This window comes from Streptococcus sp. 2020WUSS084 (assembly GCF_044427445.1).
Taxonomy (GTDB): Bacteria; Bacillota; Bacilli; order Lactobacillales; family Streptococcaceae; genus Streptococcus; species Streptococcus suis.
In genome coordinates this window covers 115,344-158,543 of the sequence record NZ_JAOTGC010000005.1, presented here as the reverse complement: position 1 = coordinate 158,543, position 43,200 = coordinate 115,344, and the positions used below count along the sequence as shown (strand labels likewise).

Genomic DNA, 43,200 nt, shown 5'->3' with positions numbered 1-43,200 from the left:
TACATTTTCATGCCTTTCTAGTTGTTTTGTGGTTATTATAATTATAAAGCATGAAGTGGAAAACGAGCAACTCCTAATTGGAATTGCTCGTTTTTTATATGTGAGAAGCTAGTTTTTGCCCAGCCTCTTTTTGGTTAGTGGAAGCATAAAAAAATTCACTGGATTAGTCCAGTGAAATAGGGATATAGAGCTCTAAGGGTACAGCTATTTATTTCATGTTTTTTAAGACTTTCTCAAAACTCTCCGATCGTGCTTCCACGCTGATTTCTTCAAGGGTCAGCGGGTGCGTTAAGCTGAGTTTTTTGGCGTGGAGCATGAGGCGGGGGGCTGCGATTCGACTATAGAGTGGGTCGCCAATCAGAGCATGGCCATGATGAGCCAAATGCACCCGAATCTGATGGGTCCGCCCTGTCTGAAGGCGACAGGAAACGAGACTGTTTTTGCCAAGGCTCTTCAAGAGATGGACCTGGGTCAAAGCGGCCTGTCCCTTGCGGTTGTCGACCACCCGCTTTCTGCGGTCGTGTCGGTCCCGTCCGATTTTATCAGTGATAGTCCAGTCTGTCTTTCTTAGCTCCCCTTGGCAGAGGGCCAGGTAGTCACGATAGATGACCTTGTCCTCCAAAAGCCGATTGAGAATGGGCAGGATAAAGGGATTTTTAGCAAAGAGAATGGCTCCGCTGGTTTCCATATCGAGTCTGTGGACCACATAGCAGGTCTGACCCACATAGGCAGATACATGGTTGAGCAGGGCGATTTCCGTCGGCTCATTGCCGTGGGTTTTCATACCTTCGGGCTTGTTGACGATAATCAAATGCTCATCTTGGTAGAGTTCCTCAATCAAGTCCGCCTGTCCTAGAGGAATGCTTTTTTCTGGATAATCTTCCTGGTCAAAGGTCAATTCCAGCAGGTCGCCTGCAGCAATCGGGCTCTGCCAGTTAATCAGTTCACCGTTGACACGGACCTGTTTCTTGGTGCGGAGGAAGTGGCGGATTTTTCTAGGAATAAGAAAATAATCTTCCAAGACTTCCTTGACAGTCAGTTGTGGAAAGGCTTGGGGAATGCGAATATCAATTTTCATCTTATAGGCTGGTCGAGTGCTTGGGTTGCACCTTTTCATTTGGATTGAGGTAGTTCATGGCATTGTTGACTGCGGTTGGGGCTTCGCCCATCCCAGTCGCAATCAGGTCAACCTTGCCCTCGTAGAAGCAACAGTCACCGATAGCATAGATGCCAGGAACAGAAGTTTCTTGCTTGCTGTTGACCACGATGCGGTGGCGATTGAGCTCCAATCCCCATTCTTTCAGCGTACCGACAGATGATTTGAAACCGTAGTTGATAAAGAGGTGATCGAAAGACAGGCTGAGCTTGTCCTCGCTCTTAACCTTGTCAAAATGAATGCTAGAAGCTCTGCCATTTTCTCCAGAAAGTCCTTTAGGAACAAAAGGTGTGTGAATGCTGACGCTAGACTGCTTGAGCTCTTCTACGCTGTGCTCAAGGGCTCGGAAGTTGTCACGACGGTGGACGATGTGAGTGGTCTTGGCGATTTTTTCAAAGGCCAGGGACCAATCGACCGCAGAGTCACCGCCACCCAAGACGACGATGTCCTTGTCGGCATACTGCTGGATGTTGGACACGTGGTAGTGGATGTTGTCAAAGCTGTCAGCACCGTCAATCTCCAGCGGACGTGGCTTGAAGGCCCCGCCACCCATGGCGATAATCAGAGTCTTAGTTTGATGGCTACCCTTGTTAGTTGTTAGGGAAATGACCTCCCCAGGCTCAATGGCAGTTAGGGTTTCATTGAGGCAGATGGTGGTGTCAAATGGAGCCAGTTGAGCGAGGAGGTTGTCGGTCAACTCTTGTCCTGTCAGGCTTGGAAAGGCCGGAATGTCTAAAATGGCCTTCTCAGGATAGAGAATGGCAGGCTGGCCACCCAGTTGGGGCAGGGAGTCAATGATTTTGACCTTGGCTTGACGGAGATGAGCGTAGAAGGCGGCGAATAAACCGACTGGTCCGCCACCGATGATGGTAATGTCATATACTTGTGTCATGGGAATCCTCTTCTTTGTTCAGAATGACCCTATTTTATCATATTTTTGGAAAAAATTCCCTGTCTGTTGTCACAAGTTATCGCAGGCTTTTTTCTGCTAGTTTTTACGAAATGGTGTATAATGGTACAAAATTCACTAGAAAGAGGTAAAGTATGGACGATTTGCAACATCAGCCGATTGAAGTTCCAGAAGATTTCCAAATTAATCATGAAGACCGACCTAGCCGTCGCCGCAGAGGAAATCGTGGCTCTGTTGATAAACCAAAGAAAAAATCACGTATTCCGGAGCCGATTCGTAAATTTTGGCGGCGTTACCAACTGACTAAAATTTTAATCATTTTAATGGTCCTGATAGTTCTTACAGTAGGTGGCTATCTATTTTTCCTTGCAAAGACAGCTAATGTTGGTGATTTACAGCAGGCGCTAAAAGCTACAACGATTATTTACGATAAAGATGGTGCGGAAGCTGGGACATTGTCTGGTCAGAAGGGGACCTATGTAGAGCTGGATGCTGTCTCTGATAATTTAGAGAATGCCGTTATCGCTACAGAAGATCGGAGCTTCTACAAAAATTCAGGCATTAATTACCAGCGTACAATTTTAGCTGCCTTGACGTTAGGTCGGTCTGGAGGTGGCTCGACCATTACGCAGCAATTGGCAAAAAATGCCTTTCTAACTCAGGATCAGACCATCAGTCGAAAGGCTCGAGAATTCTTTTTGGCTCTGGAAATCAATAAAAAGTACAGCAAGCAAGAAATTTTGACCATGTATCTCAATAACGCCTATTTTGGGAATGGTGTTTGGGGAGTGGAAGATGCAAGCCAAAAGTACTTCGGTATTCCAGCCAGCGATCTTACTCTTGAGCAAGCGGCCGTCATTGCAGGTATGCTCAAGGGACCTGAGATTTATAATCCTTATTATTCTCTAGAAAATGCAGTTAATCGTCGGGATACAGTCCTGCAAAACATGGTCAATGCTGGTTATATTGATCAGGCGACTGCAGATGCAGGTTTCCAAGTAGACCTAGCCAGTCAGCTTTCAGATACCTATACAGGGAAACAAAGCAATTATTCCTATCCATCCTATTTTGATGCTGTGATTGCTGAGGCGATTGAGCGATACGGACTGAAAGAATCAGACATTATTAATAACGGCTATAGGATTTACACAGAGATGGATCAAAATTCTCAAGCCAGTATGCAGGTGATTTTTAATGATGAGACTATGTTCCCGACATCAAGTTTTGATGGTACCCATGCTCAGGCTGCCAGCGTAGCTCTTGATCCGACGACTGGTGGAGTTCGTGCCTTGGTTGGCCGAGTTAACAGTTCAGAGGATGCGGTCTTTCGGACTTTCAACTTTGCGACACAAGCCAAGCGCAGTCCTGGTTCAACGATTAAGCCTCTTGTTGCCTATGCTCCAGCAGTAGCGGCGGGCTGGTCGATTGATATGGCTCTGGATAACCATACAGAAACCTACGGCGATTACACCTTGCATAACTATGATTATTCGACTTCCGATACCATTCCAATGTATCAAGCTTTGGCTCTCTCTTACAATTTACCAGTAGCTTATATAGTGAATACCTTGGGGATTGACAAAGCTTTTGAATTTGGTCAAAAGTTTGGTCTTGATATGGAAAATGTTGAAAAGGTACTTGGTGCGTCAATCGGATCAGGTGTGGAAACGAACCCCTTGCAAATGGCTCAGGCCTATAGTGCTTTTGCGAATGATGGTGTAATGAAGGATGCTCATCTAATTACACGTATTGAAACAGCGAGTGGAAAGGTATTGGCTCAGCATCGCGAGACAAGTACAAAAGTAATTGACCGCTCGGTTGCAGATAAAATGACCTCTATGATGCTTGGGACCTATACGAATGGTTTAGGTGTATCTGCAGATGCGACGAATTACTATCTTGCAGGAAAAACGGGAACAACCGAAACAAGTTTTGATGTAAATCTTGTTAATGACCAGTGGTATATTGCTTATACACCTGATTTGGTCATCAGTCAATGGGTTGGTTTTGAACAGACGGATGAGAATCATTATATAGATAGCAGTAGCTACTGGATGGCTCCAACAGTCTTCCGCACAGTAGCTGATGCGATTTTGCCAAATACAGCAGGGACTTCCTTCGATGTGGAGAATGCCTATGTTCAAAATGGTATTGTAGAAGTAGCTCCAGATGAAGCTGCGCAAACTGAATCAAGCCTTGGTCAAGAACAGGTACAAGAAATTTCAGATCAGGCGAAAAACTTGATTGAGCAAACCAAACAAAATCTAATCGATGCCCAGTTACCAGAAAGAGCAAAAACCTTGTGGGATAACATCACGTCTTGGTTTGGAGAGTTGTCAAATCCATAAAAACATGGTAGAATGAAAAGGATGGAGGGCTTTATGGCACTAAAAAAAGCAAGCCTAGCCTGTACTGTTTGTGGTTCTCGAAACTATTCAATCAGCCTTTCGAGCAATCCCAAGCCAACACGGTTAGAAGTAAATAAATTTTGTAAACACTGTGGACAATACACTGTTCACAAGGAAACCAGATAGGAGTCACGCATGAAATTTATCAAAGACATTATCCGCATTTTAAAAGATACGTCTTGGCCAACTCGTAAGCAGAGCTGGACGGATTTCGTGTCTGTAGTGGAATATACTGCCTTTTTCGTAGCGGTGGTTTACCTCTTTGACTTGATTTTGTCACGAGGAATCATGAGCTTGATTAATCTTTTCTAGAAAATACTTGCCATTTGTAAAATGGAAGTGATATAATAAGGAAAAGCGAAAGCCTTCGGGCTTTTTTTAGCGTCTAAAAATTCCGTGTTTCCAAAGAAAGGAAGTAACAATGTACGATAGTTTTGATAAAGGCTGGTTTGTTTTGCAGACCTACTCAGGATATGAAAATAAAGTGAAGGAAAACTTGCTCCAACGTGCCCACACTTATAACATGTTGGAAAACATCCTCCGTGTGGAAATTCCAACTCAGACTGTTCAGGTTGAAAAGAACGGTGAGGTCAAGGAAGTAGAAGAAAACCGTTTCCCTGGTTATGTTTTGGTTGAAATGGTTATGACCGATGAAGCTTGGTTTGTGGTTCGTAACACGCCAAACGTTACAGGTTTCGTGGGTTCACACGGTAACCGTTCAAAACCAACTCCACTTTTGGAAGAAGAAATCCGTCAAATCTTGGTGTCTATGGGACAAACCGTTCAAGAATTTGATATTGATGTGAAAGTTGGCGACACTGTTCGTATCATCGACGGTGCCTTCACGGACTACACAGGTAAAATTACAGAAATTGATAACAACAAGGTCAAAATGGTTATCTCTATGTTTGGTAATGATACCATTGCAGAGGTTAACTTGAGCCAGATTGCTGAGTTGTAATAAGTTGTTAAAGCGCAGGGAAACCTGTGCTTTTTCTTGATTTTGAGGCTAACTCAAAAAAAACTTGCCAAAGATTTAAAAATTTTATAGAATTAGGTATACCTAACTTATAAATTAATCAATATTAAAAAACGGAGGTTTTATGAAACAGAAGTGGTCTCAAATTGAGAATAAACAACGCTTTAGCATCAAGAAGTTAAGTGTCGGTGTGGCATCGGTATCAATAGGATTTTTTATCACAGGTATTCCGATGGTTCAAGCAGATACTAGTGGAGAAGGATTGGAGTCTACGGTTGCGGTCGCAACGGATATGGACAGCAAGCAAGATTCTGCGGTAGAGAAAAAAGAAGATGGGTCATTATCAGATGAGTCAGTTAAAACGGAGCAGGTGGATGAACCAGTTGCTGAAGAGGGAGCAGTCGAAGAAGTTGTAGATACAGAGGCGGGTGAAGAATCAGGTCTTCTCACAGATCGAGTTGCGACCGAGATAAAAACTACAGCTGGTAAGACAACAGAAGAGTCAAGGGAAAAAGAAGACATTAGCGTAAAAGAAGCTAGTGCTCCTCAAACAATCCCGCAGGAATCACAGCTTGAGCCAGAAGAGGTGACAACAGGGCGCTATATTTTACAATTTTCCGAAGAGAACCGAAATCTTGTATTGGATAAATTAAAGAAAATTGATGGCGTTAAAATTGTTCATGAGTATAAGGAGGTTTTAACGGGAGCATCTGTAGAGGTAGGGAAAGAAAGTTTGTCTGATGTGAAGGCAATTACCGAATTAACCTCTTTAGAAGAGAGTCGCCGTATCCGACCGACTCTTCATACTGCTAAACAGCTGGTTGGTGCCTTAAAAGCAAGTTCTAAATATCAGACAGATGGTCGCGGAATGGTGATTGCAGTCATTGACTCCGGTTTGGATATTAAGCACAAAGACATGAGGTTGGATGATGGTGTCATTCCTAAAATCAAGGACATTACTCCATCTACGACAGGAACATACACACTGAAAGTTCCCCATGGCTATAATTATGTATCTGGTAACGATAATCTTTACGATGATACCCACGAACCACATGGTATGCACATAGCAGGAACTCTGGCTGGAAATGCAACAGACGAAGAAGTTGCGTCTAAAAAGGGAGTTGATGGGATTGCTCCCAACGCACAACTGCTAGTCTACAAGATTTTTTCAAATGACCCTAAAAATTATAAAGCTGAGACGGAGGATGCTGCCTATGCTGCCATTGAAGATGCTATCAAACACGGGGCAGATGTCATCAGCTTGAGCGTTGGTTATTATGATAGCGGGCTGCCAGGGAATGCTTACTACACGATTGCTAAGAGGGCAGCAGAAAAGGGGATTATCATTACAGCAGCTATTGGTAATGCTGGCGCCTCCTCTTCAGACACCTCCTTTGACCTGCATACAAATAATGCCTTGGGAGCTGTGGATACGGCAACAACAGTTGGCGTAGCAGCGACTCCCGCAGTTATCGCGGTTGGTTCGGCGAGAAATACCCATCTTGTTCAACGAGAATTTATGCTGAATGGACAGTCTTTTGGTTACTATCCTATTGGCTATACAACGCTTACAGAGGGAAGATATGAATTTGTAGATGCTGGAAATGGTCATTGGGAAGAAGTGCAAGGGCTTGATTTGGCTGGTAAAGTAGCGGTTATCAAAAAAGATAAGTTTGACTTGAAAGATGCTGTTCGTAATTTGAAATTCAAGGATGTTGCTGGAATTATTGTGATAAATACTGATCAGGGATGGAACAAGGATTATTATAGGACCCATCAGTTATTGGTAGATGATAAGACTTTGCTTTCCTACTCCTCTATCTGGGGAATTAGTCTTAGCGGGGAAGATGGAAGGCGATTATTAGAAGTTGCCAACCAATCGCAAGGTAACACTGGTTTGGTTCTTAAACCTACAATTGGAATGAAGAAGTTGATTGAAGTGCCAACTGTATCAGGCTTTTCTAGTTGGGGTCCTACGGTCAACTTAGAATTGAAGCCAGAGATTGTGGCACCAGGAGAGGATGTTTATGCAACCTTGAATGACAATCGTTATGGCTCCATGTCAGGGACTTCGATGGCTTCGCCAATTGTGGCGGGTGCCAGTGCACTTTTATTGCCACGGATTCGCCAAATGACACCACCAGAAGGCATGACTAGGATGGATTTGCTGAGAATCATTTTGATGAATACTGCTACCCCTTTGATTGATCTTCTAGATTCATCTGGGCATGCTTTGGAAAATTCTCCGAGACAACAAGGTGCTGGTCTGCTGCAGATCGATAGAGCCTTTGAAACAGACGTGATTCTTCACCACCGTCTAAAAGGAGGGGTGGAATTAAAAGAAATAGGGCGTGAGACAGAATTTGAGGTAACCTTGGAAAATCTGGGGAACCAACAAAGAAGCTTTGCTATTTCAGCTGGGAAAGTATTGACTAGTCAAGATGTTCCTGTTGATAGAATAGGACGTTCTGGAAAAGTAGTTAAAGAGATTCATGCGACAGAAATCAAGGGTTCGAGTCTTCATCTTTCTGAGCAATCCATTCAACTGGGTCCGAAAGAGAAGAAAACCATTCGCCTGAAATTGGATGCAGGAGAAGCGAAAGACCAGTTTGCAGAAGGGTATATTTACTTCAAATCATTGACGGAGGGGCAGTCTGACATCAGCATACCTTATTTTGGCTTTGTTGGTGACTGGTCAAAAGAAAGGATTGTTGATGCACCGGCTTGGGAAACCAGTTCTAAATTGAAACTGACCTCAGTTTTATCTAGCTATAAACACAATAAGTCTGGGCGCTATATTGAACTTGGGCGTGAAAAGATTCAAGATAATCAATCGCCTCTCAATCCAGACAATATCGCAATTCAAAACCAGCATTCGGATAGTCAGATTGGGAATGCCTTTGTTCGATTTGCACTATTGAGGGATATTACCAACTATGATTTGGATATTGTAAAAGAAGCTACAGAAGATGCTCCTGTTTTAAGGCGAATTGATACAGGAACTATGCTGTCTCGTGTTCGCTATGTAGATTATTTTGAAAGTCTTTCGGAGTATTCCAAGCTTCGTACTCCGATAGAATTACACCGTTGGGATGGGAAAGTGTACGATGCAAGCAAGGATGAAAATGTACCGGCACCGGAAGGACAATATTTCTTTAGATTGCGGGTAAAAAATAAAGAAAATGGTGCCTATCAGTATACCTATCTGCCAGTCAAAATTGATAATCAAAAGCCAGAAATTGTCGCGATTGATACCAATCGTCTAACCAGCCATAGAGAGCTGGTCGTCACAGCCAAGGATAATAATAAAGTTTGGGAGGTTCGAGCTAATCTAAATGGAGAAGATCTTCTTGTTGAAAAGGTTGTAGATGATGCAGGTCAACTACATTACCATCTCAAAGAAGTGGAACTGCCACTCGATGCTAAAAATCATCTCCGTGTTGAAGTGATGGATATAGCGGGTAATGTGGTTGCTGTTGAAAAAGACTTAGTGGCGCCTGTAATCCAGTTTAAAAATTTGGAAGATTTGATGGCAACTCGCAGTAAGAAAACTGTAGAAATTAAAGCGAACGTCTCAGCGCAAGTTTCCGATGTGCAGGCTAACTTGGATGCTCAGGCTGTGAATTACTCTCTTGAGAATGGTCAACTATCTCTCCAGATTCCAGAGCAATCAGATGGACGCCATAGTTTTGAATTAATCTTGAAAGATAAGGATGGCAAGCTTATTTACACTAAAACCTTGAATTATTTGGTAGATAATGAAAAGCCGACGATTAATCTTGATATTGAAAAAGATGAAGAAGATGAAGAGGTTATCCAGATTGGTAAAAACGGACGTTTTACATTGAAGGGGAAAGTGAGTGATAATGTTAGTCTTCCTAAAAATATCAAACTTTACTATTCCAATCTAGACATTGGTAAGGGAGAGCTGAAAATCATAGATGTAAAAGAAGACGGCAGTTTTGAGCAAGACTTCTTTAAATCTGATTTTCCTAGAGCCATCATGTTAACTGCGGTAGATGAGAAGGGCAATAAATTAAAGGACCTTCGTATCAATACAAGTCCAGAGAGTCTGGATGAGGAGGAGGAAACAGAAGTTCCGATTACTGTTAATAACTGGTTGATTGACCCGATTCGTTTCAATAAAGAAAGTCTTGGTCGTGAGCTAGATAGCGAGTTGGTCGACTTCAAAAAGCAAGAAGATGGGACTTATCTATTTACATTTGAAATAGAAGCAGAAACCGAACAAGCTCATTCTGTGCGCATCAATGGTGGTGAAAAACGCTATTTTGAGGATGGCAAGTTGACCTATCCAGTTACCCTGATTGAAGAGGGAAATGTTGTGGATATAAGTGTGTACAATGAGGCGGATGAGTTGACTTACACGAAGAAATATCAGATGTTGGTTGATACAGAAAACCCTGTTTTACAGCTGGAAAATGAGGTGCTGCCATTGGAACGACAGGTAGTGGATAGTGAAGAAGATGAAGACGAGGAAAATCAGTATGCAGGAGTTCTCCTGGCAGATGCTGATGGGCACTTGACACTTACCGGAAGCGCCAAGGATAATGGAATTTATTGGTCCTTGAAGATCAACGAAGATTTTGTAGCTCGAGGAGGCTTCTGGAGGCAGTATGGAAATAATGAAAAAGCCTTTCGCTATGAGCTACATAGTCTGAAAGACGGGGATACAGTCAAACTTGATTTGAGTGACAGTTTTGGAAATGCTGTTGTGAAGAAATATAAGGTACGGTTAAATGACAAGGAAGTATCTGAGCAAGTTCCTGAAAAAGACCTTCATGTGGAGCAATCAGATAAGGATCAAGCCCCTAGCATTCCTGTTCCGAAATCGGAAGCGCATGTACCAATGCCAAAAGAAGATAATTCACTTGCTTCGCAAACAGAATCCACTGAAATCGCGCTGTTAACTGGCGGTACAAGAGAAGACGGTGTGGAGCATTTGGGGAGACTTACAAAACATGAGGAGCCACTAGGAATTTCTGACGAGAGAATAGAAGTGTCCGTACCTCACAGAGAATTCTTTGAAAGAAGCGGAAGAGGAGAGACAGGTGCATTAGCAGCGGATACTAGTGGGAAACTGCCTCAAACTGGGGACAGCATGGGAAGTGTCTTTATAAGTGCTTTGTTAGGTCTATTTGGTGGAGCTATGGCCCTCGGAAATCTGAAGCGAAAAGAATAGCAAAAAACCTAGGGAGATTCCTAGGTTTTTTAGAATATTAAAAGGCGGTAGACGGATTTGAACCGACGATCAAGCTTTTGCAGAGCCGTGCCTTACCACTTGGCTATACCGCCATAACAAAGAATATTGTACCTTAAATAGTGAAATTGGTCAAGTGGAAATTTCCGAATCAGCCCAATTTCCAGATTTTACGGTAGACTAGAACTTACTTTGAGAATTTTGGGATGGCAGATTTTTATGAATTTCTCGGTTGTTTTACTTGAAAATAGGCAGGTATTCTGATATACTGATTAAAGTTGCTGTGCAACAAATACTCATCTCGGACCAATTGTGGTCTTGTTGCCGAAAGGTTGGGCTGCAAGTCGAAGTTCGGGAGAGGAGAAAAAACAAAAAGGAGAAATACTCATGGCAGTAATTTCAATGAAACAACTTCTTGAGGCTGGTGTACACTTCGGTCACCAAACTCGTCGCTGGAATCCTAAGATGGCTAAGTACATCTTCACAGAGCGTAACGGTATCCACGTTATCGACTTGCAACAAACTGTAAAATTGGCTGACCAAGCTTACGAATTCATCCGTGACGCTGCAGCAAACGACGCAGTTATCTTGTTCGTAGGTACTAAAAAACAAGCTGCTGAAGCTGTTAAAGACGAAGCTATCCGCGCTGGTCAATACTTCATCAACCACCGTTGGTTGGGTGGAACTCTTACAAACTGGGGTACAATCCAAAAACGTATCGCTCGTTTGAAAGAAATCAACCGTATGGAAGAAGATGGAACTTTCGAAGTGCTTCCTAAGAAAGAAGTAGCATTGTTGAACAAACAACGTGCTCGTCTTGAAAAATTCTTGGGCGGTATCGCTGACATGCCACGCATTCCAGATGTAATGTTCGTTGTTGACCCACACAAAGAGCAAATCGCTGTTAAAGAAGCTAAAAAATTGGGTATCCCAGTTGTAGCGATGGTTGACACAAACACTGATCCAGATGATATCGATGTTATCATCCCAGCTAACGATGACGCTATCCGCGCTGTTAAATTGATTACAGCTAAAATGGCTGACGCTATCATCGAAGGCAACCAAGGTGAAGACAGCGTAGCAGCAGTTGAAGCTGAATTGGCAGCTGAGCCAGCATCTACAGAATCAATCGAAGAATTGGTTGAAGTTGTAGAAGGAAAATAAGTAACGAAGGCATTAAGAAAAGCGTTAGATTTATCTAAATCCTAGCTTTTTAGTCCGAGTACAATTCAACATTGTTATTAAACAAAAACAATCCTAGAGGGGCAGGGCTGAGCCCGCTCCTCTATTTTATAAATACAAACAAGGAGAATAGACATGGCAGAAATTACAGCAGCTCTCGTTAAAGAATTGCGTGAAAAATCAGGTGCTGGCGTTATGGACGCGAAAAAAGCATTGGTTGAAACTGAAGGTGATATCGAAAAAGCGATTGAATTGCTTCGTGAAAAAGGTATGGCTAAGGCGGCTAAGAAAGCTGACCGTGTAGCAGCTGAAGGTTTGACAGGTGTTTATGTTGATGGTAACGTAGCAGCAGTTGTTGAAGTTAACGCTGAAACAGACTTCGTTGCGAAAAATGCTCAATTCGTTGAATTGGTAAACACTACTGCTAAAGTAATTGCAGAAGGTAAACCAGCTGATAACGAAGCAGCTCTTAAATTGGCTATGCCTTCAGGTGAAACCCTTGAAGAAGCATACGTAAACGCAACTGCAACAATCGGTGAGAAAATCTCATTCCGTCGCTTTGCTTTGGTTGAAAAAACAGATGCTCAAGCATTTGGTGCATACCAACATAACGGCGGCCGTATCGGTGTTATCTCAGTTGTTGAAGGTGGCGATGAAACTCTTGCAAAACAAATCTCAATGCACATCGCTGCGATGAAACCAACTGTTCTTTCTTATACTGAATTGGATGAGCAATTCGTTAAAGATGAGTTGGCACAAATCAACCACAAAATTGAACAAGACAACGAAAGCCGTGCAATGGTTGACAAACCAGCATTGCCATTGTTGAAATACGGTTCAAAAGCTCAATTGACTGACGAAGTGATTGCAGCAGCTGAAGAAGCTATCAAAGCAGAATTGGCAGCAGAAGGCAAACCAGAAAAAATCTGGGACAAAATCATCCCAGGTAAAATGGATCGCTTCTTGCTTGACAACACTCAAGTTGACCAAGCTTACACACTTCTTGCACAAGTGTACATCATGGATGACAGCAAAACAGTTGAAGCTTACTTGAACTCAGTGAACGCTTCAGTTGTAGAATTTGCTCGTTTCGAAGTGGGTGAAGGTATCGAGAAAGCTTCAAACGACTTTGAAGCAGAAGTTGCAGCGACAATGGCAGCAGCTCTTGGTAAATAACCTCCAATTGTTTGAATAAGATTTTAAACTAGTACTTCCTTCCTATAGCTCCAAATAAATAGTGCTAGAGGAAGGAAGTATTGGCGTTATAAAAAAACACGGAGGATATATGAAAAATATTCATAAATTTAGTCTACTCTTTGTGTTCGTTTTGTTTTGTTCTGTATTTGGATGGAAACAAAATAAGGTGATAGCAGAAGAAGTAGGAACTCAGGTTATTATCAGAAAGTATGAGGAAGGTGACTACTCTAAACTTTTAAAAGGAGCAACCTTAAATTTAAAGCAAACAGAAGGCAGTGGCTTCCAAGAAAAAACTTTCATGAGTAACGGTTCCGGAGAACAAGTAAATTTACCGGACGGTACTTATGTACTGACTGAGGTGAGTCCGCCTCAAGGTTATGGAATAGCAGAACCTATAACTTTTAAAGTACAGAGTGGTAAGGTTCAAGTTCAGAAAAATGGTCAATTTGTTGATAATCCTTATAAAGAAGTTGCAGAACCATACTCTGTTACAGGGTTTAATGATTTTAATGAATACGAGACATTATCTGAGCGAAACTATGCAAAATTTTATTACGCTAAAAATGCAGATGGTACCAATCAAGTTGTTTATTGTTTCAATGCTGATTTGCACTCACCACCTGATTCTTATGACGGTGGGGAGAATATAGACCCTGATGTAACGACATCTGCTGAAGTTAAGTTCACGCATATTAAAGGGAATGATTTATTAAAATATGCAGTTTCCCCAAGAACTACTGATTCGGATGTATTTTTGAAGTGGATAAAAAAAGTTATTAATAAAGGATACAAGGGAGGAAGTGATAATCTTCCTACAGGTCTGACAAAGACTCAGTTTCGTGCAGCGACTCAATTAGCAATCTACCATTTTACAGATAATGCAGATGTAGATAAATGGAAGAACGAAAATATTCACGGGTTCGGCGATATGAATGATGCAACTCTAAAAGTAACAAAAGAGTTGATTGAGTATGCCCAAAATGGTGAGGGCGCAGATGGATTGCCAGATTTAGATTTTTTTGTTCCAAGTCATAATGGCTATCAGTCACTCATCGGTACGCAGTATCATCCAGAAGCATTGGTTGATGTGATTCGAATGGAAGACAAAAAAGGAGTTGTTGTACCTACGACGCACAAGTTGCAAATTTCTAAAAAGGTTACAGGGACAGCTTCGGATAAGTCAAAAGACTTCTATTTTGTAGTAGAGTTGAAAGATGCAAACGGTCAACCATTAGCAGGGGAATATAAAGTCAAAATTAAAGGAAGTGAAGGGACTGATGAAAAATCGCTGGAAAATGGTCGAGTCTCCTTCCCGTTGAGAGATAATGATACTGCTGAGATTTTAAACATTCCAACAAATTACACATATACTATAAAAGAATCTGCATATGATGATTATAAAACAACGATCAGTGTTGATTCAGAGTCAGAACAACTTGTTGGAACAAAAGAGATTACAAGGAACGCTGTTTCCACAGATGTTGCTGTGATGTTCGAAAATAATAAAGAAATTGTTGTACCAACAGGAATTTCTGATAATACCAATATATATCAAATGATGTTTAGTCTGGCTATGGTAGCCATTATATCGACCATATTTGTCAGCTTTAAAAGAAAATAAAAACGTATGGGTAAAAGAAGGAATAATCCTATTCAAAAAGATGATAAAAATCAGTCGCGAGAAGGTAGACAAGGATTGAAAAAATTTATTACTAAGTGTGCTGTAATAGCAGGGATAGGATACATTTTTCTAAACTTTGTCGTAGGAATGATTTTTGTAAAAAATATTCACATGTTTCCAAATTTAAAAGTTGGTGATCTGGCGATATATTCAAGAATTTATGACAATATAAAAATTAATGATGTTGTTGTTTATCAAGAAGAAGATTACGAACGTGTGGGACGTGTAGTCGCGCAGTCAGGTGATATTGTTGATATTACAGATAAGGGAGAATTGATGGTGAATGGTCATATTCGCGAAGAAGAGCTTCCCTATCAAACTTCAGCCCATTCAAGTGGTGTTAGCTATCCCTATGAAATTCCTGCGGGAAGCTACTTTGTTCTGTATGATTTTAGAAAAGAACAAACGGATAGTCGGTTTATTGGAGCAATTCCTATAAATAAAATAAAAGGAGTTGTGACTACACTCATCAGAGTGAGAGATATTTAAAAATAGAAGGAGAATATAAAATGAAGAAGTATAGTTTTTTAGTATCAGGTTTGGCATTAATGATGCTTGCTACAGGAACAGTCAAGGCGGAGGAAACTCCAGTAGTGAATGGTTCGTCATTACAGGTGACTAAGTCATTTGAGTTGACAGAGGGTGTTTTGTCACCAGCTACAGATTTTACTTTTTCCATCACTCCACAGAATTTAGCTGATTCAACTGAAACAAAAGATGGTTTAACGGTGTATTCAGGTATTGTTGTTGGTATGGAAACTCAGAAAACTATTTCATACTCTAATACTGATACTATGAAGACTAAAGATAAAACTACAGATTTTGATTTTTCGAAAGTTGTATATCCAAAACCAGGGGTGTATCGCTATTTAGTGACTGAAACTTCTGGAAATACTCCAGGTGTAACTTATTCTAATAAGAAATATGTAGTTGATGTTTATGCATTGAGTGAGGGTGATGCAATTAAACCTAAATATATTATTTCACGTCAAGAAAATAGTAACGCCAAGGAACCAATTAAGTTTGATAATGCCTTGAAAACAACAGCGTTAACTGTGACAAAAAAAGTGACTGGTAATGCTGGTGATAAGAATAAGGAATTTGAATTTAAACTTACTTTAACAGCTAACGAACTTTATAAATCAGGATCAATTGAAGCTAAAATAAACAAGAAAGGCGATCTTGTTGATAGTAAGCAGTTCTCAATTGGGGAAAATACCTTTAAACTAAAAGACGGTGAAAGACTAGATATTGCTAAGTTACCAATTGGAATTACCTACAAAGTAGAAGAAATTGGCTCAGAAGATTATCAGAAGACAGCGACAATTGATAAAGATACGAACGATGGTGTTGACAAACAGGAAGCATATGCATTTGCTGAACAAATTTCAGATGCTACCTCAGATGCAATCGTTGTAACAAATAATAAAAACATTAATACACCGACAGGTGTTGCGATGGCAATTGCTCCATATGCTGTCATGACGCTAGTTGGTATCGGTGGAGTCCTATACTTTGTTAAAAATAAAAAAGCTTAATCAATGCTAATGTTATATGTATGCCTTAATTAAGTGGTTAAACTGGATAATTGATAGATGTTTGTTACTGTTCTGTTTTCTAATTTTGGGACTCGCTTTGTTAGGTTTGTATAGTAATTATTTTCTATATCATAATGCAAGCGCAGCTAATTACCAAAGTTATAAAGAGAATGAAATTGATTTTGAAAAGCTTCTACATTTAAATTCTGAAGTAATAGGATGGTTAGAAGTAAAGGGAACAAATATTGATTATCCTCTTGTTCAAGGAAAAACAAACTTAGACTATATTAATAAGTCAGTAGAGGGAGAATATTCCCTCTCTGGCAGTGTTTTCCTTGATCATCGTAATCAATCTAGCTTTAATGATGTTTATTCCATTATCTATGCCCACCATATGGCAGGAGATGTCATGTTTGGGGAATTGCCAAAGTTTTGTAATGCAGATTATTTTAAAGATCACAAAACTGCGACACTTTTTCTCCCAGATGGTTCTTCTAAGACAATATCATTTTTTGCATGTGTGAAGACAGATGCTTTTGATGAAATGATGTTTAATCCGACTGGAATTGATGAACAGAGGTTTGAGAATTTACTAGCTCATATAAAAACGAAATCAGTTCAATATCGAGATTTAAAGATGACGAAACAAAATAGATTAGTTGCGTTGTCGACTTGTGAAGATACAGAAACAGATGGTAGAATATTGGTTTTAGGGATAATTTAAAGCATTTGATATTAGTATAGAATAATGGAGCTATATATGAAGAAAATATTCACTCTGTTACTTGTTTTTTGTGGGATGGTTTTAGGAACAAGTCATGTGGTCAATGCAGTTTCTGCTGAACAATCCGTTGTTACTGAAATTGTTTTCAAAAACCAGTTAGTGACTCAGAATGGAAAACCCCTCCCTAATGGAAAGTTTACTTTTATTTTGACTCCAGAAGATCCTAGCTTTCCCCTACCTAAAGAAGGGACAAAAGTAACAGTTGACGGAGAAGAAGAGGGACGTTTTTCAAATTTAACCTATACAATACCTGGTAAGTACACATATATACTTTCTCAGGAAGATAATGGTTTAGAAGGTTATATTTTTGACCAGACAAAATATCGAGTTACTGTTCTTGTTTCAGTGGATGAAGTGACAGCCCAATTACGTACATCAATAGTTGCTTCAGAAATGAATCAAGATAAAAAAACTGAACTTCTCTTTAAAACTATTTATACCTCTGAAGAAAATAAAGTTGCTGACAACAAAAAAGTTGCTAACAACATAAGAGTTTTGCCTCAAACAGGAGAAAAAACTACTAAAGAGATTTTCTTATTGGGTGTAATGCTTATTGCTTTATCTATTGGTTTAATAGTATATAAGAGAGCACTTTAAGTTATATTGTGATATAATCAAGTTGTAATAAAGATGGTAAAAGTTTTGGCTTTTTGGTCGATGCATCAAACCAAAATAAAGTCGTTAGAATTGTACTTCTAATGACTTTTTCTTTTTTTTTGTAAAATCGGTCTTAGGGCGGATGTCGGATATATTCGGTTAGGTTATACTGATATCAATCCTAAATATTTTTCATAATCTCCTTAAAAAGCACCGGTCTTGTGGTCGGTGCTTTTGTCTGTTATGTATTAGTTCTCAATAACGACCACAATCTCATCTTCCGTCATGCTGGAGTCGCAGCGGACTTGGACTCCAGTAGGTTTAGCGACGAGGAGGCCTGGGACGGTAGGAACTTGGTAGTGGTCGCGAAGGGTCTGGAGTTCTGGACTGATTTGGCTGGAGTCGAGGAAGTGGATGGTCACTTGCTTGTCTTGAGCGACCTTGTGGAGTTTTGGTGCAAAGCGGTTGCAGTAAGGACAGGTGCTACGTCCGATGAAGAGAACAGCCCCCTCTTTGGCGGCTAGAAGGTTCTGTGCCTGCTCCACAGTCACACTTGTAAAGTCTTGAATGTAATCTTGAAAGTTCATGGTATAAGATATAAAGGGCCTTAAGTGGACACAGATAAAATAGGAAATGGAACGACGACTAGTTCTCGTTTATCTTTTTGGCCTAGTCCGTAGCCCGTATTCAGTTCAACTAAATACGGAAGCCCTAGTCCTTTCTGTTTTTTTCTTTTATTATAGGATAAAGCAGAGCAGATTTCAAAATTCTGCTACGCTAGTTGCTAGGCTTTTGCTTTCAAAATTCGTCATTTTAAGGTATAATGGTCAAAGATAGTCAAAGAAAGAGGCGATACTATGGCGATGAAGAATACATCGGATTATATAGAAGAGCATATCAAAGCCATCTTGGACCAAGTCAGTGTAGCTGAGTTGCGTCGAAGTGAATTGGCCAGTCGGTTTGAAGTGGTGCCAAGTCAGATTAACTACGTCATTAAAACCCGTTTTACAGCCAGCCGTGGCTATATTGTTGAGAGTAAGCGTGGTGGTGGTGGTTATATCCGAATTGGGCGGATTACCTTTTCGGATAAGCACGAACTGGTCCATGATTTGTTAAACAATATGGGTGAGCAGTTGTCTGCGACGGTTTATGCGGATATTTTACAGCTCCTTTTTGATGAAGGATTGATGACAGAGCGAGAAGGCAATCTCTTTTTGTCCACAGGATCTGATGAAATATTAGGAAAAGATGCAAGTACTATTCGAGCACGCATGATGCGTCAAATACTACGACGTTTAGATAGGAAAGAGGAATAATTCATGAAAATTTCAACTGGTTTACAACGGGTTTTTGAAGATGCCCAGTTAGTGGCCCAACGTTATGCCTGTGATTACTTGGAAACCTGGCATGTTCTCTTGTCTTTCGTTATCAACCATGATACAGTCGCCGGCGCTGTTTTGGCAGAATATCCTATTTCAATTTCTGACTATGAACATGCAACTTTTGTTGTGACCGACAAGGTCTATCGTGAAGAGTTGGATAGTTTTCGTATTTTACCATCTTCTAAACGTTTGGATGAAACGGCTAGTTTTGCCAAGAAAATTGCAGAAGTCGTCAAGGCTAAGGAGCTGGGAACGGAGCATTTGTTTATGGCTATGTTGTTGGACAAGCGGTCAACAGCTAGTCAGATTTTGGACAAGGTAGGTTTTTATTTTGAAGACTCAGATGATAAGTTTCGTTTCTTGGACTTGCGTAAAAACTTGGAGGCACGTGCGGGATTTACCAAAGAGGACCTTAAAGCTATCCGCAGTGTGATGAAGGGTGGCAAAGCCAAACCTACTAATATGGGACAGATGATGGGAATGCCCCCAGCACCTCAAAGTGGTGGATTAGAAGACTACACTCGTGATTTGACAGCTTTGGCGCGTGAAGGGAAGATTGAACCTGTCATCGGTCGAGACGCTGAGATTGCACGGATGATCCAAATTCTATCACGTAAAACCAAGAACAACCCAGTTCTAGTTGGTGATGCTGGTGTCGGAAAAACTGCGCTTGCTTTGGGTCTTGCTCAACGTGTTGCTGCAGGTGATGTCCCTGTCAGCTTGGCTAAGATGCGGGTTTTGGAACTTGACTTGATGAACGTTATCGCTGGAACTCGTTTCCGTGGTGATTTTGAAGAGCGGATGAATAATATCATCAACGACATCGAGGAAGATGGTCAGGTCATCCTCTTCATTGATGAGTTGCATACCATTATGGGTTCTGGCTCGGGGATTGATTCGACCTTGGACGCAGCCAATATCCTCAAACCAGCTCTTGCTCGTGGCACCCTCCGTACGGTCGGAGCGACAACTCAGACAGAGTATCAAAAGCATATTGAGAAAGACGCAGCCCTGGTTCGTCGTTTTGCCAAAGTGACCATTGAAGAGCCGACAGTGGAAGATAGCATTGCCATTTTAACTGGTTTAAAAGGTACTTTTGAGAAATACCACAGGGTCCGTATTGGAAATACGGCTGTTGAGACTGCTGTGACCTACGCTAAGCGGTATTTGACCAGTAAAAACCTGCCAGATTCAGCCATTGATCTGCTGGACGAAGCTAGTGCAACGGTACAAAATCGAGTGAAAGGGCAGGCTGAGGAAACAGGACTGACGAGTATTGACAAGGCCTTGATGGATAAAAAATATAAGACTGTCAGCAAGCTTTTGATTAAAACGAAAGAAGATGCCGAGGCTAGTCAAAACTATGACCTTGAAGTAACAGAAGAAGATGTTTTAGAAACACTTAGCCGCTTGTCGGGTATCCCAGTAGCCAAGCTTAGCCAATCAGATACTAAGAAGTATCTGAATCTGGAAGCGGAATTGCACAAGCGTGTGATTGGGCAGGAAGAAGCTATTTCTGCAGTTAGCAGAGCTATTCGCCGTAATCAGTCGGGGATTCGTACAGGTCGCAGACCGATTGGTTCCTTTATGTTCTTGGGGCCAACTGGTGTCGGTAAGACGGAGCTTGCTAAAGCCTTGGCAGAGGTTCTCTTTGATGATGAATCTGCTCTTATCCGTTTTGATATGTCTGAGTATATGGAGAAATTTGCGGCCAGCCGTTTAAACGGTGCCCCTCCGGGTTATGTGGGCTATGAAGAGGGTGGCGAATTGACAGAAAAAGTTCGTAACAAACCTTATTCTGTTCTTCTTTTTGATGAGGTTGAAAAGGCTCATCCAGATATTTTCAATGTTCTCTTGCAGGTCTTGGATGATGGTGTTCTGACAGACAGTAAGGGACGTAAGGTTGATTTCTCAAATACCATTATTATCATGACGTCAAACCTTGGAGCAACAGCCCTTCGTGATGATAAGACAGTTGGTTTTGGCGCCCTTGATTTATCTAAGGACCACAAGGAAGTGGAGAAACGTATTTTTGAGGAATTGAAAAAAGCCTATCGTCCAGAATTTATCAACCGTATTGACGAGAAAGTTGTCTTCCATAGCCTAACGGAAACTCATATGCAGGATGTTGTCAAGGTCATGATTAAACCTTTGTTGGCTGTAACAGCTGAGAAAGGAATTACCCTTAAACTTCAACCATCAGCCTTTAAGTTATTGGCTAAACAAGGTTACGACCCAGAAATGGGGGCTCGTCCTCTTCGTAGACTCTTACAAACCAAATTGGAAGATCCGTTAGCAGAAATGTTGCTCCGTGGTGACTTGGCTACTGGTTCGACCTTGAAGGTTGGGGTCAAGGGCGAAGAACTCAAGTTTGATGTGGTAAAGGGATAAGGAGTACTTGTTGTTGCTATCCTTTCCAGATGCAGAATTGTTCTTCTGTTTTGAAAAAAGGATAAAATAGGGAGTGAGAAAGAACTCGACTAGTCTAAAAAAGAGTTCCCCTCACCTCCAAACAGTAGGTTCGGGCTAAAATAGTCCACTGGACTAATTTACTCCCACCCCCGCACAGCTCACAAGGTTCAGTGAACCTTGTGAGGTTGGAAATGAAGCGAACTCTGTTCGCATCAGTCGTAGTGGTCAGATTTGGAGTGTAAAACACGAATTGATGAGATTTGCTTTGCAAATCTTATCTCCAACCTTTAACAGTCCACTGGACTGTTAAAGCCAATCAACCACTGCGCTGAGACGTTGACACGAACTCTGAGAAGAGGTGCTGGGCTTCTTGCTCGCCTCTTTAGCAAGTAGAAAGGAAATCTATGAATCAAACCATAGCTGTTGTTTTCGGAACCTTTGCTCCCATGCATAAGGGACATTTGGATTTGATCGAGCGAGCAAAGTTGGCCTGTGGTCAGGTTTGTATTGTGGTGTCAGGATATGACAAGGACCGTGGGGATTTGATTGGTTTAGATTTGACCAAACGATTTCAATTTGCTCAAGAGCAGTTTAAGGAAGATGATTTTGTCGAAGTTCGTGCCCTGGATGAAACGGATTTGCCTCCCTATCCAGATGGTTGGGACCTTTGGCTAGACCGCCTGCTTGGTTTATTGGACTTGTCAGAACATCAAGTACCAGTTTTCTATGTGTCTGAGGAAGAATACGCTCAGGAACTGCACAGTCGAGGCTATCAAGCTCATTATAGTCCTAGAAAATTTGGTATTTCAGCGACTCTCATTCGTGAACATCCAGAGCAGTATCGAGACTACATTGCCCCTGCCTTTGTTGGCTTCTTTGCTGAGCATGAATAATGCTATCATACAGAAAAAACGCATAAAATCAGGTTATAACCCTGGCTTTATGCGTTTTTGTATATGTTTAATGATTGGCAAGTATCAAACTTCTCAGATTTTCTTACTTAGTGATCCGTTCTTGATAGGCCTCTCTAGCCTGGTCAAAGAGCTCTTGGACCTGCTCGATAGTCTCTGCTCGGGCAACGGCACCGCGAATCTTGGCAGCACCTGCTGAACCACGGAGGTAGTGAGGGGCAAGGCCACGGAATTCACGTACGGCAATGGATTCGCCTTTGAGATTGGTCAATCGGGTCAGGTGGTCGAAGGCGACATTGAGTTTGTCATCGAAGGAGAGGTCGGGTAGGACTTCTCCTGTTTCAAGATAGTGGTTGATTTGGTTGAAGATGTATGGATTTCCCATAGCAGTTCGTCCGACCATGACGGCATCAGCTCCGACTTCCTCGATTCGCTGGCGGGCATCCTCTACAGTGCGGATGTCGCCGTTTGCGATGAAAGGAATCTTGGTCAGGCTGCCAGCTACCTTGGTGAGGGTTTCCAGGTCAACGGTTCCTGTGTACATCTGCTCGCGAGTCCGTCCGTGCATGGCCAGGGCAGACACACCGGCACTTTCTGCGGCCAGGGCATTTTCGACCGCTAGGTCGGTATTGTTCCAACCCGTCCGCATTTTAACAGACAAGGGAATATCGAGGACTGAGGTCACTTCCTTGATGATGTGGTAAATCTTGTCGGGGTCCTTGAGCCACTTGGCACCAGCTTCGTTTTTAACGACCTTGTTGACAGGGCAGCCCATGTTAATATCTACGATATTGGCCTTTGTGTTGGTTTGGATGAAGTCGGCAGCCCGTTTTAGTCCTTCGGCATCGCCGCCGAAAAGCTGGATGGACATAGGGTATTCGTTGTCGTCGATATGGAGCATATGGAGGGTCTTCTCGTTGTTGTAGAGAAGGCCTTTTTCAGAAATCATTTCCATAATGACCAGACCAGCGCCCATTTCCTTGGCAATGGTGCGGAAGGCCGAGTTGGTCACGCCAGCCATTGGGGCCAGCACACAGCGATTGGGGATTTCCACATCACCAATCATGAAAGGGGTGTTGAGATTAGCCATTGATGAGTTCCTCCAAATCGTTTTCGTCAAAGTGGTAATGGGTCTGGCAGAATTGACAGGTGATGTCCACGCCCTTGTCCTCGTCTTTCATCTCTTGCAGGTCCGCTTTTGGCAGGCTGGTTAGAGCATCGAGGAAGCGGTCCTTAGAGCAGTCGCAAACAAAACCGATTTCCTCTTCTGAAAGGCGTTTGAAGTCGTCGTCGCCATAAATGGCGGATAGCAGAGCTTCTATGTGGTTTTCAGAAGCCAGCAAGCTCGAAATGGCAGGCATTTCTTGGATACGTTTCTCGAAACGGGCAATTTCAGCCTCGGTCGCACCTGGAAGTACTTGCAACAAGAATCCGCCAGCCACCTTGACCTTGTCTTCTTCGTCTAATAATACGTTCAATCCCACTGCTGAAGGTGTCTGTTGGCTGTCTGTTAGGAAGTAGGCAAAGTCTTCACCGATTTCACCAGAGATTAAGGGTGTCATGGAGTTGTAAGGATGACCTGTTCCGTAGTCTGTGATAACCAGGAATTGACCATTGCCCACAAGAGGCCCAACGATGACTTCGCCAGTCGCTGTCCGTTTGTAGTCCAAGTCTGGATTTTGAATGTAGCCCTTGACTTGACCTTTGGTATTGGCAACAGAGATAACGGCACCAACAGCACCGCTGGCCAAGATTTTCAGGGTGATTTTTGTATCACCTTTTTCATTGGCAGCCAAGATTTGATTGGCAATGAGAGTGCGGCCCAGAGCAACGGTGGATGACGCCATAGTATCGTGTTTTTCTTGGGCTGTTTTTACGGTTTCTGTGCTATCTAGCACAAAGGCACGGAAATGCCCGCTTTTTGATAGTGTTTTAATAATTTTATCCATAACTTTAATTATAGCACAAGTGGAGGTGGAGCAGTAGAAAAATGAGCCTGAAAGTCATGCTTTCAAGCTCAAAAAATGATTAGGATTCTTTTTGTTTTTTGACAAGGCAGGCGCTCAAGATTACGAGACCGATTGTGATAAGTACAAAGCTTGTTTCTTCTCCTGTTTTTGGAAGAATTTTCTTTTGACTGTTTTTGGCAGTAGGGATGGCTGTTGGTTGTCCCTTGTCTGTAGCGCCAGAACGGTCATCAGCATTTACAGTTGTTTGAACAGAGGTTGAAGGATTTGTTGGCTTGTTATTGTTGGGCGTACCATTGTCATCACTATTATTGACTGTTCCTGAGTCATCTGTCTGCTTGTCGCTTGGTTCTGGTTGAGTTGGTTCTTGTGCCTTTGTCACATCCAGTTGTACCAATAGCGGATCGTGGTCAGAAGCTCTGCCATGTTCTTCCATAAAGGCTGAATTGACATGGACCATATCAAAGGCATAGCGCTCCAACAAGTTAGTTGATACCAGCATATTGTCAAGAGACTGATTGTTTCCATTATAGAAGTAAGAGAAGCGATCGGATGCATCGTGACGACTAACGAGGTTAGCCATTCCTCCTGTTTCTAAAATTTCTATGGTTTTAGTAAATTCATAGTCATTGAAGTCGCCTAGCATAACGATATTAGCATTTGGATTTTGAGTTAAGCCTGCTTTTGTAAAGTCAGCGATAATTTGTGCCAGTATGTGGCGTTTTTCTTCGGACTTGAAGCTGACAGGTTGGATTTTTCCGTAGAGACCATTGTCACCGCGTTTTGAGTTGAGATGGTTGGCAAGGACAACGACTTTTTCGCCTTTGAAGACGAATTCAGCTGCAAGTGTTTTGCGGACAGCTGCCCAAGCGCTGTTGGTTGGGTCGATTCGGCCCAGGCTGAGATTGAGTTCGCCGTTTTCCCAAGCTACTGCCTGTGTTGCGGTACCGATTGGTTTGTCAGATAGGCTGACACGTTTGGAGTTGTAGAGGAAGCCGACGCGAATATTGCCTCCCTCTTGTCCTCCGTCTTTGTTGTTTTCAGGAGCAATATCCACATAGGTATAGGTTGGTCCGCCGGCTGCTTGAATGGCTGCAATCAGGCGCTCAGCACTCTTACTAGCATCAGTTGTGCCGTCGTTTGTAGCACCGTTGTTGTCTTGCACTTCAATCAATCCGATAATGTCTGGAGAATGTAGGTCTGAAACAAAGGATTTGGCAATGCGTTGGACTTTAGCGTCTGATGTTGACTTACTATTAGCAGAGAAGTTTTCAATATTATAAGAAGCGATAGTCAGCTTGTCATCATTTGGGATAATGGTTGTTGTTTCTGGTTTTGTAGTTCCTTCGTGCAAGGTTGGAAGGGTGCTATCGTCTACATAGACCTTATAATTGGTGTAAGAGTAGGTAACTGGTCCAGCAATACGACCGGTGAAATAGTCTCCTGATTTGACGATCTGTTTTCCATTTTTCAAAAGTAGAGGAATGATATTGGTATTATTCCCTTCAGGGCGAAGGTTGACGCCTCCAACATTGTTTAAAGGAAGTTGACTAGTGGCAGGAGTGACATAGATTTCCTTATTTTTTAGTGGGCCGAGGATTTTTGCATCATCAACGGCAACCACCATGCCTTCAACGGATTCCCAGAAATCGAGCGCATCTTGTTCTGGATCAAATTGAGCCAAACCGTCGTTGTCGATAATATCTGCTGGGATGGTCCGGTCAAGACCAAGGACTATAGGAGATGGTACAGGTGCAGTCCCATCCACAGTTACTTCAGTAGCTCGAATTTGTGTGATGGTTAAGTCTGTTTTGTCACGTTCAGCATACCCTCTGCCCTGGTATTCTTCTACTCGTCCTGCGATAGTGACAAGATCTCCTACTTTGACATTTGTTTTTAATTTGTCAGTAAAGATGTTAATACCGTCAGATGTTTTGACGTCTCCATCTGGTGTGACATCTTGCACGTAGAAGTTATTGGCAGAGGTAACGTAGGTTACTACGACATTTTTAAGCATAACAGATTGATTCACCAGAGGTGATTGGTGACTTGCACCTTGAATGTGACCGACTGTTACAGCTTCGGTCTTTCCTGGTCCTGCTTCCGTCGTTGCCTTTTCAATGACTTCAAAATGAGAGAGGTCAAATGGTTTTAATTGTATTTTTCCGTTATAGGTGGATAAAATAGCGGTTAGATTAATCTTATCTCCCTTGTTGATACGGTTCAAAAGATCCGCCGTTTTGATGCCTGTTCGACTGTCTAAACGCACATCCACAGTTTGTCCTTCAGAGTCAGTTACGGTAAAGGTAGAATTTTGATAGCTATCGCTTTGCATATCTCCGACAGTCAAGTTTTTTAGAGAAACTAGTGTTGCCTGTGCTTGCGTCGTTAACTGAGCAATGTTTGTTTCTGTAATAGGAGTGTTGAAATTCTCAGAGATAGCCTTGTGGTTGCTAACTGTAGTTAGTTGGAGTTCGCCTTTATACTCACCCAATGTTCCTGTTAATTGAATGGTATCACCAGGCTGATAGCCCAAGGCAGCCCCAGGGTAGATATAGATACCAGCACCGTCAGAGTCTTGGAGGTAAAAACCATTTCCTCCCCAACCGTTTACTAGGCTAATAATTTTACCAGAGACTGTGTACTCTGTTCCTTGTGCACCAGAACGAACAGTAGCAATCGGTGTAGAAACAAGGTCACTTGGTTTGGTAGCTGTATTTTCACTTGTTGGTGGCTGAACATTAGTAGAAGATGAATCTACGATTTCAATCGCTGTAGCTGGTTTGATCCCAGCTCGCTTCATGTATGTATCGCTAGTTCCTGTGATGCGAACCAATTTTCCGACTAGTTCGGGATGATCAACGAGGTTGAATTGGCTACGAAGAGGTTCTTTTAGTTGAATAGGGATAGTGTCGGCTGCCGCAGTATCCATGCTTGCACCAAGGGCTAGATTTGTTTTGTTAGTGGCGTCAAAAGCAGTTCCGCTACTATTAAGTGGTGCAATAAGATAGCCTTGTATCGTGACTTCCGACTTGGTTATTGCAAGTGACGGATAATTCTCTATCGCCACTTCAGTAGCGTGCACAGATGGTATGGGCGAAGTAGCAAGACTAAACAAGAGTCCGGCTGTTACCGCTACAGAACCTACGGTATAGAAGAGAGAACGGTTTCTAATCTTCATATAAAACTCCTTTTTGTTATATATGGACGTCATAAAAACGTCTGCAGTTGTTATATACATATAGTTTAACAGAAAATGAGTCGTTTGGAATACTTTTTTTAGATATAATACGGATATTTTTAAAAATTCAAATAAAATGGTAAAAATAAATTGGAAAACGAAACAAAAAACGAACAAAACGGTTGGGTGATGGGAATTAGTTCACAAAAAAAGCACCGAGATATAAATGATTATCTTGGTGCCATATTCATTTTATTTAACATTAGTTGGGAGGTTTTGTGAAGGAACAAAAGGGTAAAGCAGATATATAGTCCTTTTGTTGACTTTTTTTACTTCGGCGCAAGAGGAACTCCGTTTCTGGATTTCCCGCTCCAAACAATCCACTGGTTTGTTTGAACTCGCTTTGCCGTACTTTATAGAGAGGCAAGTCTTATTTCCAACCTAGAATGTTCTAGCAACCTGCAGCTATTGAGGCGAACGTGCTTTGCCCTATCTCCAGCCTTCAAGAGTTCCACGAACCTTTGAAGTAAGCACTAACAAAGTAAGGAAAATGGAAAACTATAGCCCTGGAAACAATTTTTTCAAAATCTTCGGTGTAATGCTCTGCCCAGGTCCTGCGTAGGTGTAGGTGTGCAGGTACATGGCAGGGTTGAAGTTGAGCTCGATACAGGTGCAGTTAGGCTGATCCTTGCTGGCAGGCTGGGTGCGGTCAGGGATAATCAAATCCACACCGCAGGCCCAAGCTCCCATAGCAGTCGCCATATCGGCGGCCAGTTGTTTGTAGGACTCGTCCATCTGGTCGGTCATATCGATGGAGTCGCCACCTGTTGAGATATTGGAATTGCCACGCAGAAAGGCTTGAACGCCCTCTGGCAAAACTGTATCGGGCGTGTAGCCTTGTTGCTCCAACATAAGCAGTTCGATATCGCCCAAGTTAATGATTTCCAGCGGCGAACGGTGGTCACGCCCCCGCAGTGGATCTTGGTTTTTTTGGTCCACTAATTCACGGATGGTTGAGCTACCGTCTCCCACGACATTGGCTGCGACGCGGAGCAGGACAGCCTCGCATTTGCCGTCCAGGACGAAGAAGCGGTACTCGGTTCCCGCCACGAATTCCTCTACTAGCACATGGCTGTCTTCTGAAAAGGCGATGTCAAGGGCCTTTTCATAGTCCGCAAGGCTGGCTGGCTCCTGGAAGATAGAGATGCCTAGGCCGAAGTTGGTGGATTTTGGTTTGATAACAATAGCAGAGCTGGCTACCTGTCCGTAATACCGCAGGGCCTCTGTCTTGTTTGCAAATTCAGCTCCCGCAGGTACTGGAAAACCAGCCTGGTCCAAGATCTTCTTGGTCACGACCTTGTTGGCCATGGCGAGAGGAATGACGTAGTTGTCCTTGGAGGTCATGTTGCCATTTTTGATGTACTCGACATGGTCACCATGCCAGAGTTTGAGAAATTGGTCTTCTTCATCCAAAATCTCCACATTCAAGCCCATCTGGATAGCATCGAAGAGAATCATCTGAGTAGAGAGTTCCATATTTTCATAGCCTTTAAGGGCGTAAGGGGCTGTCCAAGCATAATCATGAAAGGCTTGTCCTTGCTGCTGGCCAAAGTGCTCCAGAGATCCATCTTCAACCTGCTCTGCTATTTTTCCAGAAAGGGTCAGTCTTGGGTCTTGAAGAGCTGCCTCCACATGTGCAATGAGCTGGCTATAGTAGTCATCCAGTCCAAAGTGTGCGACGATGGTTTTCATGGTAGTCAAGATTGGTGTGGGATCAGCATCGCTAGGTAGAGGTGTATGGGGGTGGCTTAGGGCGATGAGGTTGTTCAGTCTATCTGCTTTTGTTAAAGCATTGTCTACGTCAGCTAGTTGGTCCAGCCAAAGGAGGGCTAAGAGAAAGAGATGAACGGTGTCGAGGGTTTCTTGACTAATAGCAAGCGGGTCATAGGGGTTAAGGTCGAAGGTACGGAATTCCAGATAAGAAATCCCCTTGCTGAGATAGTCGCGACTCGTTTTTGCCCCACGTAGTCGAACAGAGGAATAAAATTCTTTTTCGGCGGATAGTTGACCAGACTGGACAGCTTGTTCGATGTCAGCCACGTATTGTTCGAGAGAAGAGAAAGAAATATGAACGTCTTCGGCATTAACATAGCCATGTTTGGAGTTGCGAATGGAACGAACGCAACCGACTTCCTCGGATAAAAATCCTTTTTCGGCTAAACTACTTGCTCCATATAAGTAAGTTAAGAGCCAGCGATAGTTGAGGAAGTTTTGTGCCAACTTGAGGTAGAGGGTATTTTTGAATGCGACAAAATCTGTTTCCTCGCTTAATTCAAAAAGTTGTTGGGTTAAGTCTTTCCCTAATTCAAAATTGTAATGAATGCCTGACATAGACTGGAGGAGCTTACCATACCGTTCTCCTAAGCCGACGCGATACTGGTATTCGTAGTCACTTTCTAGTTGAGCAATTTGGATGTCGTCCTCTGAAATGACAGGTGGCATGGATAGGGGCCAGAGATATTCTTGCTTATCCATAGAACGTGCGGCAACATCTGTAATGGCTCCCAGTAGGCGACGAGCTTCCTTAGTCGACTGAGCGATTGGTGTAATCAACTCTAACTGTGGCTCGCTGTAGTCTGTCTGGATATAGGGGTGGAAGCTACGAGAACCCAGTTTATGAGGATGGGGAGTTTGTGCAACTCTGTGGTTTGAATTGATGCGAAGTGATTCGCGCTCAATTCCAAAAGTAGCCTGAAGAATGGGGCTGTTTGGTGATAATTTTTGTAACATACTAAGTCCTTTATATTTCTGTCAAAGTCTTATTCCAATTTTATCTAGATTGGAGGGCAAATACAAATTTCTGCTACGTTTTTCGTGAAAAATGTACTGAAAATCACGGAAAGTAAACAAAGACTTCGGATTTCTCTGTTAAAAGCATGTTTACACATGTCTATCTCGTGTGTTTAATCGGATTTTTTTGAAATATACTTTTTAAAAAATAAAAACATTCGCCATATATGAAATTATTGGAATTTCTTGAAAAAATGTTCGTTTTTTGATAGAATAGTGTGTAAAACGAAACTTGCAGGTGAGATTCCTGCCAGAAGTAGAAGAAAGGCTGGGCTGGTCAGCCAGTTCAGAGAAAGAGTGAATATGACATCAGTAGTTGTTGTAGGAACCCAGTGGGGCGACGAAGGTAAGGGTAAAATTACAGACTTCTTGTCTGCTAATGCTGAAGTAATCGCACGTTATCAAGGTGGTGATAACGCTGGACACACTATCGTTATCGATGGCACTAAGTATAAATTGCACTTGATTCCGTCAGGAATCTTCTTCCCAGAAAAGATTTCTGTAATCGGTAATGGTGTGGTTGTCAATCCAAAATCTTTGGTGAAGGAAATCAACTATCTCCATGATTCAGGTGTGACAATAGATAATTTGCGGATTTCAGACCGCGCACATGTCATCTTGCCTTATCACATCAAATTGGACCAGTTGCAAGAAGAGTCTAAAGGTGAGAATAAGATTGGTACAACCAACAAGGGTATCGGTCCAGCCTACATGGACAAGGCTGCGCGTGTCGGTATCCGTATTGCAGACCTCTTGGACAAGGAGATTTTTGCGGAGCGTTTGAGAACAAACTTGGCTGAGAAAAACCGTTTGTTTGAGAAAATGTATGAGTCAACTCCGATTGAGTTTGACGAAATCTTTGAAGAATACTACGCTTATGGTCAAGAAATCAAAAAGTATGTAACAGATACCTCTGTTATCTTGAACGATGCCCTCGATCAAGGCAAGCGTGTCTTATTTGAAGGTGCGCAAGGGGTTATGTTGGATATTGACCAAGGTACCTATCCATTCGTTACTTCTTCAAACCCAGTTGCTGGTGGTGTGACGATCGGTAGCGGTGTCGGCCCAAGCAAGATTGATAAGGTTGTTGGTGTATGTAAGGCCTACACTAGCCGTGTTGGTGACGGACCATTCCCGACTGAATTGCACGATGAAATCGGAGACCGTATCCGCGAAATCGGTAAGGAATACGGTACGACAACTGGCCGTCCACGCCGTGTCGGTTGGTTTGACTCAGTGGTGATGCGCCATAGTCGCCGTGTGTCAGGTATTACCAACTTGTCCCTCAACTCGATTGACGTCTTGTCAGGTCTTGAGACCTTGAAAATCTGCGTGGCTTATGACTTGGATGGTGAGCGTATTGACCACTACCCTGCAAGTTTGGAGCAACTCAAACGTTGCAAACCAATCTATGAAGAAATGCCAGGTTGGTCTGAAGACATCACAGGTGTACGTAGCCTGGATGAATTGCCAGAAGCGGCTCGCAACTATGTTCGTCGTATCAGCGAATTGGTAGGCGTTCGTATCTCAACCTTCTCAGTAGGACCTGGTCGTGAACAGACCAACATCCTTGAGAGTGTATGGAGCGCAAAATAATGTGTGAAGACTGAACGAAAGTTCGGTCTTTTTCTGTTTGGTTGAACTTTGCTTTCTTGTCCAGAATTTGATATAATCATGCTTATCAAACAATAAAAGAGGTAAACAAATGGAAGGTTTATTTTTGCCGCTTGTCATGGTTGCCATGATTGGTTTTATGTTCTATTCGCAACGTAAACAACAAAAACAACGTCAAGAAGCACTAAATCAAATCAAAAAAGGTGATGAAATTGTGACCATTGGTGGGCTATTTGGTATTGTCGATGAAATTGATGATAAGAAGGTTGTTCTCGATGTTGATGGTGTTTACTTGACATTTGAACGTGGTGCTATTCGTAATCGTGTAGCAAGTTCAGATACTACATCGGCAGTTGTTGAAGAAGTGGCAGTTGAAACGACAGAAGCAACTCCAGAAGCTGCAATTGAAGAATAAGGACGAAAAACCGAGGGAAACCTTGGTTTTCTCTTGTTTTAGCCCTGCCTGATTTTTGCTATCCTAGGTAAAAATATGGTATAATGAAACGATTATACAATAAGGAAAATACCATGTTTAAATTTAATTTTAAAAAGAAAGAAAGCATTGAAACTGCAATTGAAGTCCCTAAGCATATCGCTGTGATTATGGATGGCAATGGCCGTTGGGCGAAAAAGCGGATGCAGCCACGTATTATGGGGCATAAGGCTGGTATGGATGCACTTCAAAAGGTTACCAAGACGGCTTCTGATTTGGGAGTAAAGGTGTTAACTGTCTATGCCTTTTCTACAGAAAACTGGTCTCGACCGGAAAAAGAAGTGAAGTTTATCATGAATCTACCTGTGGAGTTTTATGATAAGTATGTTCCTGAACTCCATGCCAATAATGTCAAAATTCAGATGATTGGTGACCATTCCAAACTTCCTGTTCCGACTCTCAATGCGCTTTATAAAGCCGAACAAAAGACAAAGAGTAACACTGGTTTGATTCTCAATTTTGCTCTTAACTATGGCGGTCGTGATGAGGTGACTCGCGCAGTCAAGGCTATTGCGCAAGATGTCTTGGATGCCAAGTTCAATCCTGGAGATATTGATGAGAAATTAATAGCGGATTACCTCTATACAGGAACCTTATCACCAACGTTACGCGATCCCGATCTAGTTATCCGTACAAGTGGTGAACTTCGTCTTAGCAACTTCCTACCGTGGCAAACAGCCTACAGCGAGCTGTACTTTACAGATATTGCTTGGCCTGATTTTGATGGAGAAGCACTTAAATTAGCGATTAAAGAATACAACCGTCGCCACAGACGTTTTGGCGGTGTATAAGGAGAAGGTATGACAAACGATTTACAGAAACGAGTGATATTTGGCGGCATTGCTCTAGCTATTTTCATTCCCTTTTTGTTGGCTGGTGGGATGGCATTTCAATTTTTTGTAGGCCTGTTAGCCATCATTGCTACGGCTGAATTGATTAAAATGCATCGCCTAGCACCAAATTCTATCGAGGGTGTCTTAGCTATGTTGGCCAGTTTAGTCTTGGCTCTTCCGCTCCAGAATTATCTGACATTTTTACCGACGGATGGAAATTATACAGCCTACGCCATTGTAGTATTTTTACTGCTTGGTTCGACGGTTTTTAATATCGGTCATTACAACTATTCTGATGTAGTCTTTCCAATTGCATCAAGTTTCTATGTTGGTATCGGCTTTCATAGTTTGATACTGGCTCGTATGGATGGGCTCAATAAAGTCTTCTTTGCCCTCTGTTTAGTCTGGGCAACAGACATTGGTGCCTACTTAATCGGTCGTCAGATTGGTCGGAGAAAATTATTGCCGAAGGTTTCACCGAATAAAACGGTTGAAGGCTTTGTAGGCGGTATTCTTTCTGCGGTGGTAGTTGCTATCATTTTCTTGATTGTCGATAAGTCCTTGTTGGCGGGCTATTCATTTGGCATGATGTTGTTGTTAGTTGTGATTTTCTCGATATTCTCACAATTCGGAGATTTAGTAGAAAGTGCTATTAAACGCCATTTTGGTGTAAAGGATTCTGGAAAAATTATTCCAGGACACGGCGGTATCCTGGATCGTTTTGACGGTATGATTTTTGTCTTTCCAATCATGCACTTCTTTGGATTATTTTAAGGAGGTATTATGAAGGGAATTTTAGCATTTATATTTATATTTGGTGTGATTGTGGTTGTCCATGAATTTGGTCATTTCTACTTTGCCAAGAAAGCTGGTATCCTTGTGAGGGAATTTGCGATTGGGATGGGTCCCAAAATTTTCGCTCATACAGGTAAGGATGGGACACTTTACACCATCCGTATCCTTCCCCTAGGTGGCTATGTTCGAATGGCTGGATGGGGTGAAGATAAGACAGAGATTAAGACAGGTAGTCCTGCCAGCCTCAGCCTGAATGAAGCTGGTGTTGTGACGCGGATTAATTTGTCTGGTAAGCAACTGGATAGTCTCAGTTTGCCAATGAATGTAACCAGTTTTGACTTCGTGGAAAAATTGGAAATCACAGGCTTGGTCTTGGAAGAAAGCAAGACCTATAAGGTTGATCACGATGCCACGATTGTAGAGGAAGATGGAACAGAAGTTCGGATTGCTCCACTTGATGTTCAGTATCAAAATGCGACAGTATGGGGACGGTTGATGACCAACTTTGCGGGTCCTATGAATAATTTTATTCTAGGGATTCTAGTATTTATTATTTTGTTCTTCATGCAAGGCGGGGTTGCCAACCCATCAAGCAATGCAGTAAGTATTACTGAAGGTGGTGCTTTGCAGGCGGCAGGTGTTGTCACAGGGGACAAGATTCTTTCGGTCAATGGGAACACGACAGACAGCTACACAGAAGTTGCAACGATTATTAGCAAAGCAGCGACAGATGCAACAACAGCCCCAAGCTTTGATTTGATCGTTGAGCATGATGGGAAAACCCGTCATGTCTCCGTTACTGCTGAACAAGTAGATGGGGCCTATCGAATTGGTATTTCACCGATTTTGAAAACTGGTTTCGTTGATAAAATTGTCGGTGGTTTCCAAGAAGCGGGAGCGACAGCTCTTAGGGTTGTAACAGCTTTGAAGAATCTAATTGCAAACTTTGATGTTAAGCAGTTGGGGGGACCGGTTGCTATTTATAAAGTAAGTTCTCAAGCGGCTGAGTTTGGTTTGGTCTCTGTGTTGGGGCTGATGGCTGCGCTCTCCATTAACCTTGGAATCTTCAATTTGATTCCAATTCCAGCCTTGGATGGTGGTAAGATTGTTATGAATATTCTGGAAGCCATTCGCAGAAAACCACTCAAACCAGAGACGGAATCTTATATCACTCTAGCAGGTGTAGCCGTTATGGTGGTTCTTATGATAGTAGTCACTTGGAATGATATTATAAGAGTCTTCTTCTAAGATAATTTGAAATTTATGAAAGGAATTGACTGCGTGCTAAACGCAGGATGTTCTGAAAAATACGAAAGGAATTGAATGCGTACTGAACGCAGGATATTCTGAAAACTACGAAAAAGAAAGGAATAGAGAGTTTTCAGATTTGAACTCGAGCGTCAGCGAGGGTTTTGAAAAGCTAATTCTTTGTCTTCCAATCAAGTAAACTACGAAAGGAATTGAACAAAAGCTAAAAACCTAGTAAAAAAGACCAATCGCCTTGTGCCTATAGGCACTGCGTTGATTGCCTATTTTTATACGGTTTTCTTGACGCTTTTGTATCTTAAATTATGAAACAGTCTAAAATGATTATCCCTACTTTGCGGGAGATGCCTTCGGATGCGTCGGTGATTAGCCACGCTTTGATGTTACGTGCGGGTTATGTCCGTCAGATTTCTGCTGGTATTTACAGCTACTTGCCTTTGGCTAACCGTGTGATTGAAAAAGCAAAAAATATCATGCGTGAGGAGTTTGATAAGATTGATGCTATTGAATTTTTGGCACCAGCTCTCTTGTCAGCGGACATTTGGCGTGAGTCAGGTCGTTACGAAACCTACGGTGATGACCTCTACAAGCTCAAAAACCGTGAGGGTTCTGACTTTATCTTGGGTCCAACCCACGAAGAAACGGTGACACTATTGGCGCGTGATGCGGTGCAATCTTACAAGCAGTTGCCACTCAATATTTACCAAATCCAGCCAAAATACCGCGACGAAAAACGTCCTCGTAATGGTCTCCTCCGTGGTCGCGAGTTCATCATGAAAGATGGCTACAGCTTCCACGCTAGCTATGAGAGTCTGGACCAGACCTACGATGACTACAAGGCGGCTTACGAGGCAATCTTCACTCGTGCAGGATTGGAGTTCAAGGCCATTATCGGTGACGGAGGTGCCATGGGCGGTAAGGACAGCCAGGAGTTTATGGCTATTACACCAGACCGTACTGATCTGGACCGTTGGGTTGTCTTGGACAAGTCGGTTGCTTCTTTTGATGAAATCCCAGAGGATGTTCTTGAAGCAATCAAGGAAGAACTCTTGGCATGGTCTGTGTCTGGTGAAGACACCATCGCCTACTCTAGCGAATCTGGCTACGCTGCCAACCTAGAAATGGCAACTAGCGAGTACAAACCAAGTACAGCAGTTGTCGTCGAAGAAGATTTGGTTAAAGTAGCGACGCCAGATGCCAAAACCATCGACGAAGTTGCTGCCTTCTTGAATGTCGCGGAAGAGCAAACTATCAAAACCATGCTCTTTATGGCAGACGGTGAGCCAGTTGTTGCCCTCCTTGTTGGCAATGATCAAGTTAACGATGTCAAGTTGAAAAACCACCTTGGAGCAGATTTCTTCGATGTAGCAGGCCCAGCGGATGCGGAAAAAATCTTCGGTGCAGGTTTTGGTTCCCTTGGACCAGTCGGCTTGCCAGAAAACATCAAGATTATTGCAGACCGCAAGGTTCAAGATGTGAAAAATGCTGTAGTCGGTGCCAACGAGGACGGATTCCACTATACAGGTGCCAATGCGGGTCGTGATTTCCAAGTGACTGAGTATGTGGATATTCGCGAAGTCAAGGAAGGCGAGCCTTCTCCAGATGGACACGGGGTTCTCAACTTTGCCCGTGGTATCGAGATTGGTCACATCTTCAAACTCGGTACACGCTATTCAGACAGCATGAATGCCAACATCTTGGATGAGAATGGTCGTTCTATGCCGATTATCATGGGATGCTACGGAATCGGTGTTAGCCGTCTCTTGTCAGCCGTTCTTGAACAACACGCTCGCCTCTTTGTTAACAAGACACCAAAAGGCGAATACCGTTACGCTTGGGGCATCAACTTCCCTAAAGAATTGGCACCGTTTGATGTGCATTTGATTCCAGTTAATGTCAAAGATGAAGCGGCAATGGAATTGACTCAGTCCATCGAAGCCAGCTTGGTCGGTGCAGGCTATGAAGTATTAACTGATGACCGTAACGAGCGTGTCGGTGTTAAGTTCTCTGACAGTGACTTGATTGGCTTGCCAATCCGTGTGACTGTTGGTAAGAAAGCAGCTGATGGCATCGTCGAAGTGAAAATCAAGGGCACAGGTGATACTGTAGAAGTCCATGTGGACCAACTCCTTGAAACCTTGCAAATCCTTACAAAAGAAAATGAATAACAGAAAAAGACTTGGTTGATGATAGCCAAGTCTTTGTTGATAAAATGGGAGTGGGAAAGAACTCGACTAGGAAAAAAGAGTTCGTTTTCCCACCCCCGCACAGTTGATTAGGTCAGATTTGGAGTGTGAAACACGAATAAATCTGCCAATCAACCACTGCGCTGAGATGTTGATACGAACTCTGATAAGTTGCGCTGGGCTTTTTCCAAAAGCCTATTTTTTTATAACATATTTAGTAGGAGGTTATAGAGGATAGCTCCTGCGACTCCTCCAAGAATTGGGCCAGCAACTGGGATCCAGCTATAAGACCAGTCAGAATCTCCCTTGTTTGGAATTGGAAGGATGGCATGCATGATACGAGGACCTAAGTCACGAGCTGGATTGACTGCGTAGCCTGTCGTTGATCCTAGTGAGAAGCCGATTGCAAATACTATAAGTCCCACGATGATTGGGCCGAGGCCAGCGCTGACATTGTTAGGACCAATTGCAAGGATTCCCATGACTAAGACAGCTGTACCAAGAGCTTCGCCGAGCAAGTTTGAAGCTGTGTGACGAAGAGCTGGTCCAGTAGAGAAGGTAGCAAGGATTGTTCCGCTATCTTTTGTTTCCTGCCAATGTGGGTAGAAATGGAGATAGAGGACGATGGATGCCAACATTGCTCCAGCAAATTGGGCAAATAGGAAGCCTGGGACTTGAGCCCATGGTAGGGAGCCGATAGATGCCATTGCGATAGTGACAGCTGGATTCAGGTGGGCAGGTCCAAAAATTCCTGATATGTAGACGGCAATTGTTACAGCGATGCCCCATCCTAGTACGATGGTCAGCCAGCCGCTATTTTCAGCCTTGGTTTTAGAGAGGATGCAGGATGCAACCACACCGTTTCCAAGTAATACTAGTATGAAAGTTCCAAGTAATTCTCCAATCAGATTCATAATGACCTCCTATTTATTGATTGTCAGTTCTTTTAATTGTTCAAGAATAGTCTCCAAGTCAGCTCCAGCCTGTAAGAGAGCTGCGGCAGTATAGCAACCTTCGACGACTGGTACGGTTTGGATAAGAATTTGTTTGTCTGTAAAATCGGCAGCAAGTTCCATGTTCATTCGGGCGCTACCTAGGTCGAAAAAGGCAAGGAGGGTATCAGCAGGGTTTGCTTCAACTCGCTCTTGTACGATTTCAAAGCTGGTACCGATGCTACCATCTTCTAGTCCGCCACAGTAGGTGATGGGAATATCTTTTGCGACTTCAGATACTAGGTCGATGATTCCCTGGGCCAAATTTTTTGAATGGGATACGAGTAAGATACCAACCTTTGTCATAGTCCTGCCTCCAACATTGCTTCAAAGAGAAGTCCAGATGAGAAAGAGCCTGGATCAATGTGTCCAATAGACCTTTCCCCAACATAGGACGCGCGTCCCTTGGTCGCAACAATATCCTTTGTCCCTTGAACGGCTTTATGGATAATTTCCGTTGTCAGCTGGCTTTCTCTTAGGTCAGAAATAACAGGAATCCAAACGTCTACCATGGTTTTCTCGCCCAATTCAGCCTTGCCGCGTTTTTGGATCATCTCCAAACCTGCTTGAAGCGTATCTGCCAAATCAACGCCAGCTTGACTGGCTTTAGTAATACCCATAAAGGCAGAGCCGTAGAGAGGACCGGAAGCACCGCCAACCTTGCTGAGAAGTTGCATGGCAACCACCTTAAAGACTTGGTCAGCAGTCTCATAGTCTTTTTCAGATAGCTCCTGCATGACGGCAGCCATTCCTCGCGCCATGTTGCCTCCGTGATCTCCATCTCCGATTGGAGAATCTAGCTCACTCAAATAATCTTTGTTTTCTTGAATTTTTTTGTTGAATATCTCCATCCAGAGCAGTGCTTGTTTTGCATCCATGGTCTTTCTCCTACCAAGCTACCACTTCAACAGGGGCCTGCAAAGCGTCAATCCAGCTTGGGTCTTCTAGTTTGATTAAGGTCAATGACAGTCCAGCCATATCAATCGATGTCATGTAGTTACCGATTTTCTTGTAGTTAACGACCACACCTTTTTTAGCCAGCAATTGAGCAACGTCGTTGGCAAAGACATATTGTTCCATGAGAGGGGTTGCGCCGAGACCGTTGATAAGGACACCATAGTGCTCGCCATCTTGAATATCAAAGCCTTCTGCCAATTTCTCAACCAATTCTTCAGCCAATTTAGCAGATGGTTGGAGTTTTTCTTTCTTATAGCCAGGTTCACCATGGATACCGACACCGTATTCAAATTCATCCTCTTCAAGGACGAAGCCTGGTTTGCCCACTTCTGGTACCGTAGCACCTGATAGGGCTAAGCCGATAGTCTTGATTTGTGGGACGAGACAGTCAGCCAGTTCCTTGATTTCTGCTAGGGATTTGCCAGTTTCTGCAGCATGACCGAGAATCTTATGGACAAGGATGGTACCAGCTACACCACGACGGCCTTGGGTATAGAGGCTATTTTCCACAGCGATGTCATCATCTACGATGACACTGGCAACTTCGATGCCCTCCATTTCCGCCAATTCTTGCGCCATCTCAAAGTTCATGATGTCGCCAGAGTAGTTTTTGATGACCATAAAGACGCCAGCTCCCTCGTCAGCAGCCTTGATGGCTTCCAAGATTTGGTCTGGTGTTGGTGAGGTAAATACTGCGCCACATACAGCGGCGGACAACATGCCTTTGCCGACAAAGCCTGCATGAGAAGGTTCGTGACCAGAGCCACCTCCTGAGATGATGCCGACTTTACCAGTTTTTTCAGCCTTGCGGATAATCACATCAAATCCATCGATACGATCGACAAGATCTTGGTGCATAAAGACAAGTCCTTTTAACATTTCATCAACGACATGTTCGGGTTGATTGATAATTTTTTTCATGAGAAAACTCCTTTGTTTTTTGTTTGCGCTTTCATTTTACATTGTCCAAAAGAAAAAAGGAAGGGACAGATTGTCCAATGTGTCCCTTTTGTTCCAAAGAAAAGCATGATAGGGTATAATAAAGAGGAAGCGAAAGGAAGTGACATATGCCAACCTCGTTGATTACAAAGAAAAGGATTGCAAAGGCTTTTAAAAAACAGCTATCCCAAAAATCCTTTGATAAAATCTCAGTTGTCGATATCATGCAGGAAGCAGGGATTCGTCGTCAAACCTTTTACAACCATTTTTTAGACAAGTATGAGTTGCTGGACTGGATATTTGAGACAGAATTGCAGGAGCAGGTAACTGACAATCTGACCTATATTAGTGGAATCAAGCTTCTGGATGAGCTTTTGTATTACATCGAGAGTAACCAATCTTTCTATAGACAACTCTTTGAGGTTAAGGGGCAAAATGATTTTGTCAGCTATTTAGAAGGCTACTTTATGGTTTTGATGGAGAAAATTATCAACGAATACCAGCTTCAGGAGGGTAAAATGATTTCCCAACAGGATAAGCATTTTTTGATTCTCTATCATGCTAATGCTTGGATTGGACTGATAAAGGAAGGACTGACGCAGTCGCCTTGTCAGATTCACAGTTATTGGAAGCAAATGGTGGCTCTTGTTCGCGAGTCGTTTTTGATTTTGTAGGAGTTAATATATGGTGTTTATTAGAAATAGACAGGCAACAATTATTGAAGATTATTTGGATGGTTTCTGTCGAACCAATCCTAAAGTGAAGAAAGTGAAGGGATTTCCGATTGTTCTGCAAAGAAGACAAAATGGAGAACTGATTCCAATTGTTTCTGGCGGTGGTTCTGGTCATGAGCCAGCCCATGTTGGCTTCGTCGGTAAAGGAATGCTGACTGCAGCAGTCTATGGAGAGATTTTTACTCCACCAACTGCTGAAGAAGTCCTGGCAGCCATTCGTGTAGTAGATAAGGGCAAGGGAGTTTTTCTGATTGTAAAAAACTTTGAGGCAGACCTTGTCTCTTTTAGAAAAGCCATCGAATTGGCTCGGCAGGAGGGAATTGCAGTCAAGTACATCGTATCCCATGACGATATTTCGGTCGATACCAAGGATAATTTCCGTATGCGACATAGGGGGCTTGCAGGGACTATTCTACTTCATAAGATATTAGGAGCTGCTGCCCTTACTGGCTATAGCCTGGATGAATTGGAACAGCTGGGACTGTCTCTGGCAACAGAGATTGCGACCATCGGTTTTGCAACCAAGTCGGCCTATTTGCCCAATGCTGCCCTGCCTTTGTTTGATTTGGAGGAGGGACAAATATCTTACGGCATCGGTATCCATGGAGAAGAAGGCTATCGGACCGTTCGTTTTGAATCCTCTGAGCAGTTAGCCAACGAAATTGTGAACAAATTAAAATTAAAATTCCGCTGGAAAGAGGGGGAAGACTACATTCTTCTGGTCAATAATCTTGGATCTATGTCCGAGGTTGAGCAAGGAATCTTTTTGAACGATATTTGCCAATTTCTAGAACTAGAAGGTCTGAAGCTTTCCTATATAAAAACAGGTAAATTTATGACCAGTCTTGATATGGGAGGAATTTCTGTCACCCTCTGTCGTGTCAAGGATCAAAAATGGCTGGACTTTTTAGAAGCACCGACAGAAGCTGCGGCTTGGTAGGTTCCTCTTTTCATAGAACATCCACCTCTAGGGTTTTTCCCATAGAGGTTTTTCGTGCACTCTTTCTATTTTTTAGACAAAATACCTTGACAAAAATGGTCGGGGAGGAGAATAGTAGTGATAAACAAAAAGTTTGTCATAAAACGATTCAGAAGGATGATAAGATGACAAAGAAAAAACAATTGACCGGACTCGTGCTTGCGACAGGTTTGGCTGTTTTTGGAAGCGAAGTCCAAGCAGACGAAATCGTCACAGCTACTAGTCCAGCAGAGGTGGAAGCTGTCAGTTCGACGACCACTAGCCAACCGGTCACTGCTCAGGCTGTGGTTGATGATGCCAGTCAAGTAGCGCAAGCCATTGATACAGCAGTGGCGACAACGGAGCAGGATTGGGTATGCTCGGATTGGCAGTAGGAGTGAGACGGAAAGGAGAGTAGGGATGAGTAATTACGTAGAAAATAAAGAGGATGTAAATCTAATTGTGGCCTATAAATTGGGAGGCCGCTACAATGGTGAAATGCTTGCTAGAAGTGTATTGGATGCCCACTATTTTCATGCAATGAATAACGGCGGTAGAGTTTTGTTTACAGTAGAGACTCAAAATGTTACGAAGATCGGTAGTGGAAAACAGCCAGGAAAAATCATCTTGACACCAGGCGATTTTTCAAGAGGATTTGAGGCGGTTATAGTTGATTTTGATGAGTTTCAGAACAGAATGCCAAACTCTAGCTACCGAAATCCGTCACAATTTAATACGAACCAAGAAAGTCAGTCAAATTATACTTGGTTTGAACTAAAAAATCCTAAAAAGCTTGCTACATTAGCTTTAGAACAATTTACAAATGTAAATACAGGTAAGCTACTTATAGAAAGTTTATCAGGTCAATCTTGTCGTATTTATGTTCAGTAAGTACGCTGGAATAACTAGGTATTGAAAAATTCACAATATAAATAAACAAAATCCTCGGAAAGTGTTCTAAGGATTTTTGTTCTGTATTCATATTTTTATCAAGTTTATGGTATAATTATTTAGTAGAAAAGTGAAGACGGTGGCTTTCGATTTTCTGAAAGTGAGGTGATGCCTATGGGCAATTCA

At 42.6% G+C, this 43,200-nt stretch carries 36 protein-coding genes and 1 tRNA gene; 25 read left to right on the top strand and 12 right to left on the bottom strand.

Going from position 1 to position 43,200, the window contains the following annotated elements:
* Positions 1–208: 208 nt before the first annotated feature.
* Together ODU50_RS04715 and ODU50_RS04710 are read right to left on the bottom strand one after the other, a co-directional pair.
* Positions 209–1,078 (bottom strand): RluA family pseudouridine synthase, encoded by an 870-nt coding sequence (locus ODU50_RS04715; protein WP_105152910.1) that lies wholly within the window; start codon positions 1,076–1,078, stop codon positions 209–211.
* A 1-nt stretch (position 1,079) separates the two neighbouring features.
* The gene (locus ODU50_RS04710; protein WP_105152911.1) at positions 1,080–2,048 is read right to left on the bottom strand and encodes an NAD(P)/FAD-dependent oxidoreductase; all 969 of its coding nucleotides are present in this window, start codon (positions 2,046–2,048) and stop codon (positions 1,080–1,082) included.
* A gap of 152 nt (positions 2,049–2,200) precedes the next feature.
* On the opposite strand from ODU50_RS04710, the gene pbp2a reads away from it, so the two are divergent.
* The 5 genes from pbp2a to ODU50_RS04685 all read left to right on the top strand — a co-directional run bounded on the left by pbp2a (position 2,201) and on the right by ODU50_RS04685 (position 10,656).
* A complete protein-coding gene (gene pbp2a, locus ODU50_RS04705) occupies positions 2,201–4,414 on the top strand; it encodes a penicillin-binding protein PBP2A (RefSeq protein WP_398581336.1) in 2,214 nt (737 codons plus the stop codon).
* A 33-nt stretch (positions 4,415–4,447) separates the two neighbouring features.
* Positions 4,448–4,600: a 50S ribosomal protein L33 gene (rpmG, locus tag ODU50_RS04700; protein ID WP_002940258.1), complete on the top strand. Its 153-nt coding sequence runs from the start codon at positions 4,448–4,450 to the stop codon at positions 4,598–4,600.
* Positions 4,601–4,609: 9 nt separating this feature from the next.
* The gene (gene secE, locus ODU50_RS04695) at positions 4,610–4,786 is read left to right on the top strand and encodes a preprotein translocase subunit SecE (protein WP_002940255.1); all 177 of its coding nucleotides are present in this window, start codon (positions 4,610–4,612) and stop codon (positions 4,784–4,786) included.
* Positions 4,787–4,895: 109 nt separating this feature from the next.
* Complete coding sequence (gene nusG / locus ODU50_RS04690; protein ID WP_002940254.1) at positions 4,896–5,435, top strand: transcription termination/antitermination protein NusG; 540 nt, start codon at positions 4,896–4,898, stop codon at positions 5,433–5,435.
* Positions 5,436–5,577: 142 nt separating this feature from the next.
* The gene (locus ODU50_RS04685; protein ID WP_105152913.1) at positions 5,578–10,656 is read left to right on the top strand and encodes a S8 family serine peptidase; all 5,079 of its coding nucleotides are present in this window, start codon (positions 5,578–5,580) and stop codon (positions 10,654–10,656) included.
* Between the two features lie 42 nt (positions 10,657–10,698).
* Here the strand turns inward: ODU50_RS04685 and ODU50_RS04680 are convergent.
* Positions 10,699–10,769: transfer RNA gene (locus ODU50_RS04680), tRNA-Cys, on the bottom strand.
* A gap of 292 nt (positions 10,770–11,061) precedes the next feature.
* Here ODU50_RS04680 and rpsB point away from each other — a divergent pair.
* The 7 genes from rpsB to ODU50_RS04645 all read left to right on the top strand — a co-directional run bounded on the left by rpsB (position 11,062) and on the right by ODU50_RS04645 (position 17,653).
* Positions 11,062–11,838: a 30S ribosomal protein S2 gene (rpsB, locus tag ODU50_RS04675; protein ID WP_012775356.1), complete on the top strand. Its 777-nt coding sequence runs from the start codon at positions 11,062–11,064 to the stop codon at positions 11,836–11,838.
* Between the two features lie 153 nt (positions 11,839–11,991).
* Positions 11,992–13,032, top strand: a complete 1,041-nt coding sequence (gene tsf, locus ODU50_RS04670) for a translation elongation factor Ts (RefSeq protein WP_002937816.1) — start codon at positions 11,992–11,994, stop codon at positions 13,030–13,032.
* Between the two features lie 109 nt (positions 13,033–13,141).
* A complete protein-coding gene (locus ODU50_RS04665; RefSeq protein ID WP_105152939.1) occupies positions 13,142–14,674 on the top strand; it encodes a Cys-Gln thioester bond-forming surface protein in 1,533 nt (510 codons plus the stop codon).
* A 6-nt stretch (positions 14,675–14,680) separates the two neighbouring features.
* Complete coding sequence (lepB, locus tag ODU50_RS04660; RefSeq protein WP_079270109.1) at positions 14,681–15,223, top strand: signal peptidase I; 543 nt, start codon at positions 14,681–14,683, stop codon at positions 15,221–15,223.
* A 20-nt stretch (positions 15,224–15,243) separates the two neighbouring features.
* On the top strand, positions 15,244–16,272 hold the full coding sequence (locus ODU50_RS04655; protein ID WP_105152940.1) for a QVPTGV class sortase B protein-sorting domain-containing protein: 1,029 nt from the start codon (positions 15,244–15,246) through the stop codon (positions 16,270–16,272).
* Between the two features lie 16 nt (positions 16,273–16,288).
* The gene (gene srtB / locus ODU50_RS04650; RefSeq protein WP_029752678.1) at positions 16,289–16,996 is read left to right on the top strand and encodes a class B sortase; all 708 of its coding nucleotides are present in this window, start codon (positions 16,289–16,291) and stop codon (positions 16,994–16,996) included.
* A gap of 36 nt (positions 16,997–17,032) precedes the next feature.
* Complete coding sequence (locus tag ODU50_RS04645) at positions 17,033–17,653, top strand: Spy0128 family protein (protein ID WP_161498813.1); 621 nt, start codon at positions 17,033–17,035, stop codon at positions 17,651–17,653.
* Positions 17,654–17,901: 248 nt separating this feature from the next.
* Here ODU50_RS04645 and traF read toward each other — a convergent pair whose 3' ends face one another.
* On the bottom strand, positions 17,902–18,240 hold the full coding sequence (traF, locus tag ODU50_RS04640) for a conjugal transfer protein TraF (RefSeq protein WP_105152942.1): 339 nt from the start codon (positions 18,238–18,240) through the stop codon (positions 17,902–17,904).
* A gap of 270 nt (positions 18,241–18,510) precedes the next feature.
* Here traF and ODU50_RS04635 point away from each other — a divergent pair, with 270 nt between their 5' ends.
* From ODU50_RS04635 to ODU50_RS04625, 3 genes are all read left to right on the top strand, one after another.
* Positions 18,511–18,969, top strand: a complete 459-nt coding sequence (locus ODU50_RS04635) for a CtsR family transcriptional regulator (RefSeq protein ID WP_002937810.1) — start codon at positions 18,511–18,513, stop codon at positions 18,967–18,969.
* A 3-nt stretch (positions 18,970–18,972) separates the two neighbouring features.
* Positions 18,973–21,426 carry an ATP-dependent Clp protease ATP-binding subunit gene (locus ODU50_RS04630; protein WP_105152943.1) on the top strand — a complete coding sequence of 818 codons (2,454 nt, stop codon included), beginning with the start codon at positions 18,973–18,975 and terminating at the stop codon, positions 21,424–21,426.
* Between the two features lie 425 nt (positions 21,427–21,851).
* Positions 21,852–22,340 (top strand): adenylyltransferase/cytidyltransferase family protein, encoded by a 489-nt coding sequence (locus tag ODU50_RS04625; RefSeq protein WP_105152944.1) that lies wholly within the window; start codon positions 21,852–21,854, stop codon positions 22,338–22,340.
* Positions 22,341–22,443: 103 nt separating this feature from the next.
* Here ODU50_RS04625 and dusB read toward each other — a convergent pair whose 3' ends face one another.
* The 4 genes from dusB to gshAB all read right to left on the bottom strand — a co-directional run bounded on the left by dusB (position 22,444) and on the right by gshAB (position 30,296).
* On the bottom strand, positions 22,444–23,448 hold the full coding sequence (dusB, locus tag ODU50_RS04620) for a tRNA dihydrouridine synthase DusB (RefSeq protein WP_398581335.1): 1,005 nt from the start codon (positions 23,446–23,448) through the stop codon (positions 22,444–22,446).
* Complete coding sequence (gene hslO, locus ODU50_RS04615) at positions 23,441–24,307, bottom strand: Hsp33 family molecular chaperone HslO (protein WP_398581334.1); 867 nt, start codon at positions 24,305–24,307, stop codon at positions 23,441–23,443. Before hslO ends, dusB begins: the two co-directional genes overlap by 8 nt.
* Positions 24,308–24,386: 79 nt before the next feature.
* Positions 24,387–27,506: a DUF6359 domain-containing protein gene (locus tag ODU50_RS04610; protein WP_398581333.1), complete on the bottom strand. Its 3,120-nt coding sequence runs from the start codon at positions 27,504–27,506 to the stop codon at positions 24,387–24,389.
* Positions 27,507–28,064: 558 nt separating this feature from the next.
* Positions 28,065–30,296, bottom strand: coding sequence for a bifunctional glutamate--cysteine ligase GshA/glutathione synthetase GshB (gene gshAB, locus ODU50_RS04605; RefSeq protein ID WP_105152948.1), 2,232 nt, complete (start codon positions 30,294–30,296; stop codon positions 28,065–28,067).
* 363 nt (positions 30,297–30,659) lie between these two features.
* Between gshAB and ODU50_RS04600 the strand changes: the two genes are divergently transcribed.
* From ODU50_RS04600 to ODU50_RS04575, 6 genes are all read left to right on the top strand, one after another.
* Positions 30,660–31,952: an adenylosuccinate synthase gene (locus ODU50_RS04600; RefSeq protein ID WP_105152949.1), complete on the top strand. Its 1,293-nt coding sequence runs from the start codon at positions 30,660–30,662 to the stop codon at positions 31,950–31,952.
* 109 nt (positions 31,953–32,061) lie between these two features.
* Positions 32,062–32,385, top strand: a complete 324-nt coding sequence (gene yajC / locus ODU50_RS04595; protein ID WP_002940126.1) for a preprotein translocase subunit YajC — start codon at positions 32,062–32,064, stop codon at positions 32,383–32,385.
* A gap of 113 nt (positions 32,386–32,498) precedes the next feature.
* On the top strand, positions 32,499–33,254 hold the full coding sequence (locus tag ODU50_RS04590) for an isoprenyl transferase (RefSeq protein WP_013730586.1): 756 nt from the start codon (positions 32,499–32,501) through the stop codon (positions 33,252–33,254).
* 9 nt (positions 33,255–33,263) lie between these two features.
* A complete protein-coding gene (locus ODU50_RS04585; RefSeq protein ID WP_014638692.1) occupies positions 33,264–34,070 on the top strand; it encodes a phosphatidate cytidylyltransferase in 807 nt (268 codons plus the stop codon).
* A gap of 9 nt (positions 34,071–34,079) precedes the next feature.
* Entirely contained in the window at positions 34,080–35,339 is a 1,260-nt protein-coding gene (gene rseP, locus ODU50_RS04580) for an RIP metalloprotease RseP (protein WP_105152950.1), read from the top strand.
* 323 nt (positions 35,340–35,662) lie between these two features.
* Positions 35,663–37,525: a proline--tRNA ligase gene (locus ODU50_RS04575; protein WP_044685638.1), complete on the top strand. Its 1,863-nt coding sequence runs from the start codon at positions 35,663–35,665 to the stop codon at positions 37,523–37,525.
* Positions 37,526–37,746: 221 nt separating this feature from the next.
* Here ODU50_RS04575 and ODU50_RS04570 read toward each other — a convergent pair whose 3' ends face one another.
* Genes ODU50_RS04570 through dhaK form a run of 4 tightly spaced genes read right to left on the bottom strand, consistent with a single transcriptional unit; the run spans position 37,747 to position 40,413 of the window.
* The gene (locus ODU50_RS04570) at positions 37,747–38,457 is read right to left on the bottom strand and encodes an MIP/aquaporin family protein (protein WP_105152951.1); all 711 of its coding nucleotides are present in this window, start codon (positions 38,455–38,457) and stop codon (positions 37,747–37,749) included.
* Positions 38,458–38,466: 9 nt separating this feature from the next.
* On the bottom strand, positions 38,467–38,841 hold the full coding sequence (gene dhaM / locus ODU50_RS04565; protein ID WP_002938758.1) for a dihydroxyacetone kinase phosphoryl donor subunit DhaM: 375 nt from the start codon (positions 38,839–38,841) through the stop codon (positions 38,467–38,469).
* Positions 38,838–39,413, bottom strand: a complete 576-nt coding sequence (gene dhaL / locus ODU50_RS04560) for a dihydroxyacetone kinase subunit DhaL (protein WP_105152952.1) — start codon at positions 39,411–39,413, stop codon at positions 38,838–38,840. Before dhaL ends, dhaM begins: the two co-directional genes overlap by 4 nt.
* 10 nt (positions 39,414–39,423) lie before the next feature.
* Positions 39,424–40,413 carry a dihydroxyacetone kinase subunit DhaK gene (dhaK, locus tag ODU50_RS04555; protein WP_105135559.1) on the bottom strand — a complete coding sequence of 330 codons (990 nt, stop codon included), beginning with the start codon at positions 40,411–40,413 and terminating at the stop codon, positions 39,424–39,426.
* 146 nt (positions 40,414–40,559) lie between these two features.
* On the opposite strand from dhaK, the gene dhaS reads away from it, so the two are divergent.
* From dhaS to ODU50_RS04535, 4 genes are all read left to right on the top strand, one after another.
* Complete coding sequence (gene dhaS / locus ODU50_RS04550; RefSeq protein ID WP_105152953.1) at positions 40,560–41,105, top strand: dihydroxyacetone kinase transcriptional activator DhaS; 546 nt, start codon at positions 40,560–40,562, stop codon at positions 41,103–41,105.
* Positions 41,106–41,115: 10 nt separating this feature from the next.
* The gene (gene dhaQ, locus ODU50_RS04545; protein WP_105152954.1) at positions 41,116–42,105 is read left to right on the top strand and encodes a DhaKLM operon coactivator DhaQ; all 990 of its coding nucleotides are present in this window, start codon (positions 41,116–41,118) and stop codon (positions 42,103–42,105) included.
* Positions 42,106–42,269: 164 nt separating this feature from the next.
* Positions 42,270–42,518, top strand: coding sequence for a hypothetical protein (locus ODU50_RS04540; RefSeq protein WP_105152955.1), 249 nt, complete (start codon positions 42,270–42,272; stop codon positions 42,516–42,518).
* A 25-nt stretch (positions 42,519–42,543) separates the two neighbouring features.
* Positions 42,544–43,014, top strand: a complete 471-nt coding sequence (locus ODU50_RS04535; protein WP_105152956.1) for a hypothetical protein — start codon at positions 42,544–42,546, stop codon at positions 43,012–43,014.
* Positions 43,015–43,200: the final 186 nt, after the last annotated feature.

Coding starts and splice junctions, on each gene's coding strand:
- ODU50_RS04600 (WP_105152949.1), top strand. CDS start 30,660: ATGACATCAGTAGTTGTTGTAGGAACCCAGTGGGGCGACGAAGGTAAG.
- ODU50_RS04610 (WP_398581333.1), bottom strand. CDS start 27,506: ATGAAGATTAGAAACCGTTCTCTCTTCTATACCGTAGGTTCTGTAGCG.
- lepB (WP_079270109.1), top strand. CDS start 14,681: ATGGGTAAAAGAAGGAATAATCCTATTCAAAAAGATGATAAAAATCAG.
- tsf (WP_002937816.1), top strand. CDS start 11,992: ATGGCAGAAATTACAGCAGCTCTCGTTAAAGAATTGCGTGAAAAATCA.
- ODU50_RS04585 (WP_014638692.1), top strand. CDS start 33,264: ATGACAAACGATTTACAGAAACGAGTGATATTTGGCGGCATTGCTCTA.
- ODU50_RS04685 (WP_105152913.1), top strand. CDS start 5,578: ATGAAACAGAAGTGGTCTCAAATTGAGAATAAACAACGCTTTAGCATC.
- ODU50_RS04655 (WP_105152940.1), top strand. CDS start 15,244: ATGAAGAAGTATAGTTTTTTAGTATCAGGTTTGGCATTAATGATGCTT.
- ODU50_RS04625 (WP_105152944.1), top strand. CDS start 21,852: ATGAATCAAACCATAGCTGTTGTTTTCGGAACCTTTGCTCCCATGCAT.
- ODU50_RS04570 (WP_105152951.1), bottom strand. CDS start 38,457: ATGAATCTGATTGGAGAATTACTTGGAACTTTCATACTAGTATTACTT.
- traF (WP_105152942.1), bottom strand. CDS start 18,240: ATGAACTTTCAAGATTACATTCAAGACTTTACAAGTGTGACTGTGGAG.
- hslO (WP_398581334.1), bottom strand. CDS start 24,307: ATGGATAAAATTATTAAAACACTATCAAAAAGCGGGCATTTCCGTGCC.
- dhaS (WP_105152953.1), top strand. CDS start 40,560: ATGCCAACCTCGTTGATTACAAAGAAAAGGATTGCAAAGGCTTTTAAA.
- rpsB (WP_012775356.1), top strand. CDS start 11,062: ATGGCAGTAATTTCAATGAAACAACTTCTTGAGGCTGGTGTACACTTC.
- pbp2a (WP_398581336.1), top strand. CDS start 2,201: ATGGACGATTTGCAACATCAGCCGATTGAAGTTCCAGAAGATTTCCAA.
- ODU50_RS04665 (WP_105152939.1), top strand. CDS start 13,142: ATGAAAAATATTCATAAATTTAGTCTACTCTTTGTGTTCGTTTTGTTT.
- yajC (WP_002940126.1), top strand. CDS start 32,062: ATGGAAGGTTTATTTTTGCCGCTTGTCATGGTTGCCATGATTGGTTTT.
- nusG (WP_002940254.1), top strand. CDS start 4,896: ATGTACGATAGTTTTGATAAAGGCTGGTTTGTTTTGCAGACCTACTCA.
- ODU50_RS04635 (WP_002937810.1), top strand. CDS start 18,511: ATGGCGATGAAGAATACATCGGATTATATAGAAGAGCATATCAAAGCC.
- ODU50_RS04710 (WP_105152911.1), bottom strand. CDS start 2,048: ATGACACAAGTATATGACATTACCATCATCGGTGGCGGACCAGTCGGT.
- ODU50_RS04540 (WP_105152955.1), top strand. CDS start 42,270: ATGACAAAGAAAAAACAATTGACCGGACTCGTGCTTGCGACAGGTTTG.
- rpmG (WP_002940258.1), top strand. CDS start 4,448: ATGGCACTAAAAAAAGCAAGCCTAGCCTGTACTGTTTGTGGTTCTCGA.
- ODU50_RS04630 (WP_105152943.1), top strand. CDS start 18,973: ATGAAAATTTCAACTGGTTTACAACGGGTTTTTGAAGATGCCCAGTTA.
- srtB (WP_029752678.1), top strand. CDS start 16,289: ATGTATGCCTTAATTAAGTGGTTAAACTGGATAATTGATAGATGTTTG.
- dhaQ (WP_105152954.1), top strand. CDS start 41,116: ATGGTGTTTATTAGAAATAGACAGGCAACAATTATTGAAGATTATTTG.
- dhaK (WP_105135559.1), bottom strand. CDS start 40,413: ATGAAAAAAATTATCAATCAACCCGAACATGTCGTTGATGAAATGTTA.
- dusB (WP_398581335.1), bottom strand. CDS start 23,448: ATGGCTAATCTCAACACCCCTTTCATGATTGGTGATGTGGAAATCCCC.
- secE (WP_002940255.1), top strand. CDS start 4,610: ATGAAATTTATCAAAGACATTATCCGCATTTTAAAAGATACGTCTTGG.
- dhaM (WP_002938758.1), bottom strand. CDS start 38,841: ATGACAAAGGTTGGTATCTTACTCGTATCCCATTCAAAAAATTTGGCC.
- rseP (WP_105152950.1), top strand. CDS start 34,080: ATGAAGGGAATTTTAGCATTTATATTTATATTTGGTGTGATTGTGGTT.
- gshAB (WP_105152948.1), bottom strand. CDS start 30,296: ATGTTACAAAAATTATCACCAAACAGCCCCATTCTTCAGGCTACTTTT.
- ODU50_RS04590 (WP_013730586.1), top strand. CDS start 32,499: ATGTTTAAATTTAATTTTAAAAAGAAAGAAAGCATTGAAACTGCAATT.
- dhaL (WP_105152952.1), bottom strand. CDS start 39,413: ATGGATGCAAAACAAGCACTGCTCTGGATGGAGATATTCAACAAAAAA.
- ODU50_RS04575 (WP_044685638.1), top strand. CDS start 35,663: ATGAAACAGTCTAAAATGATTATCCCTACTTTGCGGGAGATGCCTTCG.
- ODU50_RS04535 (WP_105152956.1), top strand. CDS start 42,544: ATGAGTAATTACGTAGAAAATAAAGAGGATGTAAATCTAATTGTGGCC.
- ODU50_RS04645 (WP_161498813.1), top strand. CDS start 17,033: ATGAAGAAAATATTCACTCTGTTACTTGTTTTTTGTGGGATGGTTTTA.
- ODU50_RS04715 (WP_105152910.1), bottom strand. CDS start 1,078: ATGAAAATTGATATTCGCATTCCCCAAGCCTTTCCACAACTGACTGTC.